Annotated in this window: 47 protein-coding genes (2 of these 47 only partly in view); 18 read left to right on the top strand and 29 right to left on the bottom strand. The window is 67.4% G+C overall.

The window, feature by feature from the left end:
• On the top strand, positions 1-1,257 hold the 3' portion of the coding sequence (locus CFB52_RS33015; protein ID WP_099318515.1) for an NAD-dependent succinate-semialdehyde dehydrogenase. The gene continues 231 nt to the left of window position 1, outside the view; 1,257 of the gene's 1,488 nt are visible here — the last part of the coding sequence; its start codon lies beyond the left edge, outside the window; it ends in the stop codon at positions 1,255-1,257.
• A 58-nt stretch (positions 1,258-1,315) separates the two neighbouring features.
• Here the strand turns inward: CFB52_RS33015 and CFB52_RS33010 are convergent, their stop codons facing one another.
• Positions 1,316-2,044, bottom strand: a complete 729-nt coding sequence (locus CFB52_RS33010; RefSeq protein WP_059577791.1) for an IclR family transcriptional regulator — start codon at positions 2,042-2,044, stop codon at positions 1,316-1,318.
• A 312-nt stretch (positions 2,045-2,356) separates the two neighbouring features.
• On the opposite strand from CFB52_RS33010, the gene CFB52_RS33005 reads away from it, so the two are divergent.
• Positions 2,357-3,412, top strand: a complete 1,056-nt coding sequence (locus tag CFB52_RS33005; RefSeq protein ID WP_059577793.1) for a porin — start codon at positions 2,357-2,359, stop codon at positions 3,410-3,412.
• A gap of 57 nt (positions 3,413-3,469) precedes the next feature.
• Here CFB52_RS33005 and CFB52_RS33000 read toward each other — a convergent pair whose 3' ends face one another.
• The 6 genes from CFB52_RS33000 to CFB52_RS32975 form a co-directional block, all read right to left on the bottom strand.
• Entirely contained in the window at positions 3,470-4,618 is a 1,149-nt protein-coding gene (locus tag CFB52_RS33000; protein WP_059577796.1) for a porin, read from the bottom strand.
• Between the two features lie 188 nt (positions 4,619-4,806).
• Positions 4,807-5,370 carry a cytochrome b gene (locus tag CFB52_RS32995; RefSeq protein ID WP_059577799.1) on the bottom strand — a complete coding sequence of 188 codons (564 nt, stop codon included), beginning with the start codon at positions 5,368-5,370 and terminating at the stop codon, positions 4,807-4,809.
• A 149-nt stretch (positions 5,371-5,519) separates the two neighbouring features.
• Positions 5,520-6,884, bottom strand: coding sequence for an aspartate aminotransferase family protein (locus CFB52_RS32990; RefSeq protein ID WP_099318514.1), 1,365 nt, complete (start codon positions 6,882-6,884; stop codon positions 5,520-5,522).
• A gap of 63 nt (positions 6,885-6,947) precedes the next feature.
• Positions 6,948-8,393, bottom strand: a complete 1,446-nt coding sequence (locus tag CFB52_RS32985) for an aldehyde dehydrogenase (protein WP_099318513.1) — start codon at positions 8,391-8,393, stop codon at positions 6,948-6,950.
• Between the two features lie 252 nt (positions 8,394-8,645).
• Entirely contained in the window at positions 8,646-10,085 is a 1,440-nt protein-coding gene (locus CFB52_RS32980) for an APC family permease (protein WP_059577807.1), read from the bottom strand.
• A 283-nt stretch (positions 10,086-10,368) separates the two neighbouring features.
• On the bottom strand, positions 10,369-11,313 hold the full coding sequence (locus CFB52_RS32975; protein ID WP_059577810.1) for a helix-turn-helix domain-containing protein: 945 nt from the start codon (positions 11,311-11,313) through the stop codon (positions 10,369-10,371).
• Positions 11,314-11,881: 568 nt separating this feature from the next.
• Between CFB52_RS32975 and CFB52_RS32970 the strand changes: the two genes are divergently transcribed.
• Positions 11,882-13,210, top strand: a complete 1,329-nt coding sequence (locus tag CFB52_RS32970; RefSeq protein ID WP_059577812.1) for an MFS transporter — start codon at positions 11,882-11,884, stop codon at positions 13,208-13,210.
• A 25-nt stretch (positions 13,211-13,235) separates the two neighbouring features.
• On the opposite strand, the gene CFB52_RS32965 is transcribed toward CFB52_RS32970, so the two are convergent.
• Positions 13,236-13,949: a FadR/GntR family transcriptional regulator gene (locus tag CFB52_RS32965; RefSeq protein WP_059577814.1), complete on the bottom strand. Its 714-nt coding sequence runs from the start codon at positions 13,947-13,949 to the stop codon at positions 13,236-13,238.
• Positions 13,950-14,182: 233 nt separating this feature from the next.
• Between CFB52_RS32965 and CFB52_RS32960 the strand changes: the two genes are divergently transcribed.
• The 9 genes from CFB52_RS32960 to CFB52_RS32920 are packed head-to-tail and all read left to right on the top strand — an operon-like array spanning position 14,183 to position 23,788.
• Positions 14,183-15,727 carry a sugar ABC transporter ATP-binding protein gene (locus CFB52_RS32960; protein WP_099318512.1) on the top strand — a complete coding sequence of 515 codons (1,545 nt, stop codon included), beginning with the start codon at positions 14,183-14,185 and terminating at the stop codon, positions 15,725-15,727.
• Entirely contained in the window at positions 15,720-16,751 is a 1,032-nt protein-coding gene (locus CFB52_RS32955; protein WP_099318511.1) for an ABC transporter permease, read from the top strand. Before CFB52_RS32960 ends, CFB52_RS32955 begins: the two co-directional genes overlap by 8 nt.
• 42 nt (positions 16,752-16,793) lie before the next feature.
• On the top strand, positions 16,794-17,744 hold the full coding sequence (locus tag CFB52_RS32950; protein WP_059577823.1) for an ABC transporter substrate-binding protein: 951 nt from the start codon (positions 16,794-16,796) through the stop codon (positions 17,742-17,744).
• A gap of 36 nt (positions 17,745-17,780) precedes the next feature.
• Positions 17,781-18,797 carry an aldo/keto reductase gene (locus CFB52_RS32945; RefSeq protein ID WP_099318510.1) on the top strand — a complete coding sequence of 339 codons (1,017 nt, stop codon included), beginning with the start codon at positions 17,781-17,783 and terminating at the stop codon, positions 18,795-18,797.
• Positions 18,794-19,669, top strand: a complete 876-nt coding sequence (locus CFB52_RS32940) for an amidohydrolase (RefSeq protein WP_099318509.1) — start codon at positions 18,794-18,796, stop codon at positions 19,667-19,669. The genes CFB52_RS32945 and CFB52_RS32940 overlap by 4 nt, the downstream gene beginning before the upstream one ends.
• A gap of 22 nt (positions 19,670-19,691) precedes the next feature.
• Positions 19,692-20,702: a zinc-binding alcohol dehydrogenase family protein gene (locus CFB52_RS32935; RefSeq protein ID WP_099318508.1), complete on the top strand. Its 1,011-nt coding sequence runs from the start codon at positions 19,692-19,694 to the stop codon at positions 20,700-20,702.
• A gap of 31 nt (positions 20,703-20,733) precedes the next feature.
• Complete coding sequence (locus CFB52_RS32930; protein ID WP_099318507.1) at positions 20,734-21,915, top strand: D-mannonate oxidoreductase; 1,182 nt, start codon at positions 20,734-20,736, stop codon at positions 21,913-21,915.
• Positions 21,912-23,435 (top strand): UxaA family hydrolase, encoded by a 1,524-nt coding sequence (locus tag CFB52_RS32925; RefSeq protein ID WP_099318506.1) that lies wholly within the window; start codon positions 21,912-21,914, stop codon positions 23,433-23,435. Before CFB52_RS32930 ends, CFB52_RS32925 begins: the two co-directional genes overlap by 4 nt.
• 56 nt (positions 23,436-23,491) lie before the next feature.
• On the top strand, positions 23,492-23,788 hold the full coding sequence (locus CFB52_RS32920; protein WP_257220855.1) for a hypothetical protein: 297 nt from the start codon (positions 23,492-23,494) through the stop codon (positions 23,786-23,788).
• On the opposite strand, the gene CFB52_RS32915 is transcribed toward CFB52_RS32920, so the two are convergent.
• The 3 genes from CFB52_RS32915 to CFB52_RS32905 form a co-directional block, all read right to left on the bottom strand.
• Positions 23,769-25,730, bottom strand: a complete 1,962-nt coding sequence (locus CFB52_RS32915) for a phosphatase PAP2 family protein (RefSeq protein WP_099318505.1) — start codon at positions 25,728-25,730, stop codon at positions 23,769-23,771. The two genes, CFB52_RS32920 and CFB52_RS32915, sit on opposite strands and share 20 nt — an antisense overlap.
• A 191-nt stretch (positions 25,731-25,921) precedes the next feature.
• A complete protein-coding gene (locus tag CFB52_RS32910) occupies positions 25,922-27,508 on the bottom strand; it encodes a methyl-accepting chemotaxis protein (protein ID WP_059577843.1) in 1,587 nt (528 codons plus the stop codon).
• Positions 27,509-27,646: 138 nt separating this feature from the next.
• Positions 27,647-29,167 (bottom strand): sensor domain-containing diguanylate cyclase, encoded by a 1,521-nt coding sequence (locus tag CFB52_RS32905; protein ID WP_099318605.1) that lies wholly within the window; start codon positions 29,165-29,167, stop codon positions 27,647-27,649.
• 328 nt (positions 29,168-29,495) lie between these two features.
• On the opposite strand from CFB52_RS32905, the gene CFB52_RS32900 reads away from it, so the two are divergent.
• A complete protein-coding gene (locus CFB52_RS32900) occupies positions 29,496-31,313 on the top strand; it encodes a methyl-accepting chemotaxis protein (RefSeq protein ID WP_099318504.1) in 1,818 nt (605 codons plus the stop codon).
• A 99-nt stretch (positions 31,314-31,412) separates the two neighbouring features.
• On the opposite strand, the gene CFB52_RS32895 is transcribed toward CFB52_RS32900, so the two are convergent.
• The 7 genes from CFB52_RS32895 to CFB52_RS32865 form a co-directional block, all read right to left on the bottom strand.
• On the bottom strand, positions 31,413-32,729 hold the full coding sequence (locus CFB52_RS32895) for an MFS transporter (RefSeq protein WP_099318503.1): 1,317 nt from the start codon (positions 32,727-32,729) through the stop codon (positions 31,413-31,415).
• 66 nt (positions 32,730-32,795) lie between these two features.
• The gene (gene tcuB / locus CFB52_RS32890; protein ID WP_099318502.1) at positions 32,796-33,998 is read right to left on the bottom strand and encodes a tricarballylate utilization 4Fe-4S protein TcuB; all 1,203 of its coding nucleotides are present in this window, start codon (positions 33,996-33,998) and stop codon (positions 32,796-32,798) included.
• Positions 33,985-35,391, bottom strand: coding sequence for an FAD-dependent tricarballylate dehydrogenase TcuA (gene tcuA, locus CFB52_RS32885; protein ID WP_099318501.1), 1,407 nt, complete (start codon positions 35,389-35,391; stop codon positions 33,985-33,987). The genes tcuB and tcuA overlap by 14 nt, the downstream gene beginning before the upstream one ends.
• Before the next feature lie 74 nt (positions 35,392-35,465).
• Positions 35,466-36,407, bottom strand: a complete 942-nt coding sequence (locus CFB52_RS32880; protein WP_099318500.1) for a LysR substrate-binding domain-containing protein — start codon at positions 36,405-36,407, stop codon at positions 35,466-35,468.
• A 285-nt stretch (positions 36,408-36,692) separates the two neighbouring features.
• A complete protein-coding gene (locus tag CFB52_RS32875; protein WP_099318499.1) occupies positions 36,693-37,874 on the bottom strand; it encodes a fumarylacetoacetate hydrolase family protein in 1,182 nt (393 codons plus the stop codon).
• Positions 37,875-37,906: 32 nt separating this feature from the next.
• Positions 37,907-39,688, bottom strand: coding sequence for an IlvD/Edd family dehydratase (locus CFB52_RS32870; RefSeq protein WP_099318498.1), 1,782 nt, complete (start codon positions 39,686-39,688; stop codon positions 37,907-37,909).
• Positions 39,689-39,876: 188 nt separating this feature from the next.
• Positions 39,877-40,914 (bottom strand): LacI family DNA-binding transcriptional regulator, encoded by a 1,038-nt coding sequence (locus CFB52_RS32865; RefSeq protein WP_099318497.1) that lies wholly within the window; start codon positions 40,912-40,914, stop codon positions 39,877-39,879.
• A gap of 297 nt (positions 40,915-41,211) precedes the next feature.
• Here CFB52_RS32865 and CFB52_RS32860 point away from each other — a divergent pair, with 297 nt between their 5' ends.
• A complete protein-coding gene (locus tag CFB52_RS32860) occupies positions 41,212-42,558 on the top strand; it encodes an MFS transporter (RefSeq protein ID WP_099318496.1) in 1,347 nt (448 codons plus the stop codon).
• Between the two features lie 204 nt (positions 42,559-42,762).
• Here CFB52_RS32860 and CFB52_RS32855 read toward each other — a convergent pair whose 3' ends face one another.
• A complete protein-coding gene (locus CFB52_RS32855; RefSeq protein WP_099318495.1) occupies positions 42,763-43,929 on the bottom strand; it encodes a pyridoxal phosphate-dependent aminotransferase in 1,167 nt (388 codons plus the stop codon).
• A gap of 53 nt (positions 43,930-43,982) precedes the next feature.
• Between CFB52_RS32855 and CFB52_RS32850 the strand changes: the two genes are divergently transcribed.
• The 3 genes from CFB52_RS32850 to CFB52_RS32840 all read left to right on the top strand — a co-directional run bounded on the left by CFB52_RS32850 (position 43,983) and on the right by CFB52_RS32840 (position 47,073).
• Positions 43,983-44,633, top strand: coding sequence for a GntR family transcriptional regulator (locus CFB52_RS32850; protein WP_257220854.1), 651 nt, complete (start codon positions 43,983-43,985; stop codon positions 44,631-44,633).
• 209 nt (positions 44,634-44,842) lie between these two features.
• The gene (locus tag CFB52_RS32845) at positions 44,843-45,175 is read left to right on the top strand and encodes a barstar family protein (RefSeq protein WP_059637544.1); all 333 of its coding nucleotides are present in this window, start codon (positions 44,843-44,845) and stop codon (positions 45,173-45,175) included.
• A 1,322-nt stretch (positions 45,176-46,497) separates the two neighbouring features.
• On the top strand, positions 46,498-47,073 hold the full coding sequence (locus CFB52_RS32840) for a GNAT family N-acetyltransferase (RefSeq protein WP_099318493.1): 576 nt from the start codon (positions 46,498-46,500) through the stop codon (positions 47,071-47,073).
• Between the two features lie 282 nt (positions 47,074-47,355).
• Here the strand turns inward: CFB52_RS32840 and CFB52_RS32835 are convergent, their stop codons facing one another.
• Positions 47,356-47,931: a DUF308 domain-containing protein gene (locus tag CFB52_RS32835; RefSeq protein ID WP_099318492.1), complete on the bottom strand. Its 576-nt coding sequence runs from the start codon at positions 47,929-47,931 to the stop codon at positions 47,356-47,358.
• A gap of 294 nt (positions 47,932-48,225) precedes the next feature.
• Between CFB52_RS32835 and CFB52_RS32830 the strand changes: the two genes are divergently transcribed.
• Positions 48,226-49,701 carry an HD domain-containing phosphohydrolase gene (locus CFB52_RS32830; RefSeq protein ID WP_099318491.1) on the top strand — a complete coding sequence of 492 codons (1,476 nt, stop codon included), beginning with the start codon at positions 48,226-48,228 and terminating at the stop codon, positions 49,699-49,701.
• Between the two features lie 121 nt (positions 49,702-49,822).
• Here the strand turns inward: CFB52_RS32830 and CFB52_RS32825 are convergent, their stop codons facing one another.
• The 9 genes from CFB52_RS32825 to CFB52_RS32785 all read right to left on the bottom strand — a co-directional run.
• Positions 49,823-50,134, bottom strand: coding sequence for a hypothetical protein (locus CFB52_RS32825; RefSeq protein ID WP_257220853.1), 312 nt, complete (start codon positions 50,132-50,134; stop codon positions 49,823-49,825).
• 130 nt (positions 50,135-50,264) lie between these two features.
• Positions 50,265-50,573 carry an EthD family reductase gene (locus tag CFB52_RS32820; RefSeq protein ID WP_099318490.1) on the bottom strand — a complete coding sequence of 103 codons (309 nt, stop codon included), beginning with the start codon at positions 50,571-50,573 and terminating at the stop codon, positions 50,265-50,267.
• Positions 50,574-50,633: 60 nt separating this feature from the next.
• Complete coding sequence (locus tag CFB52_RS32815; RefSeq protein ID WP_099318489.1) at positions 50,634-52,115, bottom strand: MFS transporter; 1,482 nt, start codon at positions 52,113-52,115, stop codon at positions 50,634-50,636.
• Between the two features lie 50 nt (positions 52,116-52,165).
• Positions 52,166-52,762 (bottom strand): TetR/AcrR family transcriptional regulator, encoded by a 597-nt coding sequence (locus CFB52_RS32810; protein WP_099318488.1) that lies wholly within the window; start codon positions 52,760-52,762, stop codon positions 52,166-52,168.
• A 132-nt stretch (positions 52,763-52,894) separates the two neighbouring features.
• Positions 52,895-54,367, bottom strand: a complete 1,473-nt coding sequence (locus CFB52_RS32805; protein ID WP_099318487.1) for an NAD-dependent succinate-semialdehyde dehydrogenase — start codon at positions 54,365-54,367, stop codon at positions 52,895-52,897.
• Between the two features lie 107 nt (positions 54,368-54,474).
• Entirely contained in the window at positions 54,475-54,966 is a 492-nt protein-coding gene (locus CFB52_RS32800; protein WP_006749694.1) for an Lrp/AsnC family transcriptional regulator, read from the bottom strand.
• A gap of 84 nt (positions 54,967-55,050) precedes the next feature.
• The gene (locus tag CFB52_RS32795) at positions 55,051-56,451 is read right to left on the bottom strand and encodes an aspartate aminotransferase family protein (RefSeq protein ID WP_099318486.1); all 1,401 of its coding nucleotides are present in this window, start codon (positions 56,449-56,451) and stop codon (positions 55,051-55,053) included.
• Between the two features lie 162 nt (positions 56,452-56,613).
• Positions 56,614-57,540 carry a glyoxylate/hydroxypyruvate reductase A gene (locus CFB52_RS32790; protein ID WP_059577909.1) on the bottom strand — a complete coding sequence of 309 codons (927 nt, stop codon included), beginning with the start codon at positions 57,538-57,540 and terminating at the stop codon, positions 56,614-56,616.
• An 11-nt stretch (positions 57,541-57,551) separates the two neighbouring features.
• Positions 57,552-57,671 carry the 3' end of a GNAT family N-acetyltransferase gene (locus CFB52_RS32785; protein ID WP_099318485.1) on the bottom strand. Its footprint extends 741 nt past the window's final position, so 120 of the gene's 861 nt are visible here — the last part of the coding sequence; its start codon lies off the right edge, out of view; it ends in the stop codon at positions 57,552-57,554.

Genomic DNA, 57,671 nt, shown 5'->3' with positions numbered 1-57,671 from the left:
GAGTCGCCGCTCGCGCGCTCGGACATCCTGCGCCGCGCGGCTGCGCTGGTGCGCGAGCGCGCCGACGCGATCGGACGTCACATCACGATGGACCAGGGCAAGCCGCTTCGCGAGGCGATCGCCGAGGTCGTGTCGTCCGCCGAGCAGCTCGAATGGCACGCGGAGGAAGGACGTCGCACGTACGGCCGCGTCGTGCCGTCGCGCTCCCCGGACGTCGCCCAGACGGTGCTGCGCGAACCGATCGGCGTGTGCGCGGCGTTCTCGCCGTGGAATTTCCCGTTCAGCCAGGCGATGCGCAAGATCGCGGCGGCGCTTGCGTCCGGGTGCACGCTGGTGCTGAAAGGGCCGGAGGAATCGCCGAGCGCGATCGTCGCGCTCGCGCGCATCTTCCACGACGCCGGATTACCCGCGGGCTGCCTGAACATCGTCTGGGGCGTGCCGGCCGACGTGTCCAGGCAACTGATCGAGTCGCCGCTCGTGCGCAAGATCTCGTTCACGGGTTCGGTGCCGGTCGGCAAGCAACTGGCGGCGCTTGCCGCGTCGCACATGAAACGCATGACCATGGAACTAGGCGGCCATGCGCCGGTGCTGGTCTGTGCGGACGCCGACGTCGAACGCGCGGCGACGATGCTGGCCGCATACAAGTTTCGCAACGCCGGGCAGGTCTGCGTATCGCCGACGCGTTTTTTCGTGCAGCGCCCGGTGTTCGACCGGTTCGTCGCCGCATATCTCGAGGCGGTCGGCAAGATCCGCGTCGGCTACGGGCTGGAAGAGGCGACCACGATGGGGCCGCTTGCGCATGCGCGACGCGTAGCCGAGATCGACGCGTTCGTCGCCGACGCGAAGGCAAAAGGGGCGGAGATTGCCGCAGGCCGGGCGCGCCTGCCGACGGCGGGGCCGGGGCACTATTTCGCACCGACGGTCGTGCTGGGGCCGGCGCGTGATACGCGGCTGATGAACGAAGAGCCGTTCGGGCCGATCGTCGGGATCGTGCCGTTCGACGCGCTCGACGATGCGCTCGACGAAGCCAACCGCTTGCCGTTCGGCCTCGCGTCGTACGCGTTCACGACGTCGGCGCGCCATGCGCACCGGATCGGCCGTGCGCTCGAAGCCGGCATGGTCAACATCAATCACTTCGGCATGGGGCCGGCGGAGATCCCGTTCGGCGGCGTGAAGGACAGCGGCTTCGGCAGCGAGGGCGGAACGGAGACGTTCGACGGCTACCTGGTCACCAAGTTCATCACGCAGATGAACTGACCGCGCACGTGGGCGTTTCGGATGCGGCATCGTTCGCGATGCGATGCCGCGCGAATGCTCAGGTGGCGTCGCCGATCCGTGCGGTGGCGTCGATCAGGAGCTTGCCGAGTACGTGTTCGTCGAACAGCGCGAAGTGTTCGGCGCGAAAGATCAGCGACAGGCTGCTGTTGACGTCGCCGCTGCTGGCCGTGCGAATCGGTGCGGCGATGCCGACGAACCCGGCGTCGAGCTCGCCGCGCGAGATCCAGTATCCGGCCTCGACGATCTGCTGGCAGGCGCGCCAGAACTGCGTCCAGTCGGCGGCGAACTCGCCCAGCTCGGCGTTGTGCCGTTCGTGCAGGCGCTTCAGCCGCGCGCGCGACATCGCGGCGACGATCACCTTCGACGACGCGCCCTGGAACAACGGCATGATGCGGCCGCGGCCGAAGCCCAACTGCAGATTCTCGGCGCCGGTCTCGTGCATCACGTTGATGATCTGCTCGTCGAACAGCGTCGAGACGAGCGCATCGCCGCCGGTGACCTGAACCAGTTTCTGGATGACGGGTTTCGCGGCGGTGAGCGTCGGGTCCGACTGCCGCATGTTGTAGTCGAGATGGATGATGCGCGGGCCCAGCGTATAGCGGCCGTTGGTGCCGACGAGCAGGCCGACGGACGCCAGTTCCTTCACGTAGCGATAGCACGTGGTGCGCGAAAAGCCCATGTGTTCGGCGATTTCCTCGGCGGTCATCGACGTCGCGGACGAAGAGAAGACGTCGAGGATGGACAGCATTTTGGTGAGGCTCGACATGACGTGATCCGGGATTCAGACGGCTTGCGGCAATGGAACGGGAAGGACGCACGCGCTGCGGGCTGCCGGGGTGCGGCACGGCATGCGCCGCCGCGGGCGACAGGCCGTAGTCTAACTTATGTCGTGCGGGCGGCGACCGGGACCACGGCGGCGAATGGGCGCGGTGCGGGCCGGCCGCGTCGGGGAGGATCGTTTCACCTTGAATGATATGGATTCCTATTTTAATGGAAGAAATCGCACCCGGTCGAGGTTGCCGCCGAGCCGGTCGGATCGCGCGCGCATCGGCCGGGAAGTTTCGATGAGGAGAAGACGATGAAAGGGTGGTTTCGGATGATGGCTTTATGCGGCTGCGGAACCGTCGCACCGACGTTCGCGCAATCGAGCGTGACGCTCTACGGTTCGCTGGACACGGGCGTGACCTATACGAGCGACGTGGCGTCCGCCCCGCATGGCGGGCGTCAGGTCGCGTTGCAGGCCGGCGTGTCGCGCAACGACGTGTGGGGCCTGACGGGCAGGGAGGATCTCGGCGGTGCCGGCTACGCGGTGTTTCGGCTCGAAAGCCAGTTCCAGACGTCAGACGGCGCGCTGACCGTGCCGGGCTCCGCGTTCAGTTCGCAAGCGTACGTCGGGCTCGGTGGCGACTGGGGGACCGTGACGCTCGGGCGGCAGTTCGATTTCGTCGGCGATCTCCTGCCGGCGTTCGCGATCGGTGCGAACACGCCGGCCGGCCTGCTCGCGTGGGGCTTGCCGGCGAACGCATCGGCGGGCGGCGCGCTCGACAACCGTGTATGGGGCGTCCAGGTGAACAACGCGGTGAAGTACGTGAGCCCGTCATTCGGCGGATTGTCGTTCGGCGGCATGTGGGGGTTCGGCAACGTGCCCGGGACGGTCGCGCGCGGCAGCGTGCAAAGCGCGATGCTGTCCTACGCACAGGGCGCGTTCAGTGCCGCCCTCGCTTATTTCGGCCAGCACGACGTGACCGCCGGCGGCAATCTGCGCAATTTCTCGGTCGGGGCCGGCTACAACGTCGGTCCGCTCCGCGTCTTCGGCATGGTGTCGGACGTGCGGATCAGTGCCGCCGCGCCGCTGCGGGCCACCACTTGCGACGCCGGGCTGACCTATGCCGTCACGCCGTCGTTGCAACTGGGCGGCGGGTTCCAGTACCAGCAGCGCGGCGGCGACGTCGGCTCGGCCAATCAGGTCACGTTGAGCGCCGACTATTCGCTGTCGAAACGTACGGGCCTGTACGCGGTATTCGCACGCGGGCACGACGGTGCTTACGGCGCCCAGGTCGAAGCGGCGCTTGGCGGGCCGGCGTCCGGTGCGGCGCAGACGGCGGTTCGGCTCGGCGTGCGGCATCAGTTCTGACGGTTCGGGAAAGCACGGGCTGCCGCGCACGCTGCGAGCCCGTGTGGTCCGCCGGGTTCAGAAGCGATGCATCATCCCGACGCGCAACGCCAGCTGATTGCGGCCCGACGACTGCCCGGCCGTGCCGAGCACGTGTGCGTAGTCGAAGTCGGTGCCGGTATTGCCGGTTGCATGCTGATACGCGCCCTGAATGTACGTCGAGGTCCGCTTGCTGAGATCGTAGTCGAGCATCATCGATAGCTGGTGCCAGCTCGGCGACGCATCGCCCGCCGCCGTCGCGACATGTGCATGCGTGTAGGTATAGGCCGCGCCGAGCCAGACGTCCGGCCGGAAGAAATACTGGCCGTTGACCTCGAAGTTGTCGAATTTCCACGCGTGCTGCGAGCCTGCCGCCGGCTGGTTCGCGAAGTAGAGATTCAATTCCGGGTTGGTCACGTCGACATGCGAATACGCGGCGGACAGCGTCAGCTTGTCGCTGAACTTGTACGATGCGCCGGCATCGATGTTCTGCTGCGAGCGGCCGCTGAAAACCGTATCGTCGCTCGACAACGCGCCGCCCGCGGTTGCGCCGCCATTGTCGGCCTTCAGGTACGCGACGGCAGCGGAAAATGCGCCCGCCTGGTACTGCACGGCGGCGCTGTACACGCGGTTCCGCGCGAAGCCGCCCGCCTGATTCGCGAGCCCGTACAGCACTTCGCCCTTGAAGCCGCCGTACATCGGCGACACGTACTTGATGCTGTTCTGGATGCGGTAGTCCCAGTCGGCGTTGTCGTTGTCGTACGGATGCGCGCCGAAGTCGCCGAGCCAGTTTCCGGTGGCCGTGAAAGGGCTCCATATGTCGAGCGTGGGATCGTACTGGCGGCCGAACGTCAGCGTGCCGAACCGATCGGAATCGAGCCCGACGTAGGCCTGCCTGCCGAACATCCGCGACGTGACCCCGAGCGCACCGGTGCTCGCGTTGAAACCGTTCTCGAGCTGGAACAGCGCTCTCAGCCCGCCGCCGAGGTTCTCGGTCCCTTTCAGGCCCCAGTTGCTGCCGACGGTATCGCCGCTGACCATCTGGTAAGCGTGGCTGCCGCCCGCGTTGCTCGTGAAATTGACGCCCTCGTCGATCAGGCCGTACAGCGTCACCGTGCCTTGCGCATGGGCCGTCAGGCCGAAACCCATGGCGCTCGCGGCCGATACGGCCGCCATTATCTTTTTCATCGTCGATCTCCAGGTGTGGGCGGCCCACGCGGCGCGGTTTCCGACGGCGTGCGACGGCGCCGGACGCGTGCGGCGGGTCCGCTTGTCGTTAGTAAAACGAAATATTTATGGTGAAGAAGATCGGCCCGCCGCGATCGGGCGGACCGGATGCGGAAGCTCACCGGGCGCGAGGTTTCCGCGTGGCGGCGTTACAGCATTCGCCGCAGCACGTCGTTTTCCGGGTTGCGGTCGAAGAATCGGTGCTTCAGCGCGCCGAGCACATGCAGCACGACGAGCGCGAGCAGCGTGTAGGCGAGCGTCCTGTGCAACCACTGAAACGCCTCGAACCAGTGGTCGTTCTTCGGCAGCAGCTCGGGTACGCGGAAAAAGAAGAACGGCACGCCGTCGCTCTGCGTAAACGTGCTCGACATCGAATAACCCATCAGCGGCACGACGATCGCCAGCGCATACAGCAGGTAGTGGCCGATCTTCGCGAGCTTGCGGTCGAGCGTCGGCAGGGTCGAAGGCAGCGGCGGCAACGGCTTCATCGAACGGATTGCCAGTTGCGTGACGACCACCAGCAGCGTGAGCACGCCGAATTCCTTGTGCGTCGGGTAGTACCAGTCGAACTTGGCCGGCAGGTTGTCGTCGAGCCGGACCATCGTCCAGCCGGTCCAGAGCTGCGCGCCGATCAGGATCGCCCTGACCCAGTGCAGCAGTCGAAGCGCGAGCGGGTATTTCTCCACCGTGAATGCAACGGCCCGGTTTTCCATTTGACTTGTCTTCCTTTAAAACGAAACGGGAACAGGCGGGATGCCGATCGTCGACTTCGGCGCCCCGCGGCGATCGTCGTCGAACCGAAGCCGGACGGCGACGCGCACGAACCTTCGACGAAAAGCCCGTGCGCCGGGCCGGTTCGCGCTCAGGCGATCGCCAGCGAATCCGCGCAGCATTCCTGCAGCGCTTCGCGCAGCGTCACCGCGATGAAGTCGGCTTCGTCCTGCCGCAGCGTCAGCGGCGGCGACATCACGACCTTGTTCGCGATCGCGCGGACCAGGACGCCGCGCCGGCGCGCGGCATCTGCCACGCGGGCGGCGAACCCCTTGCCCGGATCGAGCGGCGTGCGGCTGGCCTTGTCGGTCACCAGGTCGAGCGCCAGCATCAGCCCCTTGCCGCGGACGTCGCCGACGGTCTCGAAGTCTGCCTTCAGCGGCAGCAATTGCTCGAGCAGGCGCTGGCCGACCCGCGCCGCATTGCCCGGCAGATCCTCGGCCTCGACGATGTCGAGCACCGCGAGCGACGCGGCGCAGGCGAGCGGATGGCCGCTGTACGTATAGCCGTGCATGACCACGTGCGAGAAGCCCGCCCCATGTTCGATCGCGTCGGCGATCCGCCCGTTGTACAGCGTCGCGCCGAGCGGCACGTAGCCGGCGGAAATGCCCTTGGCGACGCACAGGATGTCGGCGGCGACGCCCCAGCCGCGGCTGCCGAGCAGGCTGCCGGTGCGGCCGAAGCCGGTGACCACCTCGTCCGCGATCAGCAGGATGCCGTTGCGGTCGCATACGGCGCGCACGCGAGCCCAGTAATCGGCCGGCGGGACGATCAGGCCGCCGGCGCCCTGCACGGGTTCGGCGACGAACGCGGCAATGGTCTGCGGGCCGTGGAACGCGATCGTTTCCTCGATCTGCCGGATGCAGTGCTCGACGAGCTGTTGCGGATCGTCGCAATTCCACGGATTGCGATAGAGCCACGGCGTGTCGAGCAGCACGCAGCCGGGCAGCAGCGGGCCGTGATTGTAATGGTAGACGCCGTTGCCGCCAATCGACGTGCCGCCCATGTGCACGCCGTGATAGCCGTTGCGCAGCGACAGGAATTTCGTGCGCGACGGCTCGCCCGCGGCGACCCAGTACTGGCGCGCCATCTTGAGCGCGGTCTCGATCGCGTCGGACCCGCCGCTGCCGAACATGACCCGCTGCATGTCCTCCTGCGCGAACATCGCGCACAGGCGGTCGGCCAGATCGTAGACGCGCGGATGGGCGACGCCGTCGAAGGTCTGGTAGTACGACAGTTCGTCCATCTGCCGGGCGATCGCGCTTTTCACTTCCGGCCGGTTATGCCCGACGTTGACGTTCCACAGGCCGCCCACGCCGTCGAGCATGCGGTGGCCCTCGACGTCGTACACGTAGTTGCCGTCGCCGCGCGCGATGATCACGGTGGGAGTCGTATGCCCGGCGGCCGCCGAGCTCATCGGGTGCCAGAATCGTTTTTGACGCTTTTGATAGTCCATGGTGTCTCTCGTCTCTCTTGCGAAGTGCTTGAACAGGGTTGTGGCGCGGTGCGCGCCGTCGGGTCACAGGGCTGCGGTGACGATCTTTTCCTCGAGGTACGCATCGAGCGCGGCCTTCGACAGGTCGCGCCCGATCCCGCTTTGCTTGGTGCCGCCCCACGGCAGGCGTGCGTCGATCGGGCTCCACGCGTTGATCGCGACCGCGCCGACGTCGAGCCGTTCGGCGACGCGGTGCGCGGTGCCGACGTCCTGCGTCCACACCGAGGCGGACAGACCGAACGGCGTGTCGTTGGCGATGCGAACGGCGTCGTCCTCGGTGTCGAACGGCATGACCATGCCGACCGGGCCGAATACCTCGTCGCGGGCGATCCGCATGCCCGGATGGACGCCGCCCAGAATCGTCGGGCGCATGAAGCACCCGCGCGGCGGCACCTGTTCGTCGCCGGCGAGCATCACCGCCCCTTCGGCGAGCGCGCCGTCGACGAGCGCTCGCACGCGTGCGAGGTGCCGCGGGTTGATGAGCGCGCCCATCTGCACGCCGGGCTCCGATGGCGGACCGACGCGCATCGCCCGGGCCGCGTCGGCAAGCCGTTCTTCGAGCGCCTGGGCGATCGAGCGGTGCGCGAGCACGCGCGAGCCGGCCGCGCACGTCTGCCCCTGGTTCGCGAACATGCCGGCCATCAGCGACGGAATCGCACGGTCGAGATCGGCGTCCGCGAAGACGATCTGCGCGGCCTTGCCGCCGAGTTCCAGCGTGACGCGCTTGAAGGTCCTTGCTGCCACGCCCGCGATCGCGCGGCCGACTTCGGTGCTGCCGGTGAAACTGATCTTGCTCACGAGCGGGTGCGCGACCAGCGCGGCGCCGACTTCCGCGCCCACGCCGTGGACGATGTTGACGACCCCGGCGGGAAGGCCGGCTTCGCAGACGAGTTCGCCGAGCCGGGCGACGGCCAGCGGCGTGTCCTCCGACGGCTTGACGACCACCGGGCAGCCGGCCGCCAGCGCCGGCGCGAGCTTCCACACGGCGATCATCAACGGCGCGTTCCACGGGATGATCAGACCGGCGACGCCCACCGGCGCACGCCGCGTGTAGCTGAGCGTCGGGCGGCCCATGAAGCCGTCGGTCGGAATCGTGCGGCCCTCGAGCTTGTCGGCCCAGCCGACGAAGTAGCGCAGCGTGTCGATGCACATCGGGAGGTCCATCATGCGCATCTCGGCAAGCGGACGTCCCTGTTCGACGGCCAGCAATTCCGTCAGCGCATCGGCGTCGCGCTCGACCAGGTCCGCCAGCCGAAGCAGCCAGCGGGCGCGGGCCGCGCCGCCCGCGCGCGCCCAGGCGTCGTCTTGCAGCGCCGCGTGCGCGGCGCGCACCGCGCGATCGACGTCCTCGGCGGTCGATGCGGGCACGGCGGCCACGTAGTCGCCGGTCGCCGGCGCCAGTTTGTCGAAGGTGCGGCCGGCCGCTGCGTCGCAATGCCTGCCGTCGATCAGATTCTGAATTTTCATCATGGTGTCCGTGTTTCCAGGGGCGAATCGTCGGGCGGAACGGGGCGGCGGCGGGGGCGGCCGCCGCCGTGCTGCTTCGACGTCGCCTTTACTGTATGTCGATGGAATCGCGCGCCTTGTCCGCTATCGGCAACCGTTGCGGCGCGATCGGGATAGGGAATACCCGTGCCGGCGCGACACGTCGCATGGCGCGTGGGCGGCGGGAAAGCGTCGGGGCGGCGACGGGACGGCGGTGCGGCACCGTCCGGGCGGCGGTTATTGGACGGCGCGTCCGAGTGCGCGGTACAGGTCGGGGTCGCTGCGTTTCAACCGCAGCGCGGCGCGGATGCCGAGCGCGCCGACGGCGGCGAGGAAATACGGAAACATCGCGACGAAGGTCGAATCCGATCCGCTCAGCACCGACAGGTTGCGCACGACCAGCACGAGGCAGGCGCCGAGCGCGATCACGCTGACGAGCGGCGCGATCAGGCGGTGCACGAGGCTGGCGTCCCGATGGTCGCGCGCGAAGAACGCGATCACCGAGGCCGCCACCAGGATCTGCACCGCGATGATGCCGATCGTGGCCAGCGCGCTCATCCACGAGAACACGACCGCGAACGGGTCGAGGCGAAAGGCCGCCGATCCGGCGATGGCCGCGAGCGCGATCAGCGTCTGCACCTTGCCGGCGACGTCCGGGCAACGATGCACGGGGCACGTATGGCCGAGCTTGCGCCACAGCACGCGTTCGCGGCCCATCGCGTAGAAATAGCGCGTGATCGTGTTGTGGAACGACAGGATGGCCGCGAACAGGCTCGTGACGAGCAGGACGTTCATCGCGTCCGTCGCGATGCCGCCGAGCAGTCGACCGCTGACGGCGAACCAGAGGTTGGCCGGATCGCGTGCGGCCTGCGCGGCGATCGCGCGCTCGCCCCAGGCCTCGACGATCGCCCACGACGACAGCGCGTAGAACGCCATGATGAGGATCACGGCCACGTACGTGGCGCGCGGAATCGTGCGCTTCGGGTCGCGCGCCTCCTCGGAGAAGATCGCCGTGGCCTCGAAGCCCATGTACGAGCCGAGCACGAACACGAGCGCGGTGCCGAGCCCGGGCGCGAACACCATTGCCGGGCTGAACGGTTTCGCGCTGAAGCCGCCGGCGCTCGCGCCGTGCGCGATGATCGCGAGATCGAGCAGCATCACGATCGCGATCTCGCCGATCATCAGCATGCCGAGCAGCCGGCCGCTGAACTCGATGCGTCGCGCACCGCAGAAGTGCACGGCGACGACGCATGCGAGCGCGAATGCCCACCACGGCACGTCGACGCCGTAGTGCCGCTGGATGCTGTCGTTCAGGAAGAAGCCGAACATGCAGTAGATCGCGATCTGCACGGCGTTGTACGCGACGATCGCGACGAACGCGCCGCCCACGCCGGCGGGGCGCCCGAGCCCGTTCGCGATGTAGGCATAGAATGCGCCCGCATTGGAGATGTGCCGGCTCATCGCCGCATAGCCGATGCTGAAGATCAGGTACATGACGCCCGCCAGCACGAAGACGCCGGGCACGCCGGGGCCGTTGCCGAGCGAGAACGCCGCGGGCGTCGCGCCGACCATCGCGGTGAGCGGCGCGGCCGCGGCGACGACGAAGAAAACGATGTGTGAAAGTCCGACGGCGTTCTTGCCGAGCCCCGCTTCGGACCGGGGTGACGATTCGTTCATGAGTAGTCCCGCTGGCCGGATCGTCCGTCAGGAATCGACACCGGCATGCCTGATCGATATCCCCGTGCCGCGCGCCGATGCTGACGAGCCGGCAATCGCTGCCGACGTTCATCGACGACACGGGTATGCGCTTGGACGGCCGCTCCATGCGGTGCAGCGGGCATGCGAGCGGAGCCGACGACAAAATTTACGGTGCCGAAAACACGGGCGTTGTCCGTTATCGGCAATCCGCATGCACCACGCGGCAGGGGATTACCCGGATGAGGCGGCGCGTGCGGTGCGCTCAGCTCAGCCGCGGCGTGTGCGACGGCAACTCGTGGAAATGCTGGTGGTAATACGCGGAGAAACGCCCGAAATGGCAAAAGCCGAATTGCGCTGCCGCGTCGCCGATCCGCATCGTCTCGGGCGTCGTCATCAGGAAGCGCCGCACCGCGTTCAGCCGGATCGAGCGGAGGTAGGCGGTCGGCGTGGTGCCGACCACGTTCTGGAAGCTGTATTGCAGCGTGCGGCGGCTGATTCGGAGGTGGTGACAGAGATCGATGACCGTCGGCACGTCGTCGCACTCCAGCGCGATTTCCTGGCTGCGGCGAACGATGTAGCTTTGCGTCGACGCCGACGGCAGCGCACCGGCATCCGGGTCGTCGGGCTGCACGAGGTCGAGCAGGATGCCGACCACACTGTGCGCGAGCACGCGTTCGTCGAACGCATCGCGCGCGGTGAGCGAGTCGCCGTCGAGCGCTTGGCGCAGCACGCGCTCGAGGCCGTCCAGCGCATTGCCGTAGCGTGCGGGCGAGATCGGCAGCACCGGCTGCTTCAGGATGCGGGCGGGCAGGTTCGCGAGTTCGTCCAGTTCGCGATCGGCGGTGAGCGTGCGGTCGATCGTGAAGGCGAGCACCTCGGTGTCGCACGGCAGGTGGGCGACGAATTCCTCGCCGCCGCGCAAGGTCAGCAGGCTCGGTCGCTCGACGGTGCGACCCTGGACCACGGGCGCGACCGCGCTGGCGATCGGCAGCGCGAAGCAGAGCCGGCCGCGCGGCGCGAGGCCGTGCTGCATCACGCGCTGGTTGATGCGTTCGCGAAAGACGTGGAAACGCTGGCCGGCGACCTGACGCAGCGTGGTCGTGGCGGTGCCCGGACTGATCTGGTCGTAGTGCTGCGACCAGTTCACGATCGCCTGGGAATGGAGGAACACATCGGAGAAGCACAGTGTTTCAGCGTGCAGGTTCATGGCGTGGCTAACGCATTCCGTCTGAAATTCGATGCCGGCCGAAGCCGGCCCATGTTGCCCGGGCGCGGGCAGCGCGCTCGCGCCATGCGCGCGGGTCGACTGGACTCGCCCGGATGGACGGCTTCCGAAGGCGCCGTGCCACGCGGCTAGTCCCGCCGACGATCATATCCAGAAAAAAACACCGGGTGACGCGATCGAAACCCGATCGGCGCTCGCTTGAAGGATGTTTTTGCAAATCTCATTATAGGGGATTGAATTTATCTTTATGGTGGGGTTTACATAGGGTGCGACGTGAGACCTTGCAGTAAGGGCAAAGCAGCGATTGGATGAGCATTGACCCGGTGCTTTCTTAAAAATCTGACGAATGTGGGTTGGAGGCATGACACGGTTAGCGTCCGAGGCGTTTTCTCGTGTTAACTACCAATGAATCCCGAATTGTGAGATTCGTATAATTCCCTCGCGACGCTTCGCGCAGCCTCTGTGCGCGCAACGCGTGGCGGCGCCACCGACGGCGGCCGTGAGCAACCCACGCGACGGCCGACGCATGTCCACATACCGGGAGCGGTCCATGTCCGAGTCACCCCCTGCCGTCTTGTATCGCCGGATCGCGCTGCGCGTGATTCCGTTTCTGTTCCTCTGCTACGTCGTCAACTTCGTCGATCGCGTCAACATCGGGTTCGCCAAGCTGCAGTTCCTGCAGGACCTCGGCTTGAGCGAAGCCGTATTCGGCTCCGCGACGGCGATCTTCTTCATCAGTTACGCCGCGTTCGAGGTGCCGAGCAATCTGGTGCTCGCGCGCATCGGCGCGAGCCGCACGCTCATGCGAATCATGGTGCTGTGGGGGCTTTGCACGGTGGCGCAGATGTTCGTGACCGGCAGCGTGTCGCTGTACGTGGTGCGCTTTCTGCTCGGCGCCGCCGAGGCCGGCTTCTTTCCGGGCCTGATCCTGTACCTGTCGTACTGGTTTCCGGATACGGTGCGCGCCCGTGTCAACAGCGTGCTGCTGCTCGCGGTGCCGGTCGCCGGCATGATCGGCGGGCCGCTGTCCGGCTGGATCATGGCGCACATGCAGGACGCGATGGGCATGCGCGGATGGCAGTGGCTGTTTCTGATCGAGGGATTGCCGGCCATCGCGCTCGGGCTGGTTGCGCTGCTGATGCTGAGCGACCGGCCGGAACAGGCGGCATGGCTGTCGCCTGCGGATCGGCGGGCGCTGTTGCGCGATCTCGACGCGGATCGGGCCGCGGCAGTGGTCGGCCATGATGGGGCCCGCGTGCTCGACATCGTTCGCAACGGTCGCGTGCTCGGGCTTGCCGCGATCTATTTCTGCGTCTACGTCGGGATGGGGACGGTGACGTTCTGGTCGCCCACGGTGCTGAAGGCGGCCGGGGTGTCGAGCGTCTCCGGAATCGGTTGGTTGTCCGGACTGATTTCCGTATTCACGATGATCGGCAACGTGGCGATCGCATGGAGTTCCGACCGATACGGCGAGCGCCGATGGCATACGGTGGCCTGCATGCTCGTCACCGCGTGCGGTTTGCTGCTTCTGCGCTTCTCGGTCGGCCACGTCTGGATCACCGTGACCTTGCTTGCGATCGCGCAGTTGTGCGCATTCACCGTGCCGATCGTTTTCTGGACGATTCCGGCGGCCCAACTGACCGGCCGCGCGGCGGCGGCGGGCATCGCGGTGATCAGCATGCTCGGTTCGCTCGGCGGCGCGTTCAGTTCGTGGCTGGTCGGTGCCCTGTTCGTGCGTACCGGCGCGCCGTATGCCGGGTTCGGCGTGGTCGCGGGGCTGCTGGTGGTCGGCTCGGTGCTGGTGACGAGCCTAGTGCCGCGCACGCTGCCGCCGCGCCGCACGGCGAGCGATCGGGCAGCGTTGCAGGGCGTTGAATAGCGCGTTGCCGGCGCCCGTGCGCCGGTCAATCCGGCTCCGAATCCGGCTCGGCTTTCAGCCCGCCCTCGATCCACCGCGCTTCGGACGCGCGAAGATGCGCGCGAATGGCCGTCTGGGCCGCGATCGGATCGCCGGCCTGCAGCGCGAGCAGCACGTCCTCGTGCTCACGCACGGCGGCGGTCCACGTCTGCGGATTTTCCGCGTGGCCGCGCATGGCGGCCGCGATCGGGTCGTGACGGCTGTCGAACAGCTCGCCGACGAAGCGGGTGAGCACCGAATTGCCGGCGGCTTCCGCGATCAGCATGTGGAATTGCCGGTCGGCCTCGACGGGCGATTTGCCGGCCTCCGCGAGCCGCTTCATGCGCTGAACCGTGCGGCGCAGGCGTTCGAGCATCGCGGCCGTCATCCGTGCGGCGGCCAGCGCGGCCACGCTGCCTTCGACGGCCGCGCGGGCCTGCATCAATTCCGACGGACTGTCGCCGAGCGTGGCCATCGGGCCGACGGCGTCGGCCGCCGTGTCGCGGACATAGACGCCGGAGCCCATCCGGATTTCGATCTGGCCGCCGATTTCCAGCGCGATCAGCGCCTCGCGAAGCGACGGACGCGATACGCCGAGCGTCAGTGCCAGCTCGCGCTCTGGCGGCAGCCGCTCGCCGATCGCGAATTCGCCCTGGCGAATCAACGCGACGATCTGGGCCGCGACCGATTGGTAAAGCCGCTTGGGTTCTGTCGATTTCATCCGATCGATTGAGGTCAATGCGCTCTCGGCACAAGCGCCTGTCGCGGAGTCTATCACGCCTGCTTCATCGCCCCATGCAGCGGCTCATTCAGCCGGGTGTCCGGGTTTTTACCATTGGTAAGATCAGATTGAAATAGATAAATTGGCTTGACCAAAACGGGTTTGATTGCTGTAATTCATCCAAATTGGACTGACCAGGCGAAGCCGAGGTCGATCCGCCTCAAGGAGACGCAATGGCAATGCCTCGCAATCTGCCCGGTCAGGCCGCACAGGACGAAGCGGACCGGGAGATCCTGCGCCTGGACGGGATTCGCAAGCGCTTCCCGGGCGTCGTCGCGCTCGACGGCATTCGCCTCGATCTGCGCCGCGGCGAGGTGCATGCGGTGTGCGGCGAAAACGGCGCGGGCAAATCCACGCTGATGAAGATCATCAGCGGCCAGTACCTGCCCGACGAGGGCGTCGTTCACTATCGCGGCGCGCCGGTGCGGTTTCGTTCGGCGTCCGAAGCGCAGGCGGCCGGCATCGCGATCATTCACCAGGAGCTCAATCTCGTCCCCCACCTGAGCGTGGCGGAGAACCTGTTCCTCGCACGCGAGCCGCGGCGCGGGCCATTCGTCGACGCGAAACGCATGAATGCGGATGCGGCGCGCTGCATCGCGCGAATCGGCCTGAACGTCGCGCCGACCACGAAGGTCGGCGTGCTGTCCATCGCGCAGCAGCAGATGGTCGAGATCGCGAAGGCGCTGTCGCTCGATGCGCGCGTGCTGATCATGGACGAACCCACGTCGTCGCTGACGGAAGCGGAAACGGTGCAGCTCTTTCGCATCATCGAGGAACTGCGCGCCGACGGCGTGGCGATTCTGTATATCTCGCACCGGCTCGACGAAATGGCGCAGATCGTCGATCGCGTGACCGTGCTGCGCGACGGGCGCCACATCTCGACGGACGATTTCGCCGACGTCAGCATCGACGACATCGTCGCGCGCATGGTCGGACGCACGCTCGACGATGCGTATCCGTCGCGGCAGTCGGTGCCGACGGACGACGTGCTGCTCGACGTGCGGGACCTGCGCCGCGACGGCGTGTTCGGGCCGGTCTCGTTCGCGCTGCGCCGCGGCGAGATCCTGGGTTTCGCGGGATTGATGGGGGCCGGACGCACCGAGATCGCCCGCGCGATCTTCGGCGCGGATCGCCCGGACGGCGGCACGATCGCGCTGCACGGCCGGCCCGTGACGATCCGCTCGCCGCGCGAGGCGATCCGGCACGGCATCGCGTATCTGTCGGAGGACCGCAAGAAGGAGGGGCTCGCGCTGCCGATGCCCGTCGCGGCGAACCTCACGCTCGCGAACGTGCGCGGCATCGCGTCGCGCTTCGGATTCCTGCGCTTCGACGACGAGCTCGACGTCGCGCGTCGCTACGTGCAGGACCTCGCGATTCGCACGCCGTCCGTGCACCAGCGCGTGCGCAACCTGTCCGGCGGCAACCAACAGAAGGTCGTCATCGGCAAATGGCTGTACCGCGGCTCGAAGATCCTGTTCTTCGACGAGCCGACGCGCGGCATCGACGTCGGTGCGAAATTCGCGATCTACGGGCTGATGGACCGGCTCGCCGCCGACGGCGTCGGCGTCGTGCTGATCAGCTCGGAATTGCCCGAACTGCTCGGCATGACCGACCGGATCGCCGTCTTTCACGAAGGTCGAATGACCGCATTGCTCGACACGAAACACACCAGTCAGGAGGAGATCATGCACTACGCGTCGGGGCGTTCCCATGCTTGAAATGACATCCGATCGAAGCCAGGCCGACGAGCGGGCGGCGCGACAGCGGCGGCGCGACCTGATCCAGAAATTCGCGGCGCTCGGCAGCCTCGTCGTGCTCGTGTTCGCGTTCTCGATATCGAGCGCGGCGTTCTTCTCGGTCGACAACCTGATGACCGTCGGCCTGCAGGTCACGTCCATCGCCTATCTGGGCGTGGCCGCCACCTGCGTGATCATCACGGGCGGCATCGACCTGTCGGTCGGCTCGGTGCTCGCGCTGGCCGGCGTGTGCGCGGCGCTGCTCGTCAAGGCCGGCGCGCCGGTGCCTGCCGCGATGGCGGCCGGCATCCTGGTCGGTGCGCTATGCGGGCTCGTCAACGGCATCTGCGTGACGCGCATGGGCCTGCCGCCGTTCATCGCGACGCTCGGCATGATGCTCGTCGCGCGCGGCATCGCGCTCCAGATCACGGGCGCGCGGCCCGTCTCGGATCTCGGCGACGCGTTCGGCGCGCTCGGCAACGGCGCGCTGCTGCGGATCTCGCGCATCGGCGCGGACGGCTTCCCCGACACGACGTTTCCCGGCATCCCGTATCCGGTCGTGATCATGGTCGTGCTGTTCGTCGTGGTGTCCGTGCTGCTGTCGAGAACGTCGCTCGGCCGTCATATCTACGCGGTCGGATCGAACGCGGAAGCCGCGCGGCTGTCGGGCGTGAACGTGCAGGGCGTGAAGCTGTTCACCTACGTGCTGTCCGGCGCGCTCGCAGGCGTGACCGGCTGCGTGCTGATGTCGCGGCTCGTCACCGGGCAGCCGAACGAGGGCGTGATGTACGAACTCGACGCCATCGCCAGCTCGGTCATCGGCGGCACGTCGCTGATGGGCGGCGTCGGCACGATTTCGGGCACGGCGATCGGCGCGTTCGTGATCGGCGTGCTGCGCAACGGCCTGAACATGAACGGCGTGTCGAGCTTCATCCAGCAGATCATCATCGGCGTCGTGATCCTGGGCACGGTGTGGATCGACCAGTTGCGCAATCGCCGGCCCTGACCGGCGGCAAGCAGTCCCTACCAACGAGAAGCGGAGCGAGACATGAACAAATCCATCCTGCTGGCGGCATCGGCGTGCGTGTTCGCGGCGGCGTGCAACAGCGGCGCGTATGCGGCGGGCGGCGAGATCGCCGTGATCGTCAAGACGGTCAATTCGAACTACTGGCAGAACGTGCAGAAAGGCGCGAAGGCGGCGCTCGACGGCGCCAAGGGCTACACGATGACGTTCCAGGGGCCGGCGGCCGAGTCCGACATCAGCGGGCAGGTCAACATGGTCGACAACGCGGTCACGCGTCACGTGGCGGGCATCGTGCTCGCGCCGTCCGATCCCGATGCGCTCGTGCCCGCGATCAAGAAGGCCTGGGAAGCGCACATTCCCGTCGTGCTGATCGACTCGGCCATCTCGGATGCCGGCAAGCCGTACTACCAGGCGTTCCTGTCGACCGACAACGAGAAGGCCGGCGCGTTGTGCGCGAAGGCGCTGATCGATCGCGTCGGGCAGTCCGGCAAGATCGCGATCATGTCGTACGTGCCGGGCGCGGGGTCCGAGGTCAGCCGCGTCGGCGGGTTCCGCAAGTACATCGAGAGCCATTCGAAGCTGCAGATCGTCGGCCCGTACTACTCGCAATCGCAAATGGCGACCGCGCTGAACCAGACGACCGACGTGCTGTCGGCGAACCCCGACCTGAAGGGCATCTTCGGCGCGAACGAGCCGACCGCGGTCGGCATGGGCCGCGCGCTGAAGCAGTCGGGCAAGGCGGGCAAGGTCGTGGCGATCGGCTTCGACGGCAACGAGGACCTGCAGGGCTTCGTGCGCGACGGCACCGTGCAGGCGATCGCCGTGCAGGGTTCGTGGCAGATGGGGAACCAGGGCGTGCGCACGGCGCTCGACGTGATCGAGCGCAAGCCCGCGCCGAAGCTGATCGATACCGGCGTCGTGATGGTCGACAAGCAGAACCTCGATTCGCAGGCGGCGAAGAATGTCCTGTACTGATCGCCCGTGCCGCTTTCCCGCATCGAGTCGTCACGCATGAACGCGAACGATACGCGCACCTTGCCGCGCAGCGGGCTGACGGTGTCCGCGCTCGGTCTCGGCTGCTCGCAGCTCGGCGGCCTGTATCGGCCGATGTCGGCGGCCGACGCGGCCGCGCTCGTCGACGCCGCGTGGGCGGCCGGCCTGCGCTATTTCGACACCGCGCCGTATTACGGCTACACGCTGTCCGAGCGGCGCGTGGGCGCGGGGCTCGCCCCGCGCGCGCGCGGCGCCTTCACGCTCAGCACGAAGGTCGGGCGGCTGATGCGCGCCGACCCGAGCGTGCGGCCGGGCGACGACGGCTGGGCCGAGCCGCTGCCGTTCCGGCCCGTCTACGACTACAGCTACGACGGCATCCTGCGCTCGTACGAGGACAGCCGGCAACGGCTCGGGCTCGCGCGGATCGACATGCTGTACGTGCACGACATCGGTGCGATGACGCATGGCGATCGTCATGCGCACTACTGGGAACAGTTGACCCGCGGCGGCGGGTTTTGCGCGCTGGAGGCGCTGCGCTCGGGCGGCGAGATCGGCGCGTTCGGTCTTGGCGTGAACGAGTGGGAAGTCGCGGCCGACGCGCTGAACGAAGCGGCGCTCGACGCCGTGCTGCTGGCCGGCCGCTACACGCTGCTCGAACAGACGGCGCTCGAACCGCTGCTCGACGCGTGCGCCCGTGACGGGACGGCGATCGTGATCGGCGGCGTGTTCAATTCCGGCGTGCTCGTCGGCAACGGCAAGTTCAACTATGCGGACGCGAGCGCCGACGTGATCGACAAGGCGACGCGCCTGGGCGCGCTGTGCAGGCGCTTCGACGTGCCGCTTCCCGCCGCCGCCTTGCAGTTTCCGTTCGGCCATCCGGCCGTCGTGTCGTGCGTGATCGGCGCGCGCAGCGTGGCGCAGTTGAAGCAGAACATCGAATGGCTCGAGCGCCCCGCGCCGGCCGAACTGTGGGCTGCGTTGCGCGACGAAGGCTTGATCGACGCGCGCGCGCCGGTTCCGGGAGCACGTGCATGACCGTGCGCATCGATTCCCATCAGCACTACTGGCGAATCGGCGCGCGGGCCGGCTGCTGGCCGCCGGCCGAGCTCGACGCGATTCACCGGGATTTCGGCCCCGCCGATCTGGCGCCGCTGCTCGACGCCGCGCGTATCGACACCACCGTGCTCGTGCAATCGCTGCCGAGCGAAGCCGACACGCGCTTTCTGCTCGATCTCGCGGCCGACACCCCGACGGTCGGCGCCGTGGTCGGCTGGGTCGACCTGAAGGCCGACGACGCAGCGGCGCGGATCGCGGCATTTGCGGCCGCGCCGAAGGCGCGCGGCTTGCGCCCGATGCTGCAGGATCTGCCCGACGACGCATGGATCGACGATTCGCGGCTGGATTGCGCGGTCGCCGCGATGCTCGAGCACGCGCTGCGTTTCGATGCGCTGGTGATGCCGCGCCATCTCGATGCGCTGCACGCGTTCGCGCGACGCCATCGCGATCTGCCGATCGTGATCGATCACGGTGCGAAGCCGTTCATCGAGCGCGGCGAATTGCAGCCGTGGCTGTCGGCGATGCGCCGGCTCGCGAGCCTGCCGAATCTTCATTGCAAGCTGTCCGGCCTCTGGACGGAGGCCGGGCCGTCTGCCGGCCCGGACCTGGTGCGGGCGCGCACGCGGCCGTATGTCCACGCACTGGCCGACCTGTTCGGGCCGACGCGCCTGATGTGGGGCAGCGACTGGCCGGTGCTGCGGCTGGCGTCGGCGTGCGGCGGCTACGGCGACTGGCTGGCCGCGTGCGAGGACGATTGCGCGCGGTGGCTCGGCGCCGCGGCGCTGGACGGCCTCTTCGGCGGCAATGCATGCCGCTTCTACCGGATCGACACCGCACGCCACGACGAATGAACCCGAACGAAAGGAACCCGACATGCTCAGCGTGATTTGCGAATCCCCCGGCGTGCTGCGCGTGCAGCAGCGCGAACTGCCCGTGCGCGGCAGCGGCGAAGTGCTGTTGCGCGTGCAACGGGTCGGCATCTGCGGCACCGACCTGCACATCTTCACCGGCAACCAGCCTTACCTCGAATATCCGCGCGTGATGGGCCACGAGCTTTCCGCGGTCGTCGTCGAGGCGGAACCGGCGTCGGGGCTCGGCGCCGGCGACGCGGTGTACGTGATGCCGTATCTGTCGTGCGGACACTGCATCGCATGCCGTCACGGCAACACGAACTGCTGCGTGAACATCAAGGTGCTCGGCGTGCATCGCGACGGTGCGCTGGCCGAATACCTGAGCGTACCCGCGCAGTTCGTGCACAAGGCCGACGGCATTTCGCTCGATCAGGCGGCGATGCTGGAATTCCTCGCGATCGGCGCGCATGCGGTGCGCCGCGCGGACGTTCGCGCCGGGCAGCGGGCGCTGGTCGTCGGCGCCGGGCCGATCGGCATGGCCGCGATGATCTTCGCGAAACTGCGCGGCGCCGACGTCACGTGCCTCGACACGCGGGCGGATCGACTGGCGTTCTGCCGGCAGCATCTGGCCGTCGACGCGACGGTGGAGGTGGGCGCGGACGATACGGCGCGTCTCGCGGAATTGACGAACGGCGAGTATTTCGATGCGGTGTTCGACGCGACGGGCAACCTCGATGCGATGAATCGCGGCTTCGAGTTCGTCGCGCACGGCGGCAAATACACGTTGATCTCGATCGTGCGCGGGCACGTCGCGTTTTCGGATCCCGAATTCCACAAGCGGGAGACCACGCTGCTCGCGAGCCGCAATGCGACGGCCGAGGATTTCGCGACGGTGCTCGACGCGATGCGTGCCGGGCGCATTCCCGACCGCGCGCTGAACACGCACCGGATGCGGCTCGAGGACGTGCCGGACGCGCTTCCGCGGCTGCTGGAAGCGGGGCAGACCGTCGTGAAGGCGCTCGTCGAATGCTGAGCGATCGAATCCGGCACGCGGAGCGCACGCGATGACGCCGCCGATCCTGCAGTTCGGCACGAGCCGCTTCCTGCTGGCGCACGTCGACCTGTTCGTCTCCCAGGCGCTGGACGACGGCAACGCGACGGGCGGCATCGGCATCGTGCAGACGACCGGCAATCCGGCCAGCCGCGCGAGAATCGACGCGCTGCGCGCCACCGGTCGCTATCCGGTGCGGATTCGCGGGCGCGAGCACGGCGGTGTCGTCGACGAAATCGTCGAGTGCCACGCCGTGCATCGCGCGTGGGATGCCGAGCGCGACTGGGCGGAAATACGCGGCGCAGCGATCGAGACGGTGCGCGTGATCGTGTCGAATACCGGCGACGCAGGCTATCGCGCCGATCCGCGCGACGCCGCGGACCTGCTGGCCCGGCCGGAGCACGCGCCGCGCGGTTTTCCGGCGAAGCTGCTGGCGCTGCTGCATGCGCGCTGGCAGGCGCGGCCCGATGACGGTGTCACCATCCTGCCGTGCGAACTCGTGACGAACAACGGCGACACGCTGCGCGACATCGTAATGGGCCTCGCGCGCGCGTGGCGGCTGCCCGGCGCGTTCGCCGACTATCTGTGCAACCGCTGCGTGTGGGTCAACTCGCTCGTCGACCGCATCGTGTCTGAGCCGCTTCATCCGGTCGGCGCGGTCGCGGAGCCATACGCGCTGTGGGCGATCGAACGGCGTGCCGGCATGGCGCTGCCGTGCCGGCACGCGCAGATCGTCGTCACCGACGATTTGCGCAGCCACGAGCGCCTGAAGCTGTTCTTCCTCAATCTCGGGCACAGCTGGCTCGCGCAGCAGTGGCTCGAGGCGGGGCGCGACGCATCGGAGACGGTGCTGGACGCGATGAACGATGCGCGGCTACGCGACGGTCTCGAGGCCGTGTGGCGCGATGAAGTCGCGCCGGTATTCGTGGCGCTGGGCATGCGCGAAACGGCCGAACGCTACGTCGACAGCGTGCGCGAGCGTTTTCTCAATCCGTTTCTCGCGCATCGCATCGCCGATATCGCCGTCAATCATCGCGAGAAGGTGGCGCGGCGGATCGAGCCGTTGCTCGCGCTCGCGGATTCGCTGGCGCTGTCGGCCGGACAACCGCGCTTGCGGCAACTCGTCGCCCGCCATGAACCGGCGGCCGGCGCTCCGGCGGCCGGCATCGCAACGATAGGGAGAAATGCATCGTGAAGCAACCGGCAATCGTGATCCTTCACGGCGACGACAACGTCGCCGTCGCACTCGACGCGCTGGCGCCGGACGTGCCGATCGACGTGCGCGGCGCACCGCTGCGGCTGGCGGACGCGGTGCCGGCCGGCCACAAGGTCGCCACCGCGCCGATCGCGCGCGGCGACGCGATCGTCAAATGCGGCCAGCGGATCGGCATCGCGCTGCGCGACATCGCCGCCGGCGAGCACGTGCACGTGCACAACGTCGGGATGCCCGAGCGGCATGCGCACGATGACGGGCCCGCCGGCGACGCGCACGACGTTCCCGCGGATCGCCGCGACACCTTCGACGGATTCGTGCGGCCCGACGGCAGCGTGGGCACCCGCAACTACGTCGGCGTGATCGCGAGCGTCAACTGTTCGGCGAGCGTCTGTCATGCGATCGCCGATGCATACCGGCACGGCGCGCTCGATGCATTCGGCCATGTCGACGGCGTCGTCGCGATCACCCATCAGAGCGGCTGCGGCATGTCGGCGACCGGGGACGGCATCGAGCTGCTGAGGCGCACGCTCGTCGGCTATGCGCGCAACCCGAATTTCGCCGGCGTGCTGCTCGTGGGCCTCGGCTGCGAGGTCAACCAGGTCGGGGCGCTCGCGCAACGGCTCGACGCGGCGGCGCCCGGCACGGTGCGCACGCTGGTGATCCAGGACGAGGGCGGCGTGCGCGACACCGTCGCTCGCGGCGTGTCGATCGTGCGGGAGTTGGTGGAGGCGGCCGACGGCGCGCGGCGCAGCACCGTGCCGGCTTCGCGGCTGACGGTCGGCTTGCAATGCGGCGGCTCCGACGGCTACTCGGGCATCACCGCGAATCCGGCGCTCGGCGCGGCCGTCGACCTGCTGGTTCGCAACGGCGGCACCGCGATTCTGTCGGAGACGCCCGAGATCTACGGCGCCGAGCATCTGCTGATCGCGCGGGCGGCGTCGCGCGACGTGGCCGGGCGTCTGCTCGGCAGGTTGCAATGGTGGGAGCGCTACGTCGCCGACAACGGCGGAGAAATGAACAACAACCCGTCGCCCGGCAATCTCGCCGGCGGCATCACGACGATTCTCGAGAAGTCGCTCGGCGCGGTGTCGAAGGGCGGCCGCTCGCCGCTTCGCGCCGTCTACGATTATGCGGAGCCGGTGCGGCAAGCGGGGCTCGTGTTCATGGATACGCCCGGTTACGACCCGGTGTCGGCCACCGGGCAGATCGCCGGCGGCGCGAATCTCGTGTGCTTCACGACGGGCCGCGGTTCGGTGTTCGGCTCGAAGCCGGTGCCGACGATCAAGATCGCGACGACGAGCGGCCTGTTCGAGCGAATGCAATCGGACATGGATTTCGACAGCGGCGGGATCGTCGCCGGTTCGCTCACGGTCGACGAAGCGGGCGCGCGGCTGTTCCGGCTGATGCTCGACGTCGCGTCCGGACGACGATCGCGCAGCGAGGACAACGGCATCGGCGAACGCGAGTTCGTGCCGTGGCTGCGCGGCGCGGTCATGTGACGCTAGAGTCGGTGTGTGGCCTTGCGCGCAGTCGGACAGCGAAGGAGAAATCCGCGATGGAAACCAGCATGAGCGAGCCGGCGATCGGAGAAACCGGCCACGACGGCTCGCTGTCGGAACTGGAGAAGGGCTTGCTCGGCGAGGCGCTGCGCTTGCTCGCCGAGACCCGCGCGCGTGCGCTGGAACTCTGCGTCGAGGTGAGCCGGCGGCAGGGCGGCGCCGCGCCGGACGTCCACGATTTCAACCTGCCCACGATCATCGAACTGCAACGGCGCTTCGGTAGCCAGTCTCGCCCGTGGGCGGCGCCGTTGCAGGATCGATCTTCCGTGCCGGTCAGGCGGCCGACAGCGTGATCGACACGCCCGCCGCGGTGTAGACCGGCGTGGCCTTGAACCCGTCGACCGTCACCGTCGCGAACTTCGCGGCGGCCGCCGCGCCGTCGATCAGCGCGATGGTGTCGCCGGCCTTCGGCGCGTAGCCGTTCACGAATTTCACGTGCAGCGTGCCGCCCGCGATGGTGAGCGGCCCGCCCACGCGCAGACGTCCGCCGCCGTTGCCGTCGATGTCGAGTTCGAGCGTCGTGTTGTCGAGCTGCGTGTAGCGGGTGGCGACCGTCACCGGCGCGGCGGCCGCGATCCGCACGCTGCCGCCCGTGCCGACGTACACGTCGCCCTTGCCGAAAGCCGTCGCCGACGCGGCCGCCAGCGTGCCGCCGCTCACCTGCGTGCCGCCCGTGTAACCGTTGTTGCCCGCCAGCGTCAGCGTGCCGCTGCCCTGCAGCGTCAGCTTGCCGGCGCCTGAAACGTCGTTGCGCCATACGTCGGCGGCATTGAGCCCGCCCTGCGACGCATCCATCGATACGATCACGTTGCCGTTGAACGCACCGTAACCGTCGGCCGCCGCGAACAGGTTCAGGCGGCCCCAGCCTTCCGCGTCGTCCATCACCGGATAGCCGGACGGCAGCTCGGTCGTCTTCAGCACGACGCGCCGCTGGTCGGGGCTCAGGTACGGGAAGCGCGTCTGCAGCAGGATCTCCGCGCCCTTCGGCACGACCGGCGGCGCGTTCGTCGATTCGATCGCACCGAAGCCGAACGTCATGCGGCGCAGGAACGCGGCCTTGTTCGCCGCGTAGTCGGCGAAGCGGTCGGTGGCCGTCGTGCCCGAACGCGCGAATGCGGAGAACGTCGCGGCGCTCGTTCCCGTCAGTTGTTGCAGCGTCTGATGGGCTTGCGTGTAGGCAGCCTGCGCGTCGCCGGCGTACGCGGTCAGGTTCGCCGCGCTGACGGCCAGCGCGAGCATGCGCCCGCCGATCACGTCGAGCGGCGAATGCATGCCGGCGAGGATCCGGTTCTCGCCGAGCTCGAGGCCGCGGCTGATCATCTCCTGGAAGCGTTCCGGCACGAGCCACGCCATCGTCGTCGCATCGCGCATCGCTTCGGCCGTGTGGCCGCTGATGAAGCCGCCGTCGGTCGCGGGCGTCGCGCTTTCGGCCGGCACGAGCGTCGGCGCGACGACCACGCTCGTGCTCCAGCGGTACGGGCGCGCGTATTTGAAGAAGCGCTTCGACGGTTCGGTCGACGCGTTGTTGCCCATTTCGTTGAGCAGGTCGACGACCTTCCCGAAGCTGGCGTTGCCGCTACTGCTGCCGACGCCGACGTTGTTGCCGGCATCGTTGTACAGCACGGTCGTCGCATCGGTGGGCACGGTGGTGATGCTGGTCGTCTGCTGGGCGGCGGTTCGCCACGCGGCGGTGAGCGGGCCCATGCCGTCGGTCACGCTGTATCCCTTGCCGCGCCGGTCGTCGTAGTACGCGGCGTCGGCCTGTTGCGGCGTACGGGCGGTCGTCGCGTTGATCACGTACTGCACGTTGGCCGACAGCACCGCGTCGTTCAGGATCGTGCCGCACGGCACGCCGCTGTTCGGCAGCCCGGAGCAGGGCGATGGCGAGATGGCGGGGAACGCGCCGTTCGCCGGCGCGCTCACGCCCGCGTCGACCAGCATCGTCGCCGGTTGCCAGAGATCGAGGAAGCGGCTCAGCACGCGCACCGCGGCGTTGGTCGACAGCGTCGCATAGCGCGCGTCGCCGCGCTGGTTGGTCGCGACGTTGTCGACGAAAGCCGGCGCGCTCGGGATGGGCGCGCTGTCGACGAAGCCGGGGTCGGCGGGCGGCGCCGGAACGGCCGCGGCGATCGTGCCGGTCGACGCGACGTCGTCGCCGCCGCCGCAGGCAGCCAGTACGATCGCACTCGACAATGCCGCGACGTGCAGCGGGAAACGGCTTCGTGACGCAAACATGCAAGACTCCATCCTGATGGTAGAAGATGGAGGATTGTGGTGAGCGATCGTTACGCGGTCGTTACGGAATTGTTTCGTGTCGTACGCAGCGGGCGGAAATTCCCACTATTTGGTTAATTTCCGGTGCTGAACATGACGGACGCCGGAATCCACGCGTCGTCCGTCACCGATACGGGGCGGCGGGCGCCGGCCTACGCGCTCGCCGTGCGCGTCTCCAGCCGGAACAGCGAGACGGCCTCGGCAAGCCGCAGCCCCTGTTCCTCGAGCGACTTCGACGCGGCCGCCGCCTGCTCGACGAGCGCCGCATTCTGCTGCGTGACCTCGTCCATTTGCGTAATGGCCAGATTGACCTGCTCGATGCCGCGGCTCTGCTCGCTCGACGCCGCGGCGATCTCGCCCATGATGTCGGTCACGCGCGAGATCGCGTGCGTGACCTGGCTCATCGTCTCGCCCGCGTTGTTCGCGATCTGCGAGCCGTCCTGGATTTTCCGGACCGATTGCGAGATCAGTTCGCGAATTTCCTTCGCGGCGCTCGACGAACGCTGCGCAAGACTTCTGACTTCGCTGGCCACCACCGCGAAGCCGCGGCCCTGTTCGCCGGCGCGCGCGGCCTCCACGGCCGCGTTGAGCGCGAGAATGTTGGTCTGGAACGCGATCCCTTCGATGATCCCGGTGATCTCGGCGATCTTGGCGGAACTCGCGCTGATGTCCGTCATCGTGTCGACCATCAGGCCGACGGCCGAGCTGCCGCGCTGCGCGACCTCCGATGCGTTGTCGGCCAGGCCGCTCGCCTGCTGCGCGTTGTCGGCGTTCAGGCGCACGGTGGACGTCAGTTGCTCCATGCTCGACGCGGTTTCCTGCAGCGACGCGGCCTGCTGTTCCGTGCGGGACGAAAGGTCCTGGTTGCCGGACGCGATTTCGCCTGCCCCCGTCGCGACGTTGCCCGAGGCGGTACGGACTTCCGAGATCAGCCGGATCAGGTTCGCCTGCATGTCGCGCATGGAGGCCAGCACGCTGCCGGCCGGCGCGGCGCCGGTCGCGGATTCGGCGCCGAGATCGCCGGCGGCGATATGGCGGGCGATATCGCTGAGCGCGGCAGGCTCCGTGCCCAGCGCGCGCAGCAGGCCGCGGGTGATGAAGAGGCCCGAGATCGCGGCCGCGGCCGCGGCGGCGATGCAGATCGCGATCAGCATCAGTCGTCGCGACGTATAGCGGTCATCCGATTCCCTCACCCGTTGGGCGGCCATCGTGCGCGAGAACGTCGCATACGCGTCGGTGGCCGCGACGAGCCGGGCCAGCAGCGGTCGGCACTGTTCGTTGATCATCGTGATCGCCTGATCGCGCCGGTTGTTCGCCGCCGCTTCGACGATGGCGCGCGCGACGGGGCCGTACTGCGCCTCGACCGCCCCGATTTGCCGAACCAGTTCGCGGGCCTTGTCGGTCGCGCCGCTGCCGACGCGGACCGCATTCGTCAATTCACCCAGCAGCGCGCCGACTTCGCGGTCGGCCTGCAGTGCGGCTTCCTTCTCGATGTCCGCATCGCGTGGCCCGGACGCCAGGACCTGGTTGCGGGCGGCGATCGCGCGCCGGTCGACCGCGGCGAGAACCTTGTCCGCCAGGGTCGCGCGGGCGTTGATGCCGTTGACATAGTCGTCGAATGCCGCGTTCGCGTTGCCGAGCGACACGATGCCGACGAGCGAGACGAGCACGACCGTGCACGTAAGAAGTCCGAAAGCCATGATCAGCTTCATGCGAACCGTTAACCGTCGATCATTCATAGGAAGAATCCAGGGGTGTTATTAAATAGATTTCCTGATTATCGGAACCCTGGATGAACAGTTTAGGAACGCTGCGCGCGGCAATCGTTTGCGAGTGACCCGCCGTCAAAATAAATTTCAGACGACGCCCGGCGTGCGTCACGCCGAGCGGGTGAACGGCTCCGGTTCCGCACGACACACGCGGTTTCTGCCTTCGCGCTTCGCGCGATAGAGCGCCATGTCCGCCTGATGCGACAGCGCGTGCACGGTGGTGGGGCGTGCGCGATGGCCGGTCGCGCAGCCGACGCTGACGGTGAAGGGCGGCACGGTTTTGGTGAACCCGTCGAGCGCGTTGCCTTCGACTTCGCGGCGAATCGCCTCCGCGACCTGCGCGGCGCCGGTTTCGTCCGTATCGGGCAATACCGCGACGAACTCCTCGCCGCCGTAGCGCGCGGCGAGGTCGCCGCGCCGCCGCGTATGCGCGCGGATGCATTCGGCGAGAAAGCGCAGCGCGGTGTCGCCCACCGCGTGGCCATGCCGGTCGTTGTACTGCTTGAAGTGATCGGCATCGATGAACAGCAGCGAGAGGCTGCCGTCGCCGCCCCGTTGCAGCCGCTCCCATTCGTCGGCCAGCGCGGTATCGAGCGCGCGGCGATTGTGCAGGCCCGTGAGCGGATCGGTCCGCGTGAGCTCGGTCAGCAGCGTCTGCTTGCGCAGGTTGTCGCGCAGCGCGAACGCCAGTAGCCAGACCACCGCGCAGAACAGCGTGCTGATCGCGATGGCCGACACGCCGACCGTCCACGACAGGCGTGTAATGCCCGCCAGCACGTCGCGCTCCGCCGGCGCGACGACCGCGATCAGCGGCGTGCCCGGTATCCGCTGGTACGTATACAGGCGCACGATGCCGTCGATGCTCGAACGGGCGGGATAGAAGCCCGATTCGCTGTTCACCATCCGCTTGAACGATTTCGAGCGACGCAGGAGGTTCATCTGGCCGTCGTTCAACGACGGGTTTCTCGCGAGGATCGTGCCGTCCGCGCGCACGATCGCGCTGACCCCGTTCGGGCCGACGTCGAGGCGGGACAGGAGCTGCTCGAAGTAAGCGAGATCGATCGCGACGACCACGATCCCGTTGAACGCATGATCGGGCCGCTCGATGCGCCGCGACAGCGCGATCGACTCCTTGCCCCCGCGCGAGCGTGCCCGATAAGGCTGGGACACGTAGAGCCCGACGTTGTCCGCGTCGCGATGAACCTTGAAGTAGTCGCGATCGCTGAAGTCCCAGCGATGGGTCGTGCCGCAGCATCCGTCGATCAACTGGCCGCGCCGGTCGGTCACGCCCATGCCGGTGAGGTACTGGGCCGCGGTGCGCTCGAACAGCAGATCGTGCCGCAACCCGGTGTCCATGCGCTGTACGGCCTGCTTGCCCAGGTCGGCAGCCAGCGCGACCAGCGCGTTGTTCGACGTTTCGACCGTCCGCGCGATCTGGCTCGCGAGCACGGCCGCGACGTTGCGCGACGTCTCGTGCGCATGCTCGATGACTTCGATGCGCGCGGCCCACAGCGTCGCCGCGCTGATCCCGAGCGCCGCGAGCGACATCAGCGTGCCCAACGCGCCGACGACGAGCGGGTGGCGTCCGGCCCAGTCGGCGATTTTCTCGATCGAAGTGAAGGCGGGCATGCTCGCACTCATAGGGGAAGCCGGCTGCCGGGGCGTCGGCTCGGGTCAAATCCGGGTTAACGGCATGGTTAACCGAAAATCGAGGCCGGCGGGCGGGCCCGTCGGCGCACGCGATCCGCCCACTGCGACGCAAACGTGTGCGGCCGAAGCGGCTGGCGGCGTCGCGCGCATCGTATCGGCCGCCGGCCGCGAATTTGTCCTTATGGTCGGCCTCCGCGCCGGCCATTCGGCACGACTCAATTTCCTGCCGTCGGTGCCGTTAAATGAATAAGGGTCGGCTCGTTCATCGATCCAGTTCAATCACGCGGTAACGGAGACCGAAGTCATCATGCTGTCATCTATTCGCGCACGGATACTGGCGACGTGTGTCGCCATCGTCGTGACGGCGCTGGCCGTAACAGGAGGGCTCGTTTATTACGTCGTCAAGACCCACAACGACGAGGCCATCGACCAGAATCACAAGTCCATCCTGGCCGGCCACGCGCTGGCGATCGACGAGTGGGTGGCGAGCCGGTCGCGCGAAACCCAGGCGCTCGCGGATACGATCGCGATCGGCGAAGGCGACCCGGTGCCGGCGTTGAAGCTGCTCGGCAAGTCGGGCGGCTTCGAGGTGCTGACGCTCGGCCTGCCCGACAAGACGGCGTTCTCGAACGTGCCGCTCGCGCCCGGCTACGACCCGACCGCGCGGCCCTGGTACAAGCAGGCCGTCGGCGCGGGCCATCTGGTCGTGACGGCGCTCTACCGCGATGCGACGAGCGGCAAGCCGGCCGTCGCGTTCGCGGTGCCGGTGGTGCGCGACGGCGCGGTGAAGGGCGTGCTGGCAGCCAGCCTGTTCATGGAAAACGTGAGCTCGATCGTGACCTCCGTTCACCCGACGCCGGCGAGCTTCGCATTTCTGGTGGACAAGGGCGCTCGCGTGATCGCGTCGGCCAAGACCGACCTGATCATGAAGCCGGCCACCGGTCTGTCGCCGGAACTCGATGCCGATCGCCTCGGCGCGCTGCAGACGGCGTCCGCGCCCGTCGCGGTCGACATCGACGGCGCCGCCAAGCTGATGCGTGCCCGGCCGATCGCCGGCACCGACTGGTCGCTGGTGCTCGCGCTCGACAAGGGCGACGTGACGGCCGGCATGCGCGCGGTCGCGACGACCACGCTGCTGGCGATCGTGATCGTCGCCGTCATCGCGGCCGCGCTCGTCGGCGCGATGACGAACGCGGCCTTCAAGCGCATCCTGATGGTGCGCGACGCGCTCACGGACGTATCGAGCGGCAGCGGCGACCTGACGAAGCGGCTGCCGGCCGACGGCGCGGACGAAGCCGCGCAGATCGCGCACGCGTTCAACGCGTTCGCCGAAAAGATCAGTGCGATCCTGCTGCAGATCCGTGCGTTCAGCGCGTCAGTCAACCTCGCGAGCGCCGAGATCGCCCAGGGCAACCAGGATCTGTCGGCCCGCACCGAACACGCGGCGTCGAGCCTGCAGGAAACGGCCGCCGCGCTCGAGGAGATCGCCGGCACGGCCCGCAACTCGGCCGATGCGGCGAGCCAGGTGAACCGTCTGGCGGAATCGGCGTCGGATGTCGCGCTGCGGGGCGGCACGGTCGTGCGCGAAGTCGTCTCGACGATGAACGACATCACGCAGGCGTCGGCAGAGATCGCCAACATCGTCGGCGTGATCGACGGCATCGCGTTCCAGACCAACATCCTCGCGTTGAACGCCGCCGTCGAGGCGGCGCGCGCGAACGAGCACGGCCGCGGCTTCGCGGTCGTCGCCGGCGAAGTGCGTGCGCTCGCGCAGCGCAGCGCGCAGGCCGCACGGGAAATCAAGCAGCTGATCCACTCGTCGGTCGAGAAGATCGAGGGCGGCTCCGGGCTCGTCCAGACCGCCGGTGCGACGATGGACGAAATCGTCGACGGCGTGCGCAACATCACGAGCGTGATCGCCGAGATCAGCGTCGCCGCGAAGGAGCAGAGCACGGGGCTCGAGCAGGTGAATCAGGCGGTGTCGCAGCTCGACGACACGACGCAGCAGAACGCGGCGCTCGTCGAGCAATCGGCGGCCGCGGCGACGTCGCTGCGCGAGCAGGCGGCCCGGCTCGCGCAGACGGTCGGCGAGTTCAAGCTGGCGGAGCGCGCCGTGCCGGCGTGATGGTCCGGTTGACGGGGCCGGCTGGCGTCGGCTTCGTGCGACGCCCCGTCGGAATATCGCGGCGGCGCAAAACCGGTCCGTTCAGGCGAGCACCGCTTCTCACGCAGGTGAAGCCGAACGCCGCGCGGCCCCGCCTTTGCGATACAGCGACAGGGTCGCAAGCAGGCCGCAGCATGCGGCGAAGCTGAGCCAGTATCCGGGCGCGGCCTTGTCGCCCGTCACCTCGATCAGATAGGTCGACACCGCGGGCGTGAAGCCGCCAAAGACCGCGGTCGCGAGGCTGAATGCAAGTGAGAAACCGGCCACGCGGACGCTGGCGGGCATGATTTCGGTCAGCGCCGCGACCATGGCGCCGTTGTACATGCCGAAGAAGAAGGAGAGCCACAACAGTACGGCCAGCATGCGGCCGAAGCTGGGCGCGGATGACAGCCAGGCAAGCGCGGGATACGACGTCACGATGGCCGCGACGGCGATGGCCACGAGAATCGGCTTGCGGCCGATGCGGTCCGACAGCGCACCACCCACGGGCAGCCAGAAGAAATTCGACACGCCCACGCACAGCGTGACGATCAGGCTATCCGCCGTGGACAGTTTCAGGACGGCCCTGCCGAACGTCGGCGTGTAGACCGTGATGAGGTAGAACGTCGTCGTGGTCATCGCGACGAGCAGCATGCCGGCAAACACCGTGCGCCAATTCCGCAGCATCGTCGCGAACACCTCGCGTGCATGCGGATGATGGGTGCGCGCCTTGAATTCGTCCGTTTCCTGCAGCGTTCGGCGAAGCAGGAAAATGACCGGAACGATCGCGCAGCCGATGAAGAACGGGATGCGCCAGCCCCACGCACCGATTTCCTGGCTCGTCAGCAGATGATTCAGCAGATAACCCAGGGCCGCCGCGATGACGATCGCCACCTGCTGGCTTGCCGACTGCCAGCTCGTATAGAAGCCCCGGTGCCCCGGCGTGGCCATTTCCGCGAGATAGACCGACACGCCGCCCAGCTCGGCCCCGGCGGAGAAGCCCTGCAGCAGGCGTCCCAGCAACACCAGCGCCGGGGCGGCGAGCCCGATCGTCGCGTACCCCGGCACGCACGCGATCAGGATCGTGCCGCTCGCCATGATCGAGAGCGTCACGATCAGCCCTTTGCGTCTTCCCACTTCGTCGATGTAGGCGCCGAGCACGATCGCGCCGAGCGGGCGCATCAGGAAACCGGCGCCGAAGACGGCGAACGTCAGCAACAGCGACGCGAACTCGCTTGCCGCCGGAAAGAAGACTCGCGAGATGCTGGTCGCATAGAAGCCGAACAGGAAAAAATCGAACTGTTCGAGAAAATTGCCGCTGGTCACGCGCAGGACCGCGCCGAGCTTCGACGTGCCTGCGGCCGCGCCATCCGGCGCGATCGACGGTGAGGGATGCATGGGATGTCTCCGTTGGATGTATTGTGCGAAGCGGCCCGGAAGCCGGACCGCTTCGATTGGCCCGGTTCAGTCCGAGCCCAGTCGCAGGCGGTCGGCCTGGCGCTTTTCGATCGACGACTTGAGGAGCGCCGCGCAGCGAAAGATGCCGTGGGCGAATTTCCCGTACGGCAACGTTGCGAAGAGGGCCATCACGATGCCGAGATGAACGGCGAGCAGCGCCGCCATTGCGCTGCTGTCGCGCCACGCGAGCAGCGCCAGTCCCGACGCGCTCACGAGCATCAGCAGCGCAATGAAGCCGCGGTCCATCGGGCGTTGTGCCGGATCGGTCCGCGCGGGGTCGCGCCGCAGGTTGAGCCACCAGAGGCCGGCAGGCCCGATCAGCAGACCGATTCCGCCGGCGGTGCCGAGCAGCACGGGCAGGCTCAGGAACGCATACGGCGCGTGCAGGTCCAGCGCGTAGTGATAGAAGGTCGCGACGAGCGTGGCGGCAAAGCACAGCATGAAGCCGTAGAACGTGAAGTGGTGAAACCGGCGCCGCGCGAGCGTGAACGCATCGTCCGATTCGTTGCAGCCGTCACCGTGGCCGCCGTCGAGATAGGTGAGCGCGAGCGCGTGCTTCGCCGCCTCGGCAACCGCCGGCATGCTTGCCGTGCCCGACGACACGTCGCGCCAGAAGCGCGTCACGCCCACCCCGAGCGCCAGAATGGCGAGCCCGAACACCGCGCCGAACATCGCGGCGAGCAGATTGTGCGGAAAGACCGCATAGAAACGGCCGCCCGACGGGCCATTCAGCAGCGAGCCGTGCATCGCGACGCCGAGCATCAGGAACAGCACCAGCCCGATCGCGAGGGCGAGCGCGACGGTCAGGCCATTGCGCCTGTAGAGCTTGCCCATCGCGGCGGGCCACGCATACTCGACATACGTATCGACGCGAACCTGCGCCATCGCCTTCGGCACGTTCACCGCGAATTCGTGCGGCGGCGCATATTGGCATGCGTGATAGCACGCGCCGCAGTTGTGGCACAGGTTGGCCAGGTAGTTGACGTCCGCCTTCGCGAACTCGAGCCGGCGCGTCATCGCCGGAAAGACCGCGCAAAATCCTTCGCAGTAGCGGCACGCATTGCAGATCTGCATCTGGCGCGCGACTTCCGCTTCGTTGTCGGTGACGGGCGCGATGCGAATCACGGCGGCGCCGCTCGCGCGTGTCGACGGCCGGCCGGCGGGCGCGAGCGCCCGGGCGTCGCGAAGGTGTTCTTCAATATCGTTCACGTTGAACTCCGGTCGTTTGCGCGGCCTTCGCCGCCTCGGTGCCCGCGATACGGCCGAACGCGGTGCCGATCGACATCCCGACGCCCGCCGTGTAACCCTTGCCCAGCACGTTGCCGGCCATCATTTCGCCGGCAACGAACAGGTTGCCGCTCGGCCGTCCGCCGAAGTGAACTTGCGCGCGCTCGTTGACCTTGAGCCCGAGATACGTGAACGTGATGCCGGGACGCAGCGCGTAGCCGAAGAAGGGCGGCGTATCGATCGGGCGTGCCCAGTGGGTTTTCGCGGGGCTGACGCCTTCGGTGCGACAGTCGTCGAGCACGGTGTGATCGAACGTGCCTGCCCGGCATGCGGTGTTGTACGCGCGCAGCGTTTCCACGAATGCACGTTCGGGCAGGTTCAGCTGGCGCGCGAGTTCCGGCAACGAATCGGCGCGGACACCCGGAAATACCGGCGGCATGAAGCGCCCGACGGCCTTGGCATCGATGATCGAATAGGCTGTCTGCCCCGGCTGCTGCGCGACGAGGCGGCCCCAGATCGCATAACGCTTCGGCCAGAAGTCTTCACCTTCGTCATAGAAACGCTGCGCATCGCGGTTGACGACGATACCGAGCGATACGCAATCGATCCGCGTGCAGATGCCGCCGTCGTAGAGCGGCGCGCGCGCGTCGATCGCGACGCAATGCGACTGCGACGGGTCGCCGATCGCATCCGCGCCGGCGTCGAGCATCGCCTTGAGCAGGACGCCCTGGTTGAACCGCGTGCCGCGGATGAGGAAATTGTCGGCGGGCCACTCGCCACGCTGGTTTTGTCCCCACGCCTCGCGCAGCCATTCGCGGTTGGATTCGAAGCCGCCCGCCGCGAGCACGCAACTGCGCGCCTCGAAGCGCCGGTTTCCGCTACGCGCGGCGACGAAGCGTTCGCCGTCGAGCTCGATTGCGTCGACGGGCGTGTCGTAGCGAATCTGTACGCCCAGCGCTTCGGCGCTGCGGTAATACGCGTTCACCAGCGCTTTGCCGCCGCCCATGAAGAATGCATTGGTCCGCGCCACGTGCAGTGCGCCGGACAGCGGCGGCTGAAACCGCACGCCATGTGCGCGCATCCACGGGCGACAGTTCGCCGACGCGCGGATCGCGAGCCGGGCCAACGCCTCGTTCGTGATGCCGCCCGTGACCTTCAGCAGGTCCTGCCAGTACTCTTCTTCCGGATAGGCGCCGACCAGCACGTCCTGCGGGCCGTCGTGCATGCAACGCAGGTTGCGGGTGTGCTGGGAATTTCCGCCGCGCCACTCCCGCGGCGCCGCTTCGAGCAGCAGCACTGACGCGCCGGCTTCACGCGCCATCAAGGCGGCGCACAGCGCCGCGTTGCCGCCGCCGATAACGAGAACATCGATCATCTGAGTTGTCTCCTTTGAGACGCACTCTACGGATCGGCCTCGTTAGCCGCCATCAGCGGCGCGGCAACACGTCTTCAGTTTTTGTGAAGAGGCGGCTCGCGCAGCGTGGCGCCAGGCCACCCGCCGGACGCGACGATCTCGCGCGCCACGTCGGCGAGGACGACTCGCGCGGCGAGCCCGGCGGGCGACAATTCATCGTCGGAGACGCTCGCGATCAGGTTCGGCCTCGTCGCGTGGTCGTCCGCGACCGGGACGCTCGCGAGCGCGGCATTCTCTAGCCGCGCGAGCGCCGCGCCCGGTTGAATGGTTGCACCGAGCCCGCCGCGCACCGCATCCATCAACATCGCGAGGCCGTCGACTTCGGCGGTGATGTGCGGGGTGAAGCCGGTGCGGGCGAATGCGACATCCAGCAATGCGCGCAGGCCATGCGGGCCGCTCGGCAGGATCAGCGGCACGGCGCCGAGGTTCGCCAGGTGCACGTGCGTCCCGTCGGGCATGCCGGGCAGGCCGGGCGCGCCGATCACGAACAGATGCTCGTCGAGCAACGGCATCACGCTCCAGCGCTGCGCGGGTTCTTCACGAAACAGGATCGCCAGGTCGATTTGCCGCGCACTCAGCATCGCGCCGAGATAGCCCGACAGGCTCTCGACCATGCGCAGCCGGACATCCGGATAGCGCTGTCGCATCGCCTGCATGAACGCGAGACCGAGTACGCCGGTCGTACTGGGCGCAAGCCCGACGCTGACGTGCCCCGACAGGCGCGCCTGACGCGCGGCCAGCGCCGCATCGTCGACGTGGCGCAACGCGAGCTGCGCCTGTCTCCAGAATGCAAGACCGGCGTCCGTCGGCACGACGCCCGTGGAGGTGCGTTGCAGCAGGCGCGTGGACAGCTCGCTCTCGAGCCGGCTGATCTGCTGGCTCAGTGCGGACGTCACCACGCCCAGTTCGAGCGCGGCCTTGCCCATGCTGCCGTGTTCCACGACGCAGACGAAATAGCGCAGTTGCCTCAGTTCCATCGACACCTCGAATTGACTCAGCCGCGGTATTGTCGCAGCCGACGAGGCGCCGGTGGGGCGAATCGCGCTGATCGAAGCCGTGGATCGCCGCCGGAAAGAATCTGGGGTTGCGGGATGAGCTGGCGGCGCCGCTCGCGGCGGCCGCTCCGGCTCGGCGAGTGTTCAGGTCGCGCAGTGAAGGCCGGCTACGTGTGTGCCGGCGCGAACGCCCTCGTGTCATACCGCCTCGCCTGCTGCCCGTCGATGTCGTTCGCGAAGGGCTTCATGTCGTCGCGTCTCCCGGTTTCATTCGGCAAGCAGCCCGCGCGCGGCCAGATTCGCATACAGCGCGCGCACGCCGAAGGTCCACGGCGCGATCTCCGTGCAAAGCCGCACGGTGTTGACGAGCGCGCCGAGCGCGGGCGTGGAGATCGTGACACGGTCGCCGAGGTGATGCGTGAATCCGCCGCCGGGCGCGTCGCGATCCTGGATCGGCGAGAACATCGTGCCGAGGAACAGCATGAAGCCGTCCGGATACTGGTGATGCGCGCCGCAGGTCTGCGCGACGAGGTCGGCCGGGTCGCGGCTGATCTCGCGCATGTGGCTGATGCCGTCGAGCACGAAGCCGTCGTCCGCGCCTTCGACGCGCAGCGACACGCTGCATTCCCGCACGCCATCGAGCGTGAAGCCATCGTCGAACAGCCGCACGAACGGGCCGATCGCGCACGAACCGTTGTTGTCCTTGCATTTGCCGAGCAGCAGCGCCGAGCGGCCTTCGATGTCGCGCAGGTTCACGTCGTTGCCGAGCGTCGCGCCCACCGGCCTGCCGTCGCTGGCCACGGCCAGCACGATCTCCGGTTCCGGGTTGTTCCACACCGACACGGGCAGCAGCCCGACGTCCGCGCCGAAGCCCACCGCGGACATCGGCTGCGCCTTGGAGAACACCTCGGCGTCCGGGCCGATACCGACTTCCATGTATTGCGACCACGCACCGCGGCGCTCGAGTTCCGCCTTCAGGCGCATCGCCGCTTCCGAGCCGGGTACGATCCTCGACAGATCGGTGCCGATGGTCGCCGCGATGGTGTCGCGTACCTCCCGCGCCTTGGCCGGATCGCCGCCGGCCTGTTCCTCGATCACGCGCTCGATCAGGCTCACGGCAAAGGTGACGCCGCACGCCTTGACGGCCTGCACGTCGCACGGCGCGAGCAGGTGCGTGGCGCCCGGCGTGCCGTCCAGCGCCGCCTGCAGCAGCGGCTCGACGCGGCCGAGCGATTCGCCGGGGGCGGTGCGCGCGACGGCGACGGCATCGGGGCGGTCGAACAGGTCGGCGGTGGTCGGCGCGGTGCGCGTGATGTCGAACACTTCGCCGCCGCGTACGGCGACGACGCTCGGGCCCGCGTGGGCGCCGTCATCCCGCCAGACGCGGCCGATCAGCAGCGCGTGGGCGAGGTCGTGCGGCAGGCAATCGGAAACGGAAGGAGTACGCATGATCAGCTCGGCAAGATTGGGGGGCGGTGGGGTCAGTGCGAATGGCGCGGGTTGCCGCGCTGCTCGATCACCTTCAGGTACAGCGTGGCCGGTTCGAGGCAGCCGCCGGTGGACAACTGGCCGACGAACCGGCGATAGAGTTCCTGCCACGGCGTTTGCGCCTGCGGCACGGTGAAGCTTGCAGTTTCGCGGCGGCGCGCGAGTTCGTCCTCGTCGACGAGCACGTCGACGCTGCGGCGATTCAGGTCCACGCGAATACGGTCGTTCGTGCGCAGCAGCGCGAGGCCGCCGCCCACCGCGGCTTCCGGCGACATGTTCAGGATCGACGGGCTGGCCGACGTGCCGCTCTGGCGCCCGTCGCCCATGCACGGCAGCGACGTCACGCCGCGCTTCACCAGCTCGGCAGGCGGCGCCATGTTCACGACTTCCGAGCTGCCCGGGTAGCCGACCGTGCCGCAGCCGCGGATCACCAGGATGCAGCGTTCGTCGATGTTCAGCGCGGGATCGTTGATGCGGGCGTGATAGTCCTCCGGGCCGTCGAACACGATCGCGCGCGCCTCGAACGTATTCTCCGCGCCCGGCTCGGCCAGGTATGTTCGGCGGAACGCGTCGCCCACCACCGACATCTTCATGATCGCGCTGTCGAAGAAGTTGCCCGACAGCACCATGAAGCCGGCGCCGTGCCTGAGCGGCGCGTCGGGCGTACGGATCACGTCGCGGTCGGCGTCCTGCGCAGTGTCGGCGATTTCTCCGACCGCGCGGCCCGACACGGTCAGGCAGTCGCGCCGCAGCAGGCCGGCCGCATCGAGCTGGCGCAGCACGGCAGGCACGCCGCCGGCGCGATGGAAGCTCTCGCCGAGGTATTCGCCGGCCGGCATGCAGTTGACGAGCAGCGGCACGGCTTCACCGAAGCGCTGCCAGTCGTCCAGGCTCAGTTCGACGCCCATGTGGCGCGCAATGGCGATCAGGTGCGGCGGGCAATTGGTCGAGGCGCCGAGCGCGGACGCGACGACGATCGCATTCTCGAACGCCGCGCGCGTCATGATCTTCGACGGGCGCAGGTCTTCGCGAACGAGCTCGACCGCGCGCTTGCCGGTTGCGTAAGCCATCTGGCCGCGCTCGCGATAGGCGGCGGGAATACTCGCGCACCCCGGCAGCGACATGCCCAGCGCCTCGGCGAGGCTGTTCATCGACAGCGCCGTGCCCATGGTGTTGCAATGGCCGATCGACGGCGACGATGCCGTGGTCAGCTGCATGAAGCCTTCGTAGTCGATCTCGCCGGCCGCGAGCAGGTTGCGCGCATGCCAGATCACCGTGCCGGAGCCGACGCGCTTGCCCTCGTGCCAGCCATCGAGCATCGGGCCGCCCGACAGCACGATGGCGGGCAGGTCGACGGTGGCGGCCGCCATCAGGCAGGCCGGCGTGGTCTTGTCGCAGCCGGTCGTCAGCACCACACCGTCCAGCGGAAAGCCGTGCAGGACTTCCACCAGCCCGAGGTAGGCGAGGTTGCGGTCGAGCGCGGCGGTGGGCCGGCGGCTTTGCTCGGCCAGCGGATGCACGGGGAACTCCATCGGAATGCCGCCCGCGTCGCGAATGCCGGCCTTGGTGCGCTCGGCGAGCTCGATGTGGTGACGATTGCATGGCGCCAGATCGCTGCCTGTTTGCGCGATACCGATGACAGGGCGGCCCGACTGCAGCTCCTCGCGCGTCAACCCGTAGTTCATGAAGCGCTCGACATAGAGCGCGGTCATGTCTGCATGCGCGGGGTCGTCGAACCATTCCTGGCTGCGCAGACGGCGGGGGGTGTGTGACATGGCAGGCTGTCTCCGAAGGGCCTTCTTGATTTTGCGTGCCGGATGGTACCGGTAACATCGCCTGGATGTTAGCACGGGTTTTTTGCGTCGCGGAAGGGATTTCGTGCGCGCGTCGCGAAGGTGTGGGGCAGGGGATCGGTGCGAAGCCGCGCATGCCGCGTGTCGGCACGCGCCCGGCGGTCGGCCGGTCAGGCGCTTTCCCGCGGGATGATCGTGTAGTCGATCCGGATGCTTTTCGACCCGGTCGGCCCGCCGCCGTCGCGCGCCTGCAATGCCGCCAGCAACGCTTCGCCCGTGCGTCGCCCGATGCCGTACGCGTCGACCGATACCGTTGTGATCGTCGGATGGCAGCATGTCGCCACTTCGAAATTCCCGAAGCCGGCCACCGCGATGTCGGCGGGCACTGAGAGCCCGCGCCGGTGACATTCCATGATCGCGCCGAACGCCGACATGTCGCTCACGCACATCACCGCGTCGGTATCCGGCCATCGCTCCAGCAGGGCCGCCATCGCGGGCCCGCCGTGGCTCATCGTGATCGGCGATTCGCCCAGCCGCACGACGCGCGGCTCGCCCAGCCCCAACGCCTTGATCTCCGCCTGGTATCCCTTGAGCCGGTCGAGGCCGCGGCGATCCAGTTCGCTGGCCCCGACCAGAAAGCCGATGCGCCGGTAACCGCGCTCGGCCAGGTGGCGCACCATCGCACGGGCGGCGCGCACGTTCGAGAAGCCCACGGCGGTGTCGATCGGGCGCGTGGGCAGGTCCCACATCTCGACCACGGGAATCGCCGAGCGCTCCAATACCTTGCGCGTCGCATCGGTGTGCTGCGACCCCGTCAGCGCGATGCAGCGCGGCTGGTGTCGCAGCATCGAGCGCACCAGCCGCTCTTCGCGTTCCAGATCGTAGTCGGTGTCGCCGAGCAGCAACTGGAGGCCATGCGGCTCGAGCGCATCGGTCAGGCCGCGCACGGTGTCGGAGAAGTTGGAGCTCGACAGCGACGGCACCAGCACCGCGACGAATTCCGAGCGTCCCGACGACAGCGCGCCGGCGGCCGCATCCGCCACGTAGCCGAGCTGCTCGATGGCCTCGCAGACCCGTGCGCGCGTCTCGGCGGCCACGCTGTGGCCGGCGAGCACGCGCGACACCGTCATCTTCGATACGCCGGCAAGGCGCGCTACGTCGGACATGCGGGGCGGCCCGGCGGGCCGGACGGCGGTGGGACTGGGCATCGGAATCGCGATCGGGAGAAGGCCGGAAAGGCTACATCATACCGGTGCGGCATACCGTGCAGGCCGGCCCACGCGTGCACGTCGCCGCCATGCCCGTACTAGGGAAACCACGCGTTCGGCGGCACTTGTACGTGCGTATCGCCGCGTGCTACCTTCGAATTTGTTACCGGTATCAGCTTGCCGATCGCTCCCGTCGCCTCGTCGGCTTTTTTTTGCCACGGAATGTTATCGGTAACATCAATGCGCCAAACGCACTCGCCGGTACGAAGAAGACCTACACAAACTGGAGACAGACCGATGCCATCCCTAACGCAGGCCGCTGCCGCAGCGGCCGCGGCCGATTCGTCCGAGGACGCGCTGTACCGCAAGGTCATGCGGCGCATCCTGCCGTTGCTGCTGCTCTGCTACGTCGTGGCCTACCTCGACCGCGTCAACGTGGGTTTCGCGAAGCTGCAGATGCTCGACGACCTGAGCCTGAGCGACGGCGTCTACGCGCTCGGCGCCAGTATCTTCTTCTGGGGCTATTTCCTATTCGAGATGCCGAGCAATCTGCTGCTGCACCGCTACGGCGCACGCTTCTGGATCGCGCGGATCATGATCACGTGGGGCATCGTGTCGTCGTCGATGGCCTTCATCGTGCCGCTCGCGCAGTTCTTCCACGTGCAGACGACCACGATGTTCTACACGCTGCGCTTCCTGCTGGGGCTGTGCGAAGCGGGATTTTTCCCCGGCGTCATCCTGTACATGAACTACTGGTTCCCGGCGCGGCGCCAGAGCGTGGCGATGTCGGGCTTCCTGGTCGCGATCCCGCTGAGCCTGACGCTGGGCAGCGTCGTGTCCGGCTGGCTGATGGAGCAGACGCACGGCCTGTCGGGCATGAGCGGCTGGCAATGGATGCTGCTGCTCGAAGGGTTGCCGTCGATCGTGGTGGCGTTCATCGTGCTGGCCTGCCTGGGCGACGGCCCGCAGTCGGCGAAGTGGCTGTCCGCTGACGAAAAGGCGGTGCTGTCGCGCAACCTGGAATCCGAGGCCGCGCACAAGTCGCACAGCATCGGCGCCGCGCTGCGTAGCCCGCGCGTCTGGCTGCTCACCTTCATCCTGCTGACGTTCAATACCGGCTTCTACGGGCTGGCTTTCTGGCTGCCGTCGATCATCCGCGCGTCGGGCGTGCACAGTCCACTGCATATCGGAGTGCTGACGGCCATTCCGTATCTGACGGCCATCTTCGCGATGGTGTGGAACGCATCGCACTCGCGCAAGACCGGCGAACGCCGCCTGCATGCGGCGATTCCCGCGCTGATCGGCGGCGTCTTCCTGATCCTGAGCGCGGCGTTCGCGCAGAACGTCGCGCTATCGATCGTATTCCTGACCATCGCCACCTGCGGCATTCTCGCGCTGATGCCGATCTACTGGACCTTTCCGGGGCAGATCCTGTCCGGCACGGCCGCGGCCGCCGGCATTGCGCTGATCAACTCGGTGGGCAACCTGTCCGGCTTCACCGGCTCGATGATCACCGGCGTCGCCAAGCAAATGACCGGCAACATCAACAACGGTACCTATGCGCTGGGCGCCTGCCTGCTGGTCAGTTGCGTACTGATCGCGGCGATTCCGCGCGACATCCTGCAGCCGCCGGCGGGGCGGTAGGGCGTTCGCTCGATGTGACGTCCGGCCAGGGGGGGGCATCGCGCCGCCCCGGCGCCGGATGCATCACGCCACGCGAATTGTCACGAGCGGTACTTTCGCAAAAGACGGTGTCTCGTGTGAGTCCGTGCGACCGTTACAAACGGAAACCGTGATACCTCCCGCAAGGGACGCTCGGCGCACTACGCAGCTTTCTCGTGGGCGCCGTCATGCGCCCTCCAGTGCGAAGCGCACCTTGTCGCCGAGCGTGCGCAACCGCTCGACCGGTTCGTTCGCGAACACGAAACGGATATACGCGTCGCCGTGCGCAATGCCCCATCCGGTCATGGCCGTTGCACAGACACCGTGGTTCAGCAACCGCTCCGACATCTGGGACCCGGTGAGGCCGAAGTCGGAGACGCGCAGCAGCATCGACCAGCCGCCCGCCGGCATGCCGAACGGGAGCCCCGACAGTTCGGCGGCGACCGTATCCCGCCGTCTCTCGAGTTCGCTCACGTAGCCAGGAAGATCGGCTGCGGAATGTTCGAGCGCAACCGCCGCAGCCTCCTGGGCAATGCCGACCGGTACCACGACATTGGCGAGCGACACGGCCAGGAGGTCGGGAATCAGCCATTCCGGCGCGACGATCCAGCCTACCCGCCAGCCAATCATGCGCAACTCTTTCGACGCCGCGCCGACCGTGACCGTACGCTCGGCCATGCCGGGCAGGCCCGCGGGATGGATGACCGTGCGGCCATCGAAGAGCAGCCGTTCCATCGCGCTGTCGAGGATCAGCAGCAGATCGTTCTGCACACACAGGCTCGCGATCAGTTGCCAGTCGGACGCATCGAAGAAACCGCCCGACGGCATCGACGGAGACATCAGCAGCATGGTTCTCGTTTTCGGACCGATCGCTGCGCGCAGCGCGGCCTGGTCCAGCTTCCATTCGCCGCCCGGCGTGAAGGCGAACGGGACTTGCCGGGGCACGCCGCCCGCGAGGCGGACGCGATTCAGCAGACCCGCGTACGTCGGATCGGTGACGATGACTTCGTCGCCTGTCTCGACGGTGGCGAGCAGCGTGTTCAGAATGCCGGAGAGTCCGCCCGCCGACACCACCACCTGGTCGGCCGTGAAGTGCCGCCCCGAAAGCGCCGACACGTGGGCGGCAGCGCTCGCGCGCAGCCGATCCTGACCGACGAATGGCAAATAGGAGTTGGCCGAGTCTCGCTGGATTGCCGCGTGGGTAAAAGCGAGTGCCTCCGCAGTAGGCGGAATGTCGGTATCGAGATTTTCGAGTCGCAGAAGGTCGACGTCGGCATGATCGGCGATCGAACCCATGCGATCGACGCCGATTCCGGCGATGTGCCGCAGACGGGCAGGGCGGTGGTGGCGCATCGGGCCTCCGATTTTGTTACAATTTAATAGATAATATATGCATGGTGGTCGGGATGAATTTCGAAGTCAAGGAGGATCGCTCGCTGGCCGACCGGATCGCTGCCGCATTGGCGGACCGCATCATTTCGGGTGCCATCGCGCCGGGGGAGTGGCTGCGTCAGGATCACATCGCCGCTGAATTCGGCGCGAGCCATGTGCCGGTACGCGAGGCGTTCAGACGGCTGGAAGCGCAGGGGTTGGCCGTGGTGGAACCGCGACGAGGCGTGCGGGCGGCGCCGCTCGAGCCGGCGGACGTACTTGAAATGGCCAAGATGCGCGCTGCCTTCGAGGCGCTGGCGCTGCGCGAGGCGATTCCCGCGCTGGACGCAGGTGCGCTGGCGGAACTCGATGCGATCCTCGATCAGGAGTCGGCGGCGCATGGCATAGCCGTGCTGGGGACGCTGAATCTGAGGTTTCATCGCGCATTGACCGCGCGATGCGGGATGCCACGGCTCATCGCCGCGATTGGCGACATGCATCGGGCAAGCTCCCGGCATCTGTATGCGACGTGGCAGCGACTTGAGTGGCAGGATCGCTCGAACGACGAGCATCGGGACATCGTTCGGGCGATACGCGAGGGGGATGTGGACGCAGCGTGTGCAGTTTTGTCCGCGCATATTCTGGCTGCGGGGGATGCGCTGGCTCAGGCGTTGCGGAGCCGGTAGGGATGTGGGAGGAGCCCGGGTGCATCGACCGGTCCCAAAGGCTGGTTTGGGGAATGGCTGGCGTCTCCTCGGGACGGCTATAGTCAAACGCGTCGGGCGGCATTCGGCCAGGAACGATCACTGGTTCTCGCTGCCAGAATCGTCGACAATCCGACGATGGAGTGACTATGGGAGCCGCTTAGAAACCCAATAGAATTCGGAAAAACGCGATGACGAAAGTATTCGTAGATACGACTGAAATTACAGACTGGCCCTCGTTCCATCGGGTCTTCTCGCAGATCTTTGGTTTTCCCGCGTTTTATGGCAACAACATGGACGCGTTGATTGATTGTTTGGGTTACCTCGATGAGCCCGAGGCTGCGATGACGAGCTTGCATGTCAGGCCGGGAGAGACTTTGGCCATACAGCTTGGCGCTGTCATCAGTTTCAGGAGGCGCTGTCCAGATCTATTCGAGGCTTTGCAAGACGCGTGCGCTTTCGTGAACTGGCGTCGTACGCGCGAGCATGAAGCCGCTTTGGTCGCACTGTCGTACTACGACTGAATCGAAGGACAGCGCCAAGCGCACTGCGGCCAGGAGCGGTCATTCGACGGAGATATTGATGACAATCGGCTCACCTGCACCCGACATCTCCCATCAAGCTGAACAGATGAAATCGCCCACGATAGTCAAGCCACTTGAACATCCTTGGCTACGTTCTCGTCGAACATCTATTCTGCTCGCGACGTCGCTGTGGCAGGACTACGCTGGCCAACCCCATATTGGTGTGACCTCGCGATCGGTTGGTTGGAACAAGGGTTGGCCGTTGACGACGAGATAGGCGACATACTGCAAGAAATTTCCCAGAACCGACGTTTTCCGCAGAGGCTGCGGCATCGCGCGTTCGCGCTACACCTACGATTCACGAGGAACCAGGAAGCTCGGTAGTCGATACATCTGCAGTGAACCGAATTTTTGGGACGGAGGCGACACTGCCAGTTCAGGTCGTTCGACCCGATTGCCTAGACCGTCGACGATCCCGGGAGGTAAGCGAACAGCCCGGATCGACGCACCAGAAAACACTACGTTCAACGAATACGAGCCGCTTATACTGATTTGGGCGCCGACACGGAAATCCCTTGATGGCCGAGGGGAAAGCCAGGGCACGACCGTGAAAGTCGCGATTGAAGAAATCGACGACGGAGTCTTTCTACTGATGCGGTACGAATCCCTGGACGCGCCATTTCCGACCTCTGATCATTTATATATATCAATCGACGAGGCATACGACGAATGTGATTGCGTCTATGGCATCGGTCGCGAGGATTGGCTTCAACAGTGATTGCATCCAGGCCGTCACGCATCGTCCTGGGATTCAGTACGGCCAGAAGCGGCCGTTCGGCATTGTGGGCTACGAAGGCGCAGGAAATTGGCTCAATCGTTCAAGCGACGTCGACCACTTTCGCATGCGCACAACTCGAAGATGCCACGTCTATAAGTGTTTCATTGAACAAAGGCGATGATTCGAAACTCCAGCAGCTGGTCGCGCGGCATCTCTGCGTGAACATTTTCCAAAACGTTCCATGGCAGGTTCAGCGCGTCAGCGCCCCTTGGATCTTGATTTCCATCCCCGGATTGCCCGGAGCTGCGGAATGGTCTCCATTGGACCAATACGCAGCCGTCAATCCGAAGTAGTCACTCGGCACGCCGTCCCCGGCAGAAAATCTGCCCCCGGTGTCTTATGACATTGGTGAATGGCGGTTGTGGGTCGACTACAGCCCACCGCGTCGGGTTGAATCCGCAGCCAATACCGGACATTGGATCGGCGAGACTGAATCGGCGACAATCTATTGAAACCAAGTGAAACATCGACACAGGGGGCGCTGGTGTCCGTCAATGGAAGCGAAACGAAAGGCACATTTCCAACGCTGACAACTTCCCGGCTGTCATTGCGGGAGCTTTTGCCGAGCGACGCGCCGTCGCTGTTCGCGGTACATGGCGACGCTGAGGGTATGCGCTGGTTCGGTACCGATCCGATGACCGAAATAGGAGAGGCCGACAAGTTGATTCAGGTATTTGCCGACTGGCGGCGCAGTGGCTCCGGCGTCCGTTGGGCCATCGAGAGACTTTCGGACGGCCTTTTACTTGGTACGTGTGGCCTCTTCCGATGGAATCGAAATTGGCGAAGCTGCGCCGTTGGCTATGAGCTAGCTACGTTTGCGCGTGGCAAGGGGTACATGAACGAAGCGCTTTCTGCCGCGATCGATTACGGTTTCGACATGATGCAGATAAACCGTATCGAAGCCCAGGTTCACCCTGAGAACGCACCCTCTATACAAGGGCTGGAGACGCTCGGCTTTGTCCGTGAAGGGTATCAGCGTCAAGCCGGGTATTGGCGTGGTGCCTATCACGATCTCCTGCAGTTTTCGTTGTTACGTTCCGATTGCCTACGTCGCGGCTAACGCGCGGGTCAAAGCCGTCGGCTTTGCCACATGAGCGACCGCTCCCCGAGCGAACCGGCTGACCGTTCCGGGGCGTTCAGACCCGTTCGCGTCGGCCACGACTGCCGTTCGCAGCTACGTGCAGGTCCTGCAGTGTCGGGGCCTGCACGCGGCTGCGAAATAAGCTCCGTTTTTCACCACTCCGATCATCCGCAGGAGCCCATGCTTTCCACAACGCGTGGCCTTGACCGCAGGCACAGCGATGCCGACCTGTGGAACGACATCTTCCTTCCGACCGCCGGCTCACGACACACTGCGCCGCATCCCCCGCACCTGCAACCAAATCGCGGATATCAGAAAATAAAGCGCACCGACTCCCGCGTATCCCGCGATCTTGACGATCGCGGGCGGCATCGGCGCGTGGCTTTGGATAATGAAGAACACCCCGGCCAGCGCCGATTGCGCACCGCTGAGGATCATCACCCACTGTGCGCCGGCATGCTTCCAGCGCCGCACGGCGGTGCCGAGTTGCAGCGCGCCGGAGAGAATTGCCCACAGGCCGAACACCGCGAGCACCGCGGGCAGGCCCGCATTCAACGCGGGAAATACCGCCAGTGTCGTGACGGCGCTGATCGCGACGTTCACCGTCTGCGTGCGGTTTGCCGCCATCCCGCCGCTGCGAGAAAGGTCGACGAAATTGGCGAGCGCATCCCAGGCCGGATAAACGATCAGCAGGACCGCCGCGCCGGCCGCGCTCTGCCGGCCGACGGAAAACGCCAGCGCGACCCAGATCAGCGAGAACACCGCCCGGGAAAAGTAGTACCGTTTCAGCCATTGTTCGTCGGCAGGGGGACGAAATTCGGGATAGCGGTCAGCCATTTGCACTCCTTCGTACATTGAATCGTCGTTCCGGCCGGCACGCAGGGTTTCCGCCACGCGGATTAGGATGCGGCGCCGACCGGATCTCCAGTGCGCCGAGTATCGCAATCGTCCGCGCCAGCCGCCATCGGTCAGATGTCCGATAGTGAAGTCCACTGCCGGTTGTTTGCACCGATACGGGCGAACCTCGCGCCGGGCTCGCCGCGGCGAGCCGCCGAGGCGTAAGCTCATGCACGCCGCGACGCCGTCGCGTATGATCGTTTTCCCGCCCTCGCGAATGTCTCCACCTGCCCAATGTCCGACGCCGAAGCCCATCACGCCCCGCTGCGCATAGTCGACGCCGTACGCGCGCTGGCCTTCATCGGCGATCTCAGCATGGGCCAACCGACCGACCATTCGCCGCGCACCAGTTGGCTGGCGGCACAGCTCGCGCACGCGGCGCGATTCGACGCATCGGTGTGCGACACGGCTCGCGAGGTGGCGCTGTTGCGCTGGTCGGGCTGCACGGCGAACGCGGCGGGCTTCGCGCAGGTATTCGGCGACGACGTCGCGATCCGCGCCGCGATGCTCGAAAGCCGGCCCGGCATGGCCGAAGCGATCGGCGGCGCGGGTGTCGCGCTGATCCCGCTCGCGCAGATTCATTGCGAAGTCTCGGGCGAGGTCGCGCGAATACTCGGTCTGTCCAGCGCGACGGAAACCGCGCTGCGCCACATTTTCGAAACCTGGGACGGCAACGGGCTACCCGCGCGGCTCGCGCGCGAACAGGTGCCGCCCGCCGTGTCGATCGTCGCGCTGGCGGGCGACCTCGACGTGTTCAGCCGCACGTACGGCATCGAACGGGCCCTCGAATTGATCGGCCAACGCGCGGGGTCACGCTATCCGGCCGTGCTCGTCGAGACGGCTGCGCGCGACGCATCGCGCTGGCTGGCGGCGCTCGAACACATGGCGCCCGCCGACCTCGAAGCGGCATTGGCCACGCCGGACATGCAGGGCGCGACGTCCGCCGAATTGATTGCTGACGTCATCGATCTGAAACTGCCGTGGATGACGGGTTTTTCGCGGTCGGTCGCCGCGACGGCGGCCGCGTGTTACGGCCGGCTTTCGCCGGACGAGACCGCGCGCGAACGCGTGTACCGCGCCGGGCTGATTCATGGCATCGGCAGGGCCGCGGTGCCGAACGACGTGTGGAATCTGCCGGCGCGGCTACCTGCGAGTGCCTGGGAAAAGGTGCGACTCGTGCCGTACTGGACCGAGCGCGCCGGCAGGCAGACCGGCGCGCTCGGCGAAGCCGCGGTGCTTGCGTCGTATGCCTACGAGCGGCAGGACGGTTCGGGCTATTTTCGCGGCGCGCGCGATGTGGCGCTGACGCTGGAAGCGCGCGTGCTGGCGGCGTCGCTCGTGTGGGTCGCGTTGCGCTCGGCGCGTCCGTGGCGCGCGGCGCTGAGCGATGCGGCCGCCGCCGGCCAGTTGCAGGAAGAAGCGGCGTGCGGCCGGCTATGCGGCGAAGTAGTGGCCGCGCTCGTGACGGGCGGCGCGCCCACGCTCCGGCGTACCGCCACGCGCCCGTCGTCCGCCGGCCCGCGCCTGTCCGCGCGGGAAATCGACGTCCTGCGGGCGATCTCCCGCGGCGCGAGCAACAAGCAGGTCGCGCAGGCGCTCGCGATGAGTCCGAGCACGGTGCGCACCCATGTCGAGAAGGCGTTTCGCAAGCTCGAATGTTCGACACGCGCCGCGGCGACCCTCAAGGCATCGACGCTGGGGCTGCTCTGACGCGATCCGCGTTGCGGACGCTTGCGTGTGTTGGGCGGACAGACGGCCCGGCCGGCGCGGCCTTTGAAGCCCCGTACGTCCGACGGTTTGTCTCGCGTGTCGAAAACGGCGGTTGCGCCGTTCAAGTCGGCCAGTCGTTCACCCGTTTCCGCCGAGTCGTGGCCGTTGCGTCGGTGTCGGTGTCGGTGTCGGCCCAACCGTACCCCAACGCCGCGATCGCGAAGTACACCGCACCGACGGCTCCGCACGAAAGCAGCGCGCCGGCCAGCGCCGTTCGCGCCCCGCATGAGATCGTTCGCGACGGCGCGCCCGCGTGCTTTCCGCGACGCACCGCGATGCCGATCCGAAACAGGCCCGACAGAACGGCGAGCACGCCGAACGCACGGGGCAGGCCGCTCGCCAATTCGACGATGAAGATCTGACGTACCGACATTGCAGTCATCCTCCCGGTCAGTGTATTCGCGTGACGGTGGCCTATCCTGCCACCCGGTCGTTCGCGGCGCTATCGGACAAGTGACCGATAGCGCCGACCGGAACCGATGCACGGAAGCGCGCGATCGCCGTTACGGCACCCGCGAGAACACGTCCGCGATATGCCGATCGGGCTCGATGTCGGTGAACGCATCGATGTCGGCCATGACGTCTGCCGTCCGCGCGGACGCGAACGCGGCGTCCAGCGCGGCTCGATCCGTGAAGCGGCACATCGCCACGACGATCAGTTCGCTATCCTCACGTGCCGGAAAGAAAGCGTCGACGTATTCGAGCCCGTATGGTTTCCAGGATTTTTCCACGAGCGGAATGTGTTGCTCGACGTAGTAACGGGCATCGAACCGCGTGCCCGCGGCTCGGCGATAGGACACGACGAAATACATGCGGAACCTCCAGGTCGGACTGCCACAGCGATGAGTGCCGATACGGGCGACGACGGGCGACTACGGCCGTTCGCGTTCGGCGCTGAATACCGGCCGGGCAGCAGCCCGCATCGACGTGTGCGCGGCGGGCGCGCGTGCGAGCGAGATGCCCAGCGCGGCGCCGACGGCAAGGAAAAACGAGATCGACAGGAGTGCGACGATGAACGCGTGCGCGATGGACGCCGGATCCTGGTGCGTGCCGAGCGTCGCATAAAAAATGCCGCCGATGATCGCCACGCTGAGCGACGTGCTGACCTGCAGCGTCGAACTGGCGATGCCGGCGATCATGCCGGACAGCGCCGGTGCAACGCGCCCGGTTACCATGCGCATCAGCGTCGGCAGCGCGAGGCCCTGTCCGAAACCGATGACGAAGAGAGCGGCGGCGAGCGGCGCGGCAGCGAGCGGCATCCCGACCGGCGTGGCATCGATCAACCCTGCGAGGCCGACGAGCCCGACGATCTCCAGGCTGATGCCGAACGGATTGACGTAAGCGCCGATGACACGTGCACAGAAAGGCGTCGACAACGGGCCGAGCAGGAACCCCACGCCGAACGGCAAGAACACGAGGCCCGCGCTCAGCGCGTCGACGTGCAACGCATTCTGCAGGTACACCGAGAACAGCAGGAAGAACGCGCCGATCGAATACAGCACCAGCGCGATCAGCAACGCGCGGCCCAACCCCGGTGCGCGCAGCGCGGCCGGGTCGAGCAGCGGTGCGCCGCCGCGGCTGCCCAGCCGGCGCTCGTAGCGCCAGAAGCACCACGCGAGGGCCGGCACCGCGAGCAGCGACGCCCATGCCCATACGGGCCAGCCTGCTTCGCGCCCCTCGATCAGCGGCACGATCAGCGCGCCCAGCGTCAGCATCGACAGCGCGGTGCCGCCGAGGTCGAGCTTGCGCGCATGCTGCGCACGCGTTTCCTTCAACAGCGGAATCCCGAACAGGACGACCAGAATCGCCAGCGGCAGGTTGACGAGGAAGATCGTGCGCCAGCCCAGATTCAACAGATTCAGCGAGATCAGAATCCCGCCGAGCGCCTGCCCGACCACGGCGGCGAGGCCGAATACCGCGCCGTACAAGCTGAGCGCGAGCGGCTTTTCCGTTTCGGGGAAGATCGCCTGGATCGAAGCGAGCGCCTGCGGCGCCATGATCGCGGCCGTCACGCCTTGCAACGCGCGACCGACGATGAGCGTCCACGGCGAATTCGCGAGACCGCACAGCGTCGAGGCGATCGCAAAGCCGATCAACCCGAGAAAAAACACGCGGCCGCGGCCGAACAGGTCGCCCAATCGCCCGCCGGTGATCAGCGTCACCGCGTACAGGCCCGCATACGATGAAATGACGAGTTGCTCGGCCGACGACGAGGCGCCCAGTTCCGCGCGGATCGACGGCAGCGCGACGTTGACGATGAAGAAATCCAGCGGCGGCAGGAACGCGCCGACGAGCAGAACCGAAAACATGGCCCAGCGACGCGGGTCGGGTGATACGGGGTCATTCCGTGACATGGGCGGCTCTCCATACGGAACCAATCGGTTCCAAATTGGGTAAAAAAATATCAATCGAGGATGCGCATCGTGCGGTCGACCAACGCGAGCATGTCTTGCTCGGACATACCGGTTTTCCCCAGCACGCGCATGCCCTCGATCTGGCAGACGAGCAAACGTGCCAGCACCTGTTCGTCCTGCTCGGGGATCTCGCCGCTCGCCTGGCCGCGGACGATCGCGCCCGCATAGAGTTGCTGCAGGCGCCGGAACAGGCGCCCCGTGCGTTCCGCGACATCGGCGTCGCGCGCGGCCAGTTCGGTGGTCATCGCGACGGCGAGACATCCCCGCCGGCCCGCGTCGCCGACGGAGAGCCGCGCATAGCGCAGCAGCGAGTCGCGAATCGCATTCTTCACGGGGCCTGGTTGCGACAGGATGTCCGCGGTCGCCTTGAGCCCGTCGGCCATATATAGATCGAGCGCCGCCAGCAGCAGCGCCTTCTTGTCGCCGAACGCCTTGTACAGGCTGCCGCGCGACAGGCCGGTGCCGGCGATCAGGTCGGGCAGGGACGCGCCTTCGTAGCCGCGATCCCAGAAGACGTCCATCGCGTCGCGTGCGGCATCGCCAAGTTCGAATTCGCGGGGACGGCCCACGCCAGCGGGATTTGCCATTGATCGGTTTCGCAAACGATGCGGTGCCTGAAGTTGGATTCATTATATGGACCGATCGGTTCCGATGTCAACGTGTGTATGTCGGCCGGGCGCTGCGATGGCCGTCCTCGCGGACGGCCCGGATTCATCCGATCATTCGAGCCCGCCCTGGCACAGATACTTGATCGACAGATAATCGTCGAGGCCATAGCGCGAGCCTTCGCGGCCATAGCCCGATTCCTTCACGCCGCCGAACGGCGCGGCCTCGCTCGCGAGCGCGCCTTCGTTGATGCCGACGATGCCCGTTTCGAGCCGTGCCGACACGCGCGCGATGCGCCGCACGTCCTGCGTGTAGAAATACGCGGCGAGCCCGAACGGCGTGTCGTTCGCGGCATCGACCGCTTCGTCCTCGGTATCGAAGCGGAACAGTGCCGCGATCGGGCCGAAGGTTTCCTCGCAGGTGAGCTGCATGTCGGCGGTGGCGTCGGCGAGCACCGTCGGCGCATAGAAGTTCGCACCGAGCTCGGTCAGGCGCTTGCCGCCCGTCAGCACGCGCGCGCCGCGTTCGACGGCATCGCCGACGTGGCGCGCGATCTTGTCGACCGCACGCGCGTTGATCATCGGGCCGATCTGCGCGGCCGGATCGGTCGCCGGCGCGACCTTCAGCGCGGCCACGCGCGCGGCGAGCTTCCGCGCGAACGCATCGTAGACGCCGGCCTGCACGTACACGCGGTTCGGCGACACGCAGGTCTGCCCGCCGTTGCGGAACTTGGCGGCCATCAGCCCGTCCGCCGCGGCATCGAGCTCGGCGTCGTCGAACACGATGAACGGCGCATTGCCGCCCAGCTCCAGCGACAGCTTCTTCAACGTCGCCGCCGATTCGCGCGCGAGCAGCTTGCCGACGGGCGTCGAGCCGGTGAACGTGATCTTGCGCACGCGGCCGTCGGCGAGCCAGTCGGCCGCCGCTTCGATGCCGCGTTCGCGCGACGCGGTGATCAGGTTCAGCACGCCGGCCGGCACGCCGGCTTCCTGCGCGAGAAACGCGAGCGCGAGCGCGGTCAGCGGCGTGTCCTCCGCCGGCTTCGCGACCACCGTGCAGCCGGCCGCGAGCGCGGGTGCGATCTTGCGCGCGATCATCGCGAGCGGGAAATTCCACGGCGTGATCGCGGCGACTACGCCGATCGGCTCCTTCACCGCGCTCAACCGCTTGCCGCGCTGCTGCTGCGGGATCAGGTCGCCATACGTGCGGGTCGCTTCCTCGGCGAACCACAGCACGTACGACGCGCCGTACGCGACTTCGCCGCGCGCTTCGGCAAGCGGCTTGCCTTGTTCGCGCGACATCAGCTTCGCGAGATCGTCGGTGTGCGCGACGATCGCCGCATGCCAGGCGCGCAGGATCGCGGCGCGTTCGCGCGCGGGCGTCGCGCGCCATGCGGGCAGCGCGCGTGCCGCTGCATCGGTCGCCGCGCGTGCGTCGGCGGCGCCGCTGTCGGGTGCGTGGGCAACGGTCTCGAGCGTCGCCGGATCGGTGACGTCGAAGCGGCGGCCGTCGTGCGCGTCGCGCCACGTGCCGTCGATCAGGTTGGCGGAGCGCAGGAGTTCGGTACGGGTCAGCGTAAGCGGCATGGCAGGTCCTTGGATGAGGCGGTTCGGTGACGAAGGCGGCACGGCGGGGCGCGACGGCCCCTGCGCGAACAGCGGGCTGTCGCGTGCCGGGGTGACGCGGCCGTGCGTCAGTGACGTTCGCCGAACAGCGATTCGAGCGGATAGTGCCGTTTGACGAACGGCGATTTGATGATCACGTAACTGAAATACTTCTCGATGCCGATGTTCTGCTCGAGCAGGCCTTCGACGATCGTCTGGTAATGGCTCACGCTGCGCGTGATGAACTTCAGCAGATAGTCGTAGCCGCCGCTCGCGAGGTGGCATTCGACGATCTCGTCGACGTTGCGGATCGCCGCGACGAACCGGTCGAAATCCTCGCGGCGGTGGTCGGCCAGCGTGACCTCGGTAAACACGACCTGCACGTCGCCGAGTTTCTCGAGCTGGATGTGCGCGCCGTAGCCGCCGATGTAGCCGGCCTTCTCGAGCCGCTTCACGCGGATCAGGCATGGACTGGGCGACAGCCCGACCGCATCGGCCAGTTCGACGTTGGTCATGCGGCCGCGCTTCTGCAACTGGGAGAGGATGCGCAGGTCGATGCGATCCAGCTTGCTGTCCGTCATGTTCACGTGAGTCGGAAAAATGGAATGTCCGGTTACTTTAGAGTCGAACGATGGCCACCACAAGCCCGGCTTTCCCTTGGCCCGTCAGGCCGGCTGCGCATGCGCGGCGTCGAGCGCGCGCTGCACGCCGGCGTCGGCCAGCACGTCGTCGAGCGTCTTGCGCACGCGTTCGAACAGCAGGTCGAATTCGCCCGCGGTGAAGCTCAGCGCCGGCGCGAAGCCGAGCACGCCGTCGCCGAACGCGCGGAACACCACGCCGTTCGCGTACGCGGCGGCCGCGATCTTGTCCGGCACGTTCAGCGCCGGGTCGAAGCGCGTCTTGCGCGCCTTGTCGGTCACCAGTTCGAGCGCGCCGAGCAGGCCGATCGAGCGTGCGTCGCCCACGAGCGGATGCGCGCGCAGCGCATCGAGCCCGGCCGAGAAGCGCGGTGCCATCGCCTGGCCGTTCGCGAGCAGCCCGCCTTCGTGATAGAGCTTCAGCACCTCGAGGCCGATCGCCGCGCTCACCGGATGCGCGGAATACGTGTGACCGTGCCCGACCACCGGCGAATCGGCGCGATTGCCCGCGATCCCTTCGTAGATTTCGTCGGACATCAGCACCGCGCCCATCGGCGCATAGCCGGCGGTCAGTCCCTTCGCGACGGTCATCAGGTCCGGATCGACCTGTTCGGCCTCGCATGCGAACAGCGGGCCCGTGCGGCCGAAGCCGGTGATCACCTCGTCGGCGACGAACAGGATGCCGAGGCGCCGGCACGCGTCGCGCATCGCCTTCAGCCAGCCGACTGGCGGCACGATCACGCCGCCCGAGCCTTGCACCGGCTCGCAGAAGAATGCGGCGACGTTGTCCGCGCCGAGTTCGGCGACCTTCGCCTCGAGCGCGGCGACCGACGCGGCGATCAGCGCCTGCGGATCGTCGCCGAGCGGATGGCGGTACGGGTAGGGCGACGGAATATGGTGCTGGTCCGCGCGCGGCAGGTCGAAATGACGGTGGAACGCGGGCAGCGCGGTGAGCCCGGCGCCGATCGACGACGAGCCGTGATAGCCGCGTTCCAGCGCGATCATCTGCTTCTTCGACGGGCGGCCGGTCGCGTTGAAATAGTGCGTGATGAAACGGATCGCGGAATCGACCGCGTCCGAGCCGCCGAGCGTGAAGTACACGCGGTTCAGCGACGGCGGCGCCAGCGCGGCGAGCCGCTCGGCGAGCTCGATCGCCGGCTGCGAGCCAAAATGGAAATAACCGGTCGCGTAGGGCAGCTTCGCCAACTGGTCGGCGGCGGCTTTCACGATGCTGTCGCGGCCGTAGCCGACGTTCACGCACCACAGGCCCGAGAACGCGTCGAGCAGCGTGTGGCCCGCGGCGTCGCGCAGGAACACGCCGTCCGCGGATTCCAGCACGGTGACGCCGCGCGCCTCGTGCGCACGGTAATTGACGACGGGGTGGATCAGGTGTTGACGATCGGCTTCGATCAGCGCGGCTTGGTTCATGGAGGGCAGGACTCTCGTCGGGTGTCAGCGGTGAGTTCATGCTAACGGGCGAGAAATCCGCATGCGTCTTCAATTTGCGGCCCGAAACGTACGCACGCGGCGTTTGCACGGGGCGCTTCGGCATTTTCTGCTGCGCGCCCGGCGGGCCGGGCGCGCGTCGGGTCAATAGCCGCGCGTGCGATCGACGACGCCGATCATCGGCTGGCCCGCGCGATGGCGGGCGAGGTTCGCGAGCACCGCGTCGACCGCGGTGTCGGGCCGCGTCGCGCTGGCGATGTGCGGCGTGATGCGAATGCGCGGGTGCGTCCAGAACGGATGGCCGGCCGGCAGCGGTTCGGGATCCGTCACGTCGAGGATCGCGCTGTCGAGGCGGCCGCTCGCGAGCGCCGCGAGCAGCGCCGCCGAATCCAGTTGCGGGCCGCGCCCGACCTGCACGAGCGACGCGCCGGCCGGCAGCGCATCGAACACGCGCGCGCCGAGCAGGCCGCGCGTGCTGTCGGTCAGCGGCAGCAGGCAGATCAGGATGTCGGTGCGGGCGAGGAACGCGTCGAGCGCCGCGTCGCCCGCGTAGCAGTCGACGCCGTCGAGCGTGCGCGGGGTGCGGCTCCAGCCGGCGCACGGGAAACCGAAGCGCCGCAGCGTGTCGAGCACGGCCTGGCCGAGCGTGCCGAGCCCGAGCACGCCGACGCGCCGCGACGCGGCCGCGCGCACGGGATGCTCGCGCCACACCTGGTCGCGCTGCTGGGCCGCATAGTCGAACAGGTCGCGATGGATCGTCAGCACGGCCTGCGTCACGTATTCGACCATCCCTTCGACGATGCCCGGCTCGATCATCCGCACGACGGGGATGTGCGAAGGCACGCGCGACAGGTCGAACTGGTCGATGCCGGCGCCGACCGAGAACACGACTTCGAGGTTCGGCAGCAACGCGACGGGATCGTCCGGCGGCTGCCATGCGGCGAGATAGCGGACGGCTTCGGCGTCGCCGAGGTCCGGCCAGATCCGGAACGGCAGATCGGGCGCCTGTTGCGCGAAGCGCGCCGCCCACTGCGCGCCGCGCACCGGGTCGGCCTTGTAGAGAAAGCTCATCGTGCGTCCTGTCAACCGAGCGCCTGGTTCACGATCGCGTACGTGCGCAGCGCCGGGTCACGCGCGGGCGTTGCGCCGCGCGCCATCGCGACGACGGTGTCGACGCGCGGCAGCCCGAGCCCCTGCAGCCA

The organism is Burkholderia sp. AU18528, from assembly GCF_002223215.2.
Classification (GTDB): Bacteria; Pseudomonadota; Gammaproteobacteria; order Burkholderiales; family Burkholderiaceae; genus Burkholderia; species Burkholderia semiarida.
This window is presented reverse-complemented; position numbering and strand designations above follow the sequence as displayed.

Excerpts from the sequence above, each read along its gene's own strand:
- CFB52_RS32800 (WP_006749694.1), bottom strand. The coding sequence starts at position 54,966 with ATGACGGACAGCAAGCTGGATCGCATCGACCTGCGCATCCTCTCCCAG.
- CFB52_RS32815 (WP_099318489.1), bottom strand. The coding sequence starts at position 52,115 with ATGTCACGGAATGACCCCGTATCACCCGACCCGCGTCGCTGGGCCATG.
- CFB52_RS32875 (WP_099318499.1), bottom strand. The coding sequence starts at position 37,874 with ATGCGTACTCCTTCCGTTTCCGATTGCCTGCCGCACGACCTCGCCCAC.
- CFB52_RS32825 (WP_257220853.1), bottom strand. The coding sequence starts at position 50,134 with ATGTCGGTACGTCAGATCTTCATCGTCGAATTGGCGAGCGGCCTGCCC.
- CFB52_RS32900 (WP_099318504.1), top strand. The coding sequence starts at position 29,496 with ATGCTGTCATCTATTCGCGCACGGATACTGGCGACGTGTGTCGCCATC.
- CFB52_RS32935 (WP_099318508.1), top strand. The coding sequence starts at position 19,692 with ATGCTCAGCGTGATTTGCGAATCCCCCGGCGTGCTGCGCGTGCAGCAG.
- CFB52_RS32905 (WP_099318605.1), bottom strand. The coding sequence starts at position 29,167 with ATGCCCGCCTTCACTTCGATCGAGAAAATCGCCGACTGGGCCGGACGC.
- CFB52_RS32950 (WP_059577823.1), top strand. The coding sequence starts at position 16,794 with ATGAACAAATCCATCCTGCTGGCGGCATCGGCGTGCGTGTTCGCGGCG.
- CFB52_RS32990 (WP_099318514.1), bottom strand. The coding sequence starts at position 6,884 with ATGGACTATCAAAAGCGTCAAAAACGATTCTGGCACCCGATGAGCTCG.
- CFB52_RS32920 (WP_257220855.1), top strand. The coding sequence starts at position 23,492 with ATGGAAACCAGCATGAGCGAGCCGGCGATCGGAGAAACCGGCCACGAC.
- CFB52_RS32790 (WP_059577909.1), bottom strand. The coding sequence starts at position 57,540 with ATGAGCTTTCTCTACAAGGCCGACCCGGTGCGCGGCGCGCAGTGGGCG.
- CFB52_RS32955 (WP_099318511.1), top strand. The coding sequence starts at position 15,720 with ATGCTTGAAATGACATCCGATCGAAGCCAGGCCGACGAGCGGGCGGCG.
- CFB52_RS33010 (WP_059577791.1), bottom strand. The coding sequence starts at position 2,044 with ATGTCGAGCCTCACCAAAATGCTGTCCATCCTCGACGTCTTCTCTTCG.
- CFB52_RS32985 (WP_099318513.1), bottom strand. The coding sequence starts at position 8,393 with ATGATGAAAATTCAGAATCTGATCGACGGCAGGCATTGCGACGCAGCG.
- CFB52_RS32995 (WP_059577799.1), bottom strand. The coding sequence starts at position 5,370 with ATGGAAAACCGGGCCGTTGCATTCACGGTGGAGAAATACCCGCTCGCG.
- CFB52_RS32880 (WP_099318500.1), bottom strand. The coding sequence starts at position 36,407 with ATGGAACTGAGGCAACTGCGCTATTTCGTCTGCGTCGTGGAACACGGC.
- CFB52_RS32930 (WP_099318507.1), top strand. The coding sequence starts at position 20,734 with ATGACGCCGCCGATCCTGCAGTTCGGCACGAGCCGCTTCCTGCTGGCG.
- CFB52_RS32975 (WP_059577810.1), bottom strand. The coding sequence starts at position 11,313 with ATGAACCTGCACGCTGAAACACTGTGCTTCTCCGATGTGTTCCTCCAT.
- CFB52_RS32910 (WP_059577843.1), bottom strand. The coding sequence starts at position 27,508 with ATGAATGATCGACGGTTAACGGTTCGCATGAAGCTGATCATGGCTTTC.
- CFB52_RS32960 (WP_099318512.1), top strand. The coding sequence starts at position 14,183 with ATGGCAATGCCTCGCAATCTGCCCGGTCAGGCCGCACAGGACGAAGCG.
- CFB52_RS32915 (WP_099318505.1), bottom strand. The coding sequence starts at position 25,730 with ATGTTTGCGTCACGAAGCCGTTTCCCGCTGCACGTCGCGGCATTGTCG.
- CFB52_RS32970 (WP_059577812.1), top strand. The coding sequence starts at position 11,882 with ATGTCCGAGTCACCCCCTGCCGTCTTGTATCGCCGGATCGCGCTGCGC.
- CFB52_RS32855 (WP_099318495.1), bottom strand. The coding sequence starts at position 43,929 with ATGCGCCACCACCGCCCTGCCCGTCTGCGGCACATCGCCGGAATCGGC.
- CFB52_RS33005 (WP_059577793.1), top strand. The coding sequence starts at position 2,357 with ATGAAAGGGTGGTTTCGGATGATGGCTTTATGCGGCTGCGGAACCGTC.
- CFB52_RS32820 (WP_099318490.1), bottom strand. The coding sequence starts at position 50,573 with ATGTATTTCGTCGTGTCCTATCGCCGAGCCGCGGGCACGCGGTTCGAT.
- tcuA (WP_099318501.1), bottom strand. The coding sequence starts at position 35,391 with ATGATCGATGTTCTCGTTATCGGCGGCGGCAACGCGGCGCTGTGCGCC.
- CFB52_RS32940 (WP_099318509.1), top strand. The coding sequence starts at position 18,794 with ATGACCGTGCGCATCGATTCCCATCAGCACTACTGGCGAATCGGCGCG.
- CFB52_RS33000 (WP_059577796.1), bottom strand. The coding sequence starts at position 4,618 with ATGAAAAAGATAATGGCGGCCGTATCGGCCGCGAGCGCCATGGGTTTC.
- CFB52_RS32805 (WP_099318487.1), bottom strand. The coding sequence starts at position 54,367 with ATGCCGCTTACGCTGACCCGTACCGAACTCCTGCGCTCCGCCAACCTG.
- CFB52_RS32810 (WP_099318488.1), bottom strand. The coding sequence starts at position 52,762 with ATGGCAAATCCCGCTGGCGTGGGCCGTCCCCGCGAATTCGAACTTGGC.
- CFB52_RS32830 (WP_099318491.1), top strand. The coding sequence starts at position 48,226 with ATGTCCGACGCCGAAGCCCATCACGCCCCGCTGCGCATAGTCGACGCC.
- CFB52_RS32895 (WP_099318503.1), bottom strand. The coding sequence starts at position 32,729 with ATGCATCCCTCACCGTCGATCGCGCCGGATGGCGCGGCCGCAGGCACG.
- CFB52_RS32860 (WP_099318496.1), top strand. The coding sequence starts at position 41,212 with ATGCCATCCCTAACGCAGGCCGCTGCCGCAGCGGCCGCGGCCGATTCG.
- CFB52_RS32870 (WP_099318498.1), bottom strand. The coding sequence starts at position 39,688 with ATGTCACACACCCCCCGCCGTCTGCGCAGCCAGGAATGGTTCGACGAC.
- CFB52_RS32850 (WP_257220854.1), top strand. The coding sequence starts at position 43,983 with ATGAATTTCGAAGTCAAGGAGGATCGCTCGCTGGCCGACCGGATCGCT.
- CFB52_RS32945 (WP_099318510.1), top strand. The coding sequence starts at position 17,781 with ATGAACGCGAACGATACGCGCACCTTGCCGCGCAGCGGGCTGACGGTG.
- CFB52_RS32980 (WP_059577807.1), bottom strand. The coding sequence starts at position 10,085 with ATGAACGAATCGTCACCCCGGTCCGAAGCGGGGCTCGGCAAGAACGCC.
- CFB52_RS32835 (WP_099318492.1), bottom strand. The coding sequence starts at position 47,931 with ATGGCTGACCGCTATCCCGAATTTCGTCCCCCTGCCGACGAACAATGG.
- CFB52_RS32965 (WP_059577814.1), bottom strand. The coding sequence starts at position 13,949 with ATGAAATCGACAGAACCCAAGCGGCTTTACCAATCGGTCGCGGCCCAG.
- CFB52_RS32865 (WP_099318497.1), bottom strand. The coding sequence starts at position 40,914 with ATGCCCAGTCCCACCGCCGTCCGGCCCGCCGGGCCGCCCCGCATGTCC.
- CFB52_RS32795 (WP_099318486.1), bottom strand. The coding sequence starts at position 56,451 with ATGAACCAAGCCGCGCTGATCGAAGCCGATCGTCAACACCTGATCCAC.
- CFB52_RS32845 (WP_059637544.1), top strand. The coding sequence starts at position 44,843 with ATGACGAAAGTATTCGTAGATACGACTGAAATTACAGACTGGCCCTCG.